Annotated in this window: 33 protein-coding genes, 3 tRNA genes and 3 pseudogenes (1 of these 39 running past the window's edge); 16 read left to right on the top strand and 23 right to left on the bottom strand. The window is 43.2% G+C overall.

The features are described 5' to 3' along the window. Window positions 1–34: 34 nt before the first annotated feature. The 13 genes from CDZ87_RS02635 to CDZ87_RS02580 form a co-directional block, all read right to left on the bottom strand. Complete coding sequence (locus tag CDZ87_RS02635) at window positions 35–2,974, bottom strand: type I restriction endonuclease subunit R (protein WP_245834631.1); 2,940 nt, start codon at window positions 2,972–2,974, stop codon at window positions 35–37. A 117-nt stretch (window positions 2,975–3,091) separates the two neighbouring features. Continuing rightward, window positions 3,092–4,318: a restriction endonuclease subunit S gene (locus CDZ87_RS02630; protein WP_100752042.1), complete on the bottom strand. Its 1,227-nt coding sequence runs from the start codon at window positions 4,316–4,318 to the stop codon at window positions 3,092–3,094. After that, window positions 4,308–5,063 carry a hypothetical protein gene (locus CDZ87_RS17485; protein WP_339373783.1) on the bottom strand — a complete coding sequence of 252 codons (756 nt, stop codon included), beginning with the start codon at window positions 5,061–5,063 and terminating at the stop codon, window positions 4,308–4,310. The genes CDZ87_RS02630 and CDZ87_RS17485 overlap by 11 nt, the downstream gene beginning before the upstream one ends. Then, complete coding sequence (locus tag CDZ87_RS02625; protein WP_339373782.1) at window positions 5,060–6,895, bottom strand: type I restriction-modification system subunit M; 1,836 nt, start codon at window positions 6,893–6,895, stop codon at window positions 5,060–5,062. Before CDZ87_RS02625 ends, CDZ87_RS17485 begins: the two co-directional genes overlap by 4 nt. An 8-nt stretch (window positions 6,896–6,903) precedes the next feature. Continuing rightward, on the bottom strand, window positions 6,904–7,845 hold the full coding sequence (locus tag CDZ87_RS02620) for a nucleotidyl transferase AbiEii/AbiGii toxin family protein (protein ID WP_100752041.1): 942 nt from the start codon (window positions 7,843–7,845) through the stop codon (window positions 6,904–6,906). A gap of 2 nt (window positions 7,846–7,847) precedes the next feature. After that, window positions 7,848–8,252, bottom strand: coding sequence for a DUF6088 family protein (locus CDZ87_RS02615; protein ID WP_000127617.1), 405 nt, complete (start codon window positions 8,250–8,252; stop codon window positions 7,848–7,850). A 261-nt stretch (window positions 8,253–8,513) separates the two neighbouring features. Then, window positions 8,514–8,702, bottom strand: a complete 189-nt coding sequence (locus CDZ87_RS02610) for a hypothetical protein (protein ID WP_000342585.1) — start codon at window positions 8,700–8,702, stop codon at window positions 8,514–8,516. A 9-nt stretch (window positions 8,703–8,711) separates the two neighbouring features. Beyond that, the gene (locus CDZ87_RS02605; protein ID WP_100752040.1) at window positions 8,712–9,095 is read right to left on the bottom strand and encodes a hypothetical protein; all 384 of its coding nucleotides are present in this window, start codon (window positions 9,093–9,095) and stop codon (window positions 8,712–8,714) included. Further along, window positions 9,088–10,443: a tyrosine-type recombinase/integrase gene (locus tag CDZ87_RS02600; protein WP_100752039.1), complete on the bottom strand. Its 1,356-nt coding sequence runs from the start codon at window positions 10,441–10,443 to the stop codon at window positions 9,088–9,090. The genes CDZ87_RS02605 and CDZ87_RS02600 overlap by 8 nt, the downstream gene beginning before the upstream one ends. A 79-nt stretch (window positions 10,444–10,522) precedes the next feature. Next, a tRNA-Ser gene (locus CDZ87_RS02595) sits at window positions 10,523–10,613 on the bottom strand. Window positions 10,614–10,887: 274 nt separating this feature from the next. Beyond that, window positions 10,888–10,964, bottom strand: a tRNA-Pro gene (locus CDZ87_RS02590). Between the two features lie 54 nt (window positions 10,965–11,018). Continuing rightward, window positions 11,019–12,824 carry a DUF3413 domain-containing protein gene (locus CDZ87_RS02585; RefSeq protein WP_100752038.1) on the bottom strand — a complete coding sequence of 602 codons (1,806 nt, stop codon included), beginning with the start codon at window positions 12,822–12,824 and terminating at the stop codon, window positions 11,019–11,021. Window positions 12,825–12,859: 35 nt separating this feature from the next. Further along, entirely contained in the window at window positions 12,860–13,075 is a 216-nt protein-coding gene (locus tag CDZ87_RS02580; RefSeq protein ID WP_038172971.1) for a YejL family protein, read from the bottom strand. 84 nt (window positions 13,076–13,159) lie between these two features. On the opposite strand from CDZ87_RS02580, the gene yejK reads away from it, so the two are divergent. Together yejK and CDZ87_RS02570 are read left to right on the top strand one after the other, a co-directional pair. Further along, window positions 13,160–14,161, top strand: a complete 1,002-nt coding sequence (yejK, locus tag CDZ87_RS02575; protein WP_100752037.1) for a nucleoid-associated protein YejK — start codon at window positions 13,160–13,162, stop codon at window positions 14,159–14,161. Window positions 14,162–14,269: 108 nt separating this feature from the next. Further along, window positions 14,270–15,490: an Hpt domain-containing protein gene (locus tag CDZ87_RS02570; RefSeq protein WP_100752036.1), complete on the top strand. Its 1,221-nt coding sequence runs from the start codon at window positions 14,270–14,272 to the stop codon at window positions 15,488–15,490. Window positions 15,491–15,525: 35 nt separating this feature from the next. Here CDZ87_RS02570 and nhaC read toward each other — a convergent pair whose 3' ends face one another. Further along, window positions 15,526–16,959 (bottom strand): Na+/H+ antiporter NhaC, encoded by a 1,434-nt coding sequence (gene nhaC, locus CDZ87_RS02565; RefSeq protein WP_100752035.1) that lies wholly within the window; start codon window positions 16,957–16,959, stop codon window positions 15,526–15,528. A gap of 440 nt (window positions 16,960–17,399) precedes the next feature. Here nhaC and asd point away from each other — a divergent pair, with 440 nt between their 5' ends. Then, window positions 17,400–18,518 carry an aspartate-semialdehyde dehydrogenase gene (asd, locus tag CDZ87_RS02560; RefSeq protein WP_100752034.1) on the top strand — a complete coding sequence of 373 codons (1,119 nt, stop codon included), beginning with the start codon at window positions 17,400–17,402 and terminating at the stop codon, window positions 18,516–18,518. Between the two features lie 152 nt (window positions 18,519–18,670). Here the strand turns inward: asd and CDZ87_RS02555 are convergent, their stop codons facing one another. Further along, on the bottom strand, window positions 18,671–19,309 hold the full coding sequence (locus CDZ87_RS02555; RefSeq protein WP_100752033.1) for a YchE family NAAT transporter: 639 nt from the start codon (window positions 19,307–19,309) through the stop codon (window positions 18,671–18,673). Between the two features lie 613 nt (window positions 19,310–19,922). On the opposite strand from CDZ87_RS02555, the gene adhE reads away from it, so the two are divergent. Beyond that, window positions 19,923–22,622: a bifunctional acetaldehyde-CoA/alcohol dehydrogenase gene (adhE, locus tag CDZ87_RS02550; protein ID WP_100752032.1), complete on the top strand. Its 2,700-nt coding sequence runs from the start codon at window positions 19,923–19,925 to the stop codon at window positions 22,620–22,622. A 313-nt stretch (window positions 22,623–22,935) separates the two neighbouring features. On the opposite strand, the gene minE is transcribed toward adhE, so the two are convergent. From minE to minC, 3 genes are read right to left on the bottom strand one after another with little or no spacing between them, the layout of a single operon-like run. Continuing rightward, complete coding sequence (gene minE / locus CDZ87_RS02545; RefSeq protein WP_100752031.1) at window positions 22,936–23,199, bottom strand: cell division topological specificity factor MinE; 264 nt, start codon at window positions 23,197–23,199, stop codon at window positions 22,936–22,938. 6 nt (window positions 23,200–23,205) lie between these two features. Then, window positions 23,206–24,018 carry a septum site-determining protein MinD gene (gene minD / locus CDZ87_RS02540; protein WP_100752030.1) on the bottom strand — a complete coding sequence of 271 codons (813 nt, stop codon included), beginning with the start codon at window positions 24,016–24,018 and terminating at the stop codon, window positions 23,206–23,208. A gap of 18 nt (window positions 24,019–24,036) precedes the next feature. Continuing rightward, window positions 24,037–24,699 (bottom strand): septum site-determining protein MinC, encoded by a 663-nt coding sequence (gene minC / locus CDZ87_RS02535; protein WP_100752029.1) that lies wholly within the window; start codon window positions 24,697–24,699, stop codon window positions 24,037–24,039. Between the two features lie 161 nt (window positions 24,700–24,860). Between minC and CDZ87_RS02530 the strand changes: the two genes are divergently transcribed. From CDZ87_RS02530 to CDZ87_RS02515, 4 genes are all read left to right on the top strand, one after another. Next, entirely contained in the window at window positions 24,861–25,148 is a 288-nt protein-coding gene (locus tag CDZ87_RS02530; RefSeq protein ID WP_100752028.1) for a YcgL domain-containing protein, read from the top strand. A gap of 47 nt (window positions 25,149–25,195) precedes the next feature. After that, window positions 25,196–26,167, top strand: coding sequence for a lytic murein transglycosylase (locus CDZ87_RS02525; protein ID WP_100752027.1), 972 nt, complete (start codon window positions 25,196–25,198; stop codon window positions 26,165–26,167). A gap of 56 nt (window positions 26,168–26,223) precedes the next feature. Next, complete coding sequence (locus CDZ87_RS02520) at window positions 26,224–27,165, top strand: LysR family transcriptional regulator (protein WP_100752026.1); 942 nt, start codon at window positions 26,224–26,226, stop codon at window positions 27,163–27,165. Window positions 27,166–27,394: 229 nt separating this feature from the next. Continuing rightward, on the top strand, window positions 27,395–28,594 hold the full coding sequence (locus CDZ87_RS02515; RefSeq protein WP_100752025.1) for a NupC/NupG family nucleoside CNT transporter: 1,200 nt from the start codon (window positions 27,395–27,397) through the stop codon (window positions 28,592–28,594). A gap of 108 nt (window positions 28,595–28,702) precedes the next feature. On the opposite strand, the gene folD is transcribed toward CDZ87_RS02515, so the two are convergent. Beyond that, complete coding sequence (gene folD / locus CDZ87_RS02510; RefSeq protein ID WP_038172954.1) at window positions 28,703–29,563, bottom strand: bifunctional methylenetetrahydrofolate dehydrogenase/methenyltetrahydrofolate cyclohydrolase FolD; 861 nt, start codon at window positions 29,561–29,563, stop codon at window positions 28,703–28,705. 202 nt (window positions 29,564–29,765) lie between these two features. On the opposite strand from folD, the gene CDZ87_RS02505 reads away from it, so the two are divergent. Both CDZ87_RS02505 and CDZ87_RS02500 read left to right on the top strand, forming a co-directional pair. After that, window positions 29,766–29,842: transfer RNA gene (locus CDZ87_RS02505), tRNA-Arg, on the top strand. A gap of 346 nt (window positions 29,843–30,188) precedes the next feature. Next, window positions 30,189–30,437 (top strand): annotated as a pseudogene (locus tag CDZ87_RS02500) (IS66 family transposase); the annotation flags it as partial. A 34-nt stretch (window positions 30,438–30,471) separates the two neighbouring features. On the opposite strand, the gene CDZ87_RS02495 reads toward CDZ87_RS02500, so the two are convergent. From CDZ87_RS02495 to istA, 4 genes and pseudogenes are all read right to left on the bottom strand, one after another. Then, window positions 30,472–31,785: a type II toxin-antitoxin system HipA family toxin gene (locus tag CDZ87_RS02495; RefSeq protein ID WP_100752024.1), complete on the bottom strand. Its 1,314-nt coding sequence runs from the start codon at window positions 31,783–31,785 to the stop codon at window positions 30,472–30,474. After that, window positions 31,785–32,033, bottom strand: a complete 249-nt coding sequence (hipB, locus tag CDZ87_RS02490) for a type II toxin-antitoxin system antitoxin HipB (protein ID WP_085609381.1) — start codon at window positions 32,031–32,033, stop codon at window positions 31,785–31,787. The genes CDZ87_RS02495 and hipB overlap by 1 nt, the downstream gene beginning before the upstream one ends. Window positions 32,034–32,959: 926 nt before the next feature. Further along, a complete protein-coding gene (gene istB, locus CDZ87_RS02480; RefSeq protein WP_100752023.1) occupies window positions 32,960–33,700 on the bottom strand; it encodes an IS21-like element ISVch3 family helper ATPase IstB in 741 nt (246 codons plus the stop codon). A gap of 10 nt (window positions 33,701–33,710) precedes the next feature. Further along, a pseudogene (istA, locus tag CDZ87_RS02475) lies at window positions 33,711–35,147 on the bottom strand (IS21 family transposase); the annotation flags it as partial. A 960-nt stretch (window positions 35,148–36,107) separates the two neighbouring features. On the opposite strand from istA, the gene CDZ87_RS02470 reads away from it, so the two are divergent. From CDZ87_RS02470 to clpX, 6 genes and pseudogenes are all read left to right on the top strand, one after another. Beyond that, window positions 36,108–36,719 carry a DUF2913 family protein gene (locus tag CDZ87_RS02470; RefSeq protein ID WP_100752022.1) on the top strand — a complete coding sequence of 204 codons (612 nt, stop codon included), beginning with the start codon at window positions 36,108–36,110 and terminating at the stop codon, window positions 36,717–36,719. A gap of 295 nt (window positions 36,720–37,014) precedes the next feature. Further along, on the top strand, window positions 37,015–38,475 hold the full coding sequence (locus CDZ87_RS02465) for a protein adenylyltransferase SelO (protein WP_100752021.1): 1,461 nt from the start codon (window positions 37,015–37,017) through the stop codon (window positions 38,473–38,475). Between the two features lie 298 nt (window positions 38,476–38,773). Next, a pseudogene (gene dctP / locus CDZ87_RS02460) lies at window positions 38,774–39,268 on the top strand (TRAP transporter substrate-binding protein DctP); the annotation flags it as partial. Between the two features lie 930 nt (window positions 39,269–40,198). Further along, a complete protein-coding gene (gene tig / locus CDZ87_RS02450; RefSeq protein WP_100752020.1) occupies window positions 40,199–41,503 on the top strand; it encodes a trigger factor in 1,305 nt (434 codons plus the stop codon). Window positions 41,504–41,608: 105 nt separating this feature from the next. Further along, window positions 41,609–42,235: an ATP-dependent Clp endopeptidase proteolytic subunit ClpP gene (clpP, locus tag CDZ87_RS02445; RefSeq protein ID WP_038172938.1), complete on the top strand. Its 627-nt coding sequence runs from the start codon at window positions 41,609–41,611 to the stop codon at window positions 42,233–42,235. 65 nt (window positions 42,236–42,300) lie between these two features. Beyond that, window positions 42,301–42,804, top strand: the 5' portion of a protein-coding gene (gene clpX / locus CDZ87_RS02440) for an ATP-dependent protease ATP-binding subunit ClpX (RefSeq protein ID WP_100752019.1). It continues 780 nt past the right edge of the window; the window shows 504 of its 1,284 coding nt (coding positions 1–504); the start codon lies at window positions 42,301–42,303; its stop codon lies beyond the right edge, outside the window.

The raw sequence follows: 42,804 nt of genomic DNA, 5'->3' as shown, positions 1-42,804 counted from the left end.
CTAAATGTGATCGTCAAATCGATCATTGATTTGATTAAAAAATGTTCGCGATCTCACCCTGGGTTCCATCTAAGCCTAATGCGTCAATCATCTCTTGAAAAGCTTGCTCTTCTTCTTCAGCTTGAGCGCTAGTGATGTAATCCCTGAAGGTTTTACCCGCATCGATAATAATATTCCCCAACTGAATGTCGATCAGTAGCTTATGCGCTTGCTTTTGTTCTGCCTGATTTAACGTTGCAAATGACTTATGTAATTCATCTAATGTTCTCTGCATTTGTTCTGGTGTCACGTTCGGTTGATCAAGCTCTTTCAAAAACTTAGTGAACTGCGCATTCATATAGTTATGATCTATTCGCCCCGTATTTTGCTCAGTCAAGTAGCCAGATATAGCGTATGGAACCGCAGGAGAGTTACTATTGTTTCCATTTGAAGAAGATAGTTCCTTATATCGTTGAAGCAGAGCTTGGAACTGAGATTCATCGAAATCGACATCAACTACTTTACCCGTGTCATCAAACGGATAGCTATCTTCTTGCCAGTTGAAACCTTGTACTTTCGCAGCTTCTAAATATTTATTGAACTCATTGAATAAACTAGCAAATTTGCCACATGCTGCATCGTCTGCTGGCAACTGGTTGAAGTTGCTTATTTGTTCATTGTTAAATAGAGCCTCGATTTCAGAAAATACGTCATTTAGCTTGTGTAAGTTATCTTCTAGCCGATCAACAAATAAACCATACGGACGGTCGCCAGAATAAAGCTTAATAGCTTTATTAATGTTCTGTTCCATGGTGTGTGGCTTGCGATAGTAGCGAATATTGCCAAAAGGCTTATCTAAGCCAAACAAACGGTTGGTACGCGAGAAAGCTTGAATGATGTTCGCATACTCAAGAGTTTTATCGAGATATAAGGTGTTCACCCATTTAGAGTCATACCCTGTCAACATTTGATCCACCACTATTAAAAGATTTAACTGTTGATCAGGATGGTGCTCGATATATTGATATGGTTTCTTGTGAGCAAGGCGAGCAGCAATGTCTTTTTTGAAGTGTGCGTGAGTTGGTAGCGTATAAGTCGTGTTAAATGCTTGATTATAATCCGTTATTATATCAACTAATGCCGCTTCTTTAACTACAGCTCCACCTTTATTGTCTAGGTTGGGGTCAAACAGCGCGGTAATTTTGAGCTGCGGTGCTTGCTGCTTGAATAAACGGTAGTACTCTAATGCGTCAGGAATGCTATGAGTAGCAAATATTGCGTGAAACTTACCTGCACGACTAAAGCGAGGCCAGTTGGCTAGAATATCATCAATAACTTTTTGCTTATGCTCGATGCTATCATATTGAGTTGATGGAAGTAAATCCTCAATCCCTCTGACGGTTTTCCCATTAATTTCACAAGTTGCCATTGGCACTCGTGCACTATCCATATACTTATCGTAAATTTTAGTTTTGGCTGGATCTGCAAAAACTTCATTCACGTCTAGTGCTTTGGCTTTCTCTAATGCAATCGCTTGGCGTAAGTGGCTATCTAGGTACGTCATGATTTTATAGGGGTCAAAGCCTAAAACGTTACCATCACGGATGCCGTCAGCAATACTATAGCGATGGAGTTCATCACCAAAAATCGTACTGGTTGTACTGTCTTTTTTCTGGTTTTCTTCTTGAATCGGAGTCCCAGTAAAACCAAAGAAGACGGCATTAGGAAAGGTGGCTTTGATCGTGGTGAGCATATCGCCGAAAGTGGAACGATGGGCTTCATCAACAATAAACACAATACGTTTCTGATTGATTAAATCGATGTCAGCAGTCTGCAACTGGCCTTCATCATGAATGTTGCTCATCTTTTGAATCGACGTAACAATTAAGCAGTTGCTAGGCTTGGTGCTCTTGAGTTTATCGATCAAGACATAAGTATTCTCAGTGCTTTGAATATCGTCAGTGGCTTCTGCGAAGCTTCGGTATTCTTCCAATGACTGTGTGCCTAATTCAATGCGATCCACCAGGAACACAACTTTATCAGCATCACCTGAATTGGCGATAAGCTGCGCCGATTTAAAACTGGTCATTGTTTTTCCTGACCCTGTGGTATGCCAGATGTAACCGCCTTTGTTCTTGATTGACCAGTCAAGGCTACTGACCTTTTTCGAAATGGCATTCGCGGCATAATATTGATAGCTACGCATCACTTTGAGAATACCATCAGCGTTATCTGCAACGGTATAGAAGCCTATCAACTGGTGAGCCATAGGGATAGACAATAAATCAGCAATGACATCATGCCAGCGGTTAACAGGCTCATTGTTACTGTTTGCCCACTGAAAATAGTAATCATGGTTAAACGTGCCATCGATACCTGGGTTGGCAAAATAGAGTGATTTTTCTGGGTTCATGGCGACGAACACTTGCACTAACGCCATGATACCACTGCTGAAGTGGCCTTCTTGTGTATACTTCTCTACCTGATTACAAGCCTCAATCACAGGTACGCCAGAACGTTTTAACTCCAAATGGATAACAGGCATACCATTAATTAACAGTACCAAGTCACCTCTTCGGTCGTGCTGCACTGCGCTTTTACGGGTAAAGCGAGGTTGTTGAACGATTTGGTATCGGCTTTTTCCTGCGGCTATTTCTTGGCGATCATAAATATGTAAGCTGATTTCTTTGCCGTAATGCAGTTCATCTGCGGGGTTATCACGTTTGATTGAAACCGTTTTACCATTGATAAAGCCATTGAGCTTGAGCGGCGTTTTTAACTGAATGATTTGTTCAACAATCTGTTGCATCTCACTTTTGGTCAAAGGTGCATTGTTGAGACGGTCAATCGTGTTGTTATTTTGAAACAGGATATTAGCCCAGTTGTGCAGCAGGTCATCTTCAGTAAGATTCCTAAGCACATGATCTTCCCATCCTTTTTTGCAAAGTTCGGTAATAACATCTTGTTCAAATTGGGCTTCACTGGTGTAGGTCACAAGGTTTCCTTACGTATAGGGCGGCTTATAAGCAGGGCTCAAACTGGAAAATAAAATCATAAAGAGATCACAGCGCGATGGCTGTGATCATTTAGACATTTACATCTTAAAGTGTTGTTAAACAAACATTTTTCCAAGGCAGGCCTGTTTAATGTTCTTTAACTTATCGATCTTTTGTTGCTGGAGCGCAATTAAGTTATCGAGATTTTGGAAATATTGGCCAATTTTTTCTTGTTCTTCTATGCTAACTGGAACCATAATGCTATTTGATAGTAATTCATCTTTGGTTATTCCTTTAATTGAAGTTCCTTGCACGGAATGTATTATTTTTCCTAGCAACTTTTTGAGCGAATACGTAGCAAACAAACCACCAATTTTTAAGTTGCTTAAAGATAAAAAATCCTGACTTGTTGCATAAGGTTTATCCATTAAGGCCAGTTTACCGACACCAACACGTGTTATAATTGCAATAGAATTAGAAGGGACTAGCTTAGTGGCAGAGTTTTTTAAACCAATATATGTTATTGATTTTTTAGGTTTTGATGTAATTGACTTTTCATTTAAATCTGAAGATTGAATCCAAGGTATTTCACCTCCCCAATACGAAGAGTTGGATGTAGTTGGAGTTCCTCCTCCATATGTTCTGGTACAAATGGCTGATAAGAGCTTTTCTTCCCAACTATCACTAAACCCAGCAAAGCGTACTTCTGGTACTTTTTGTCCAGCTTTCGGGAACATTTTACTTAACATAGCCTGTTTTAACTGCTGTAACTTATTGTGTTTGTCTTGATGCAGTTTTATTTGTTGGTCTAGGTTTTGGAAGAAATCGGTGATTTTCTGTTGTTCATTTAGCTCTGGAATTAGGATAGATCTTTCTTTCCAGTCAGCGATATCAAAAACTAGTTTTTCAATATCTACACCGTATGAGCTAATGAAATACAGTTTTTTGATTTCTGGCCTTTTGGAAATCGTGCTCCAAAATTTAGCAGTTATTTTTTGATTGTCTGTTACTACAAGATATTCGTTTGATACAACGGCATTATCCAAAGATTCTGGAACAATACCGTTCGCACCGTGAACAACTTGACGCTTTGAAATTAGAAAGTCGCCAGCCTTAATAGCAAAATAGTTTTTTACTAAAATATTTTTACCTTTGACAACAGACCTAGGTACAACGCCTTCATTGCGGCGCTTTACTGTAACTAACTGATATAACTCATTGTCTAGCAACTGAACTGGTCGAGATATATCCGTAAGGATGGAGCCAATTCGTTGCTGAGTCCAATCATCATGAAAGTCAACAAAACGCAAGCGAGGTTGTAGTAATTTCACTTCACTCACCATGCGTATCACCTTTTAGAAACTGTTGTAGTTCTTTTAAGCCTTTCACATCAAACTCATTACCTTGAAGTTCGCCCATCATAGTAACCAAACGCTGTTCGACCACTTTAGCTTCACGAACAATATCGCTGTAAGTTTGAGCATATTTTCCAGCTAGTGCTTGTAGCTTGCTCGTGAGTTGCTGCAACATCAGATCAGGTAGTTGGTTTAATGATTCCACTATCGGTTTTACCCATTTAAGCAACAGCAAGTGATCTATCTCGTCTGGAGTTAGGTTAAGAATTTTAGTACGAGTTGCCTCTAGAAGCGCTTCACTTTGCTCTTTGAGGTTATTTTTCAGCGCTTTTTCTTCTGTCTGGAGTTTAGCCACTGTCAAGAGCTTGGTTTCGAAGCTATCTTTAGCAAAAGTCTCGCCTTTTTTCTTATCATCCTTAATCTGTTTTACTTCTTTGTTGAGAAGGGCATTGATAAAGCCTGTTTTATCTTCATTGACACACTCAGCTTCTTTTTCTTCTTCACTTAATGAATCAAACAGTTCTTGAATCTCAGCATCGATACTTTGCAGACGTTCATTTATCGCTTGGATTTTGGCAGCCTCCTCGGTGAGGTAAGTCTTCTCTACCAGCTCAAATGGGAAAATGCGACCAAGCCATCCATCCTGTACTTGAACGTCTTTACCTTTTTGTTTTTTAGTCACCATATGAGGTTCAACGACTTTACAGGTTTCTATACCTTCTGTTTGGATCATTTCAAGGTCAGCATTGAGTAGCTGCCATTGTAGTGGTCATCTAACAATTGGTAAGCGTCGTATTTGTCAATTAATGGAATACCCTTTAAGCGTGTAAATATCTCGGTACTTAAGATATCTTGTTGCTGAGAACGCTTAACCTGTAGCAACTCCGTAATCAAGCTTTGTTTAAGGTAAGCTTCAAAACCTCCAAACGCTTGGTGATACTGCGCTTTGAATTGTTTAACATCGCTATGGCGATCAATTGCTGCTTTGACGTCGGCGACTTTTAAAGCCGAGTACTCACTAGACGTTGGCGAGAATAAACTCTCTTTAAGGTTAGGCATCGCTTGCCAATAGTGAGCCAAGCTTTCCAACTCATTGTTAGGAATCCCCCCAAACATTGAGGCATAGATATCCCAGCTTTCAGTTTCTTCAGAAGAATCAACATAACGAGGGATATTAAGGTTGTAGCCATTTGCACGAATAGTATCGCGGCTGACCAATGCTGCATACTTTTCTTGGGGCTGGCGTTCACTCACGGTATCGACAATGCGCCTGATGTCACAAGCACGTAGTTTGTTATTTTTACCGTCTTTAATGAAGCCTTTTGATGCATCAATAATCAGTACATCATCACTTGTTCGAATCCGCTTTAGCACCAAAATAACAGTTGGAATACCTGTACCAAAAAAGATATTCGAAGGTAAACCTATAATGGCATCAATATGGTTTTTCTCAATTAAGTTCTCGCGGATCTTACCTTCATCACCGCCACGAAATAGGACGCCATGCGGCAAAACGATGGTCATGATACCATCTGGCTTGAGGTGATACAGATCATGCAGTAAGAATGCATAGTCAGCTTTAGTTTTTGGTGCTAAGCCAAACGGTGCATAACGGGGGTCTTTGTTTTTAAATTCAGGATCCCATTTTTGCGAGTAAGGAGGGTTTGACACCACTGCATCCACACGCATCGGTTCATGGGTTTTCTCGTTATCAATCGGCCAATCATCTTCCAAAGTATCGGCATTACGAGTGATTATGTTGTTTGGCAAAATTCCGCGCATGAACAGGTTCATGCGAGTTAAGTTGTAAGTGTTTTGCTTTAGCTCTTGAGCGTAATAGCGAATGTTGTTTTGCGCATCAAGGCGTTTTTCTACTGATTGACCAATGTTAATCAATAATGAACCAGAACCACTTGTTGGGTCATATATCTGAATATCTTTACGATTTTTCAGGTGTTCAGCCATGATCTCAGACATCAGGACGGAAACCTCATGAGGCGTATAAAACTCACCTGCTTTTTTTCCCGCATTTGCTGCAAAATGGCTGATTAGATACTCGTAGATAAAGCCAAGCACATCATAATCTTGCTTACCTTTCATCGGGATGTCATTGATAAGATGGATTAAGCTCATTGCCGCTTTGGTTTGCGCTGCGGCACTTTCCCCCAGTTTACTTAAGCCTGTTTCGAGAGTGGTAAAAATGCCATCAAACAAGTCTTTGTGATCAGGGTTAATCAATCGACTAAAAGCAGACAAAGCATCACGAACATACGCAATGTCAAAGTCTTTACCGTCATTGACCCACGTTGAAAACAGGTTGTCATATGCAATGAAGTAACCTAGTTCATCTTGGACAAACTTAACTGTGTCGGCATCCGCTTCACTTACCTTTGAAATCAATTCGTTATCAAAGTCATTTTGGAGTAAGAACTGAACTTGTTTATCAGACAAGAACTTATAGAAGATGAAGCCCAAAATGTAATCTTTGTAGTCGTTGGCTTCAATTTTAGAACGCATCTGGTTCGCCGATTCCCAAATTTTGGCGGCAAGCTGTTGTTTATTCATTTTTTACTCTAAATGGTTGTTATCATTGACTTCGCAATTCGTTTAAATGAAGCAAAGCACGTATCAAAATCGTGTGGTTGTGGGTTAAATACCATTGGTTTTACAAAGTCATCAAAACGTTGTCGAAAGAGGGGATTACTCTCTAATTCTTGTAACCCGAGATTCAATTCATTGACAGGATCTGCAACAAACTCGGCATGTTGGTTGCCAAAACGTTGGATGTCTTCTTGTAAAACCGTGTGAAAAAGTGGTGCGAGTGTTTCGCTAGTAGTTTTTTCCGCGATATCGATACAGTGAACATCGTAAATGTGACGAACCAAAGTGGCATCATCGTTTCGCTCCGAGTCACGCTTGACCAACATGGTACGGCGGAGCATAGAAAGAACTTTTTCCACCAAAGTTGCCTGAATAGAAACGCAAGCAAACGCGTTGACTTCTCTTGATTGCTGGTAAAGTTCTGAAACCAACGATTGTATGGAGCGTTCTTCTATCGCATGAAGAGAAATCGTTTCCATTAACTCAAGCTTGATAATTGGACGCAAGCAAGGAGCTTGGCTAAATTGTTGAGGATATTTAAGCTCATATTCCACATATCGATATTCGTCACGTACTAATTTATCTTCGATAGCAAAGTGACCTGATTGTGCGATTCTCGCTTCGATTTGCTCAACCAATGCTTTCCGTAAAGCCTTTTTTTTACCACGGCTTAAGGCGACAAACTCCTGTGAAGGAATGAGTTTAATATCTACATCTTCTGACATACGGAGTATTTTGACATCAGATTTGGCAAGTGCCGTACCACCTGAGAAAACCAGTTTGTGTGTTTCAACTGAGAGTGCTTCAAGCTCCGCAAGTAAAGCGACGACCCAATAATCTTTTTCAATGATCGCTGGGTTTCCGAGTGCTAAAGCATCGGAAACCTCTAAGAATTGTTGTTTTAGTTTTTTCATCGTCAATTTTGTGAATTAAGTACTCTGTTACCTACGACTAATTTGCGATTAAATTGCTTTGGGTTCCATGAGTACTGGACGGATGAAGGGATTTGAGTACTCTGACCTGAAAGGCTTTGCCAAGAGAGGCTATCCATTTCAAAATCGACGCCTTTCATCTTCAAAATTTCACGCATCAGAGCATCAGTACCGCCAGGGTGTGTAGGCATAGGTTTACCCGTTAGGCTGTTGAGTTTGGCTTTGGTATACAGACCGTAGCCAATCTTAATCAAATCACCTTGTTTAACTAGTTGTCTTAGCGCTCGTCCAACCTGGTCGTAGCTTGCTACATCATCAAAGTCTTTACGTTCAAAGACGTAACGTCTAGAGCGTTTTATCTTTTGATAAATACATTCAACGGCTGTCATTTGAACCTCCTTCGCTTACATATTGTCTTCAGTATAACTTACCATGTTGCCAATAGGAATAAATACGGCATTTCAACAAGACGAAATGCGGCATAAAAGCAAAGTGGAGTGATTCTAACTAATTGTATTTTAATAATTAATCTTGATCTTGTAAATTATCACCTTACTCGAAATAGTTTATGTCACTTTATTTAGGTTCTGAACGGCTAGATTCTGTATTATTTTAAAATAGGCGGCAGAAGCCGCCATGTATCGATGTTACTACTCTTGTCTATTCAGCTCTTTTGCAATGACTTTAAGTACTTCCGCCGTGATATTTGCTGCTTTCGCTCTGGTAACGATTTTAATATTGTCACCATATTGAACCCAAGCATCCCCATCGTTCACAATTCTAACCATGGCAAAAGTATCTAAAGTCAGAGCATTGTCTATTAGTTGATTATCATCCATAACAACTCTCTACATCAAATTGACGAAAACTGAGAATGGTACTTGGATTCCATTCGTTTGAAGTCGCATTCCATGCTGTTCAAGAAAGTGCATTAGGAACAGAAGCTTATCCTCACGTTCTTGTTCATCATCTTGCAATTCATAACCCAATATTAGTTTTAGCTGGCTAAATGACTCTATAGTGGAATAAATTAAATAGACACTGTCTAGTTCATCAAAAATCGTTCTAGAGGGGTTACGTTTTAAGGACAACTTAAGGCGATAAACTCGGCGGATATGTTCGATGTTTATTCCACAACTGACTAGATGCGTAAAATCATATTCTTGAGTGAAATCTGCATGTTCCAACGCTTCTGTCACGGCTTGAAGCTCAAAATTCGCTAGTTTACGCATCGCTCACCTCCAGACATGGGAATTTGTTAACAGCATCATGTAATTGCTGAATTTGAGCTTGTTTTCCATAGCGACCATACGTAATGTTAGGGTGAGCATGACCAACGATCTCCGCAACGACATGCTCAGGTGTATCAGCAATCTTTAACTCATCGATAAAAGTGTGTCGGAATGAGTAAGACGTTGGTCGAGCATTCGGCTTCATTCCAATTGCTGTTTGTAATTTTCCTAAGTTAGTGCGGTATCGAAATGACCAATCTTTATTCTCGCCATGTGGTTTATAGTTAAACAACTGTTTCTGCTTTTGCTCTCGGCGCTCTTGCACATAATCAAGAAACCCTTCTTTTATCAATTGATTGTGCAAGGGGACAATGCGGAAAGCATTGGTCGTTTTTAGCCTCTGATCTGCTTCGGAATCAGAAATCGAGATGCATGGGACACCATCAATCATTTGGATATTATGGGTTGTTAATTGACAAACCTCTGAAGGGCGGCATCCTTGGTAAATTTGCAGTTTAGTTGTCCACTGAAACTGAGCGTCTTTTTTACGAAATTCAGAGCTGGAGAATAGCTTTTTGATCTCTTTCAACTGCCAGCGGTCACGTTGCTGTGATGCTTTTGTACCACGAGTCTTCGGTGCTTTTATGGCTTTGAAGACATTTTTATCAATGAGTTCGATCTGTTCGCAGTAATCAAAGAACTGTTTGTTAGCTGAAATGTATTCTTTTACCGTTTTGCAGCTTAATCCTTTTTCAATCAAGTGATCTCTGTAGGTGGTGGCAGCTTTGGCAGATAAGCTGACGTTTTGCTTGGTCAGATAATCCAAGAAATTGGTACAACGCTGATTCAACTGCGTCAGAGTCAGTGGTGTCACTTTTTCCAAGCGTTTACTATGGATAAAGTTGCCTAACTCGGTGATGAGTACTTGTCTGTCAGCCAGATTACGGTTTACGCTTACTTCAGGAGCAGGAGCAGGAGCAGGAGCAGGAGCAGGAGCAGGAGCAGGTTGAACCTTTATCCTTGCCTCATTATTAATGCTAACTATTGTACATTTTGATTGTGGGTTATCCACCTTGAGAAGGTTAGAGCTAAACTGCTGGCGAACCTTTGCTACTTGAGCATCAAGGTCCATTTTAAAACTGGCGTAAGGAATCCTCTCAGTGAGTGCTTGCTCGTACAAAGTGTGGATTACGCCAGAAAGTTGAGAATTCCGCTTAGAAGCTAGCCTACGGTGTTTAGTCAGAAGTGAGAGACGAATTTCCCTCGGATACCCAAGAGAAGTTTGTAACATAACGGGAGTTGAAATACGTGTATAAAACACGTTATTGCTCAATTTAATCAAATACATATGTATCACCTATGTGTATTAGGTGACATTTGATTGTCTTAAAACGAGAAAAGCCCTTGATAAATCAAGGGCTTGAATGTGGCGGAGAGATAGGGATTTGAACCCTAGATACGCTATTAACGTATGCCGGTTTTCAAGACCGGTGCTTTCAACCACTCAGCCATCTCTCCGTATGGGGCGGATAATATAGGGGTTGAGAAAACTTGTAAACCCCTATATGTAACGATTGATTCATTATTAAGCGCTTGGCTTTAAAAATGAGTTCGAATGACTAATTTTTACACTTTTCCTAGTGGATTTGGGCGAGAGGCGGCGTTGAGGCTCATTACGATGATCGACGCTACAAATAAAATATCGTGGTGATCGTCGCAATTATGCTTGTGCGCAAATGCTGATCCTCGAAAAGCAAAAAAGAGAGCCGAAGCTCTCTTTTTCAGGTGTGATTGGTCGGATATACTGGATTCGAACCAGTGACCCCCACTCCCCCAGAGTGGTGCGCTACCAAGCTGCGCTAATATCCGATACCTATAATCTAAACATAAAGTGGCCCTGGGTCAATCCCATAACATTATGATTTAGTTGCTTTTAGCGTAAAAACGTTGCAGTTCAGTCAAACCTTGCATTAAGACCGGCAAGGTCGGGTTATCATCTTGTAAGCGCTGATAGTTGGCATCGTATAATTTGTAGTTACCAAATTTATCAATTACCGTGGTGTTCTTGGTCGTAATCAATGCCAGCTCACGTGAATCACCAGCTAAAATCCAACGACGATTACGCTCATCAAACAGGTTACGTCCACTACTAAAATCGTTTGGATTCGATGAGACGCCTAATAAGTCTTGCAGAATCGTTACCGATAAATCGAGATGACTGGTTCTGTGCTGATATTCGGCGGCGATTTTTCCTGGCCATTGAATAACCATCGGGACTTTTAGCTGATATTGGCTGAAATTGGAGTTTGACCCCCAGCTATTAGACCCTGTTTCGTTAAATTCCGTCGCATGGTTGGATGTGATAACCACCACGGTATTGTCTTCAAGCTCTAACGCTTTAATCTGCTCAAGAACGGTCTTGATTTCAAGGTCGGCTGTCGCCACGGACTTAAGATATCCCGCTTTCAGTTTCTCTTCAGCAGACTGATTTTTATTGGTGTCACTGTAAGCCGTAAAACTGTCGACGGTGGTGAGCTCTAGGTAACTAAACCAAGGCTTTTTACCTTGTTGCTGTGCCCATTTGGCCCAAGCATTGATGGCTTGCGAGTCTGCTGATTCGGTATCGTTAAAAGCGATACCGTTGAAGCTCATGCCACGAAATACGGTCTCGCCATAGAGAGGCTCGTCAAAATTATCGCCGCTAAATAAGCCGAATTGATAGTTCTTATCGATCAGTGTATCGATAAGAATGGGTTTCGAGCCTTGAGTCCTAATGCTGCTCGCGTAGCTACTTGGTAGGCCATAAAATAGACCAAATATACCAAATGAGTCATTGCTCGAACTGTAATGATTAGTGAAATTCTGGTGGCTATTAGCGAACTGATGCATGGCGGGCATCGATGCTTCGGTTAATACATCGCTACGCAGGTTATTGACACTAACAATCATGATATTGAGTGGGTTAGCGCGGCGGTTAAATTCAATGTGTTCTAGCGGGTAACGAACCAACTCGATACTGTCTTGATTTTGCTCAAGACGCTGCAGATACTCTTCGCGATCAAGCAGTCCATGGCGTTCCATGAACGACTTTGCTGTCATCGGATAAGAGAGCGGGAAGTTGGCGCGTTGGGCGGTAATTGGATTGTAAAAATAGGCGTCAGCCCAAACGTAAACTAGGTGACTGGCGATAAAGCTGACAAAAAACAGTGCAGAGATAGGGCGTCCAACATGTTTGTGAGACAGTTTACGTTGTTTACGCCATACCCACTCTGATAAGGCCAATTGCAGTAAAAAGATCAGAGGTAGTACAACAAACAAGTGCTGAAGATCGGTGCTTATTCTTGAGCTTTCATCGCTAAACAAAACTTCCCATACCACAGGCGTTAGGTGCAAGTTAATGGTTTGATAGGTCTGAGTGTCGACCAATAGTATCGTTAAGCCAACGGTAGCAAAACAGACCGCCAGCAAACGGAACAGCTTGCGTGACGGTATGACGAATGTCAGCGGGAATAGAACTAGCAAGTAAAGAGCGAAAACCAGAAAGCCAAAATGACCAACCCAAGATACCGCAAGATAAAGCTGGCCGAGCAAAGTTTCTGGCCAGGGTGACTGAGTGATATAACGGGTTCCAATAAGCATTGCCGCAATGATGTTGAAAAAGGCAAACCAATGCCCCCAACCCACTAAACGCGACACGCGTTCGCCGTATGTGTTTCCGTTATCGACCATGTCAGTGTTCTATTATCCGTTATTATTGTGGTGTTTTATTCTTCAACTGAAGAAACAAGTGCTTGTGCGAATTTTTCAGCAATTGCTTTGCGTTGTGAAGCCCCAACATCTTGATTTAAGACATTGGTAGCGATATTGCCTGCAATCATTAACGCAAGATCTGGACCAACTGAATGTTTTTCAAGTACAGCAGCAACTTCCGCTAGGATGCGTTCTACTTTTGCGTCACTGTATTTAGATGTAATCGGCATAAAGACTCTAATGATGATAGTAAAGCGGCTTATGATAACCTACAATGCCACGCAACTGAAACCTACGCAGCGATAAATTTCATCATGAGCCTTCATCTCTCTAACGTTATCCTTCACCAATTACAAAAAAACGATTCAGATGAACTCGTTGTCAACTTTCGTGCTGAATCTCTTGCCAATGATGCTGCAACTGAAAATCTGGTTGCTGAGCTTCATCGAGTATTTCATTCAAAAGCCGGCAAAGGTTTTGGCAGCTTTAAGTCTGACAGCGAATTTCAGTTGTGGTTGCAAGATTTACGTCAAGAAAAGCAAAGCTTTTATGACTTCTCACAATTAAGTGCCAATCGTCTCAAAAACGAGCTAGCCAAATACCCATTTGCTGATGAAGGTATTCTCGTCATTGCGGAATATCAATCTTTAGCCACGGACTATTTATTCGTGGCGATTATCCCATCGAACCAGAGCTTGAAAGTGACCGAAGGCCTAGATATTAGCGCGACCGATCACCTTGATTTGAGCAAGATGGACATTGCCGCACGCATCGATTTAACCAGTTATGCTACCGACAAACAATCCAATCGTTACTTGGCTTACATTAAAGGTCGTGTCGGCCGTAAAGTGGCGGACTTCTTCCTAGATTTTCTCCAAGCGGAAGTTGGTTTAGATACCAAACAACAAAACCAAGTATTGATGCAAGCTGTTGATGATTTCTGTGCCGATTCAAAGCTCGAAAAAGACGAAGTGATCAGTTACAAGAAACAAGTTGCGGATTATTGCAATGAACAGATCAAAGTGGGCGATGAAGTGCAGGTTCGTGAATTGTCCGGTGGATTACCACCATCACAAGATGGCACAAGTTTTCTCGACTATACCCAAGCTCAAGGCTATGAGTTGGAAGAGAGCTTTCCTGCTGATCGCGCCACGGTACGTAAACTAACAAAGTATGTCGGAGCGGGCGGTGGCTTAAATATCAGCTTCGACAGTTTGCTGATGGGTGAACGTGTATTCTACGATCCAGAAACCGATACCTTAACCATTAAGGGCACACCACCTAACTTGCGCGATCAACTGACACGCAATAAATAACCTCATCACCCAAGGACTAACCGCAACATTTTTGTCGTTAGTCCTCCACTTCTGCGCCACAATGTATATGCTTGTATTAAAGGGAATTTATATTTTTTAAGGATGAGCATGGGTGGCAAGACACTCAAACTTGGAGCGGGGCTAGTGATCCTTTGGCTGATCAGTATGTTACTGATTGCCAATAATTACCGTTCTACGTTCACAACCAAAGAACAAATTTATGAACTCGATAGTGCTCTGCAAGGCCTTCGTGAGTCATTGTCACTTGATGCACCGTCACGAATTAAGCGTGCCGATGTTGAGTCTCTCGACCTGCAATTAGTCTATGCGCTTCGGTTGCAAATAGAGGCTCACGGCCAAGACTACTGGTTCGTGCCTGATACACAGCAGCTGTTTTACACCACAGATCGCTATATTGAGCAGACTCAAATCTACTTGGATAACAATATAAATCTATTGATGTTGGTCGAAGCGATGCGCACGATGCGCACAAAGTATCAATTTGAGCCTGAGATTTTACAGCTGTATCTTAAATTGGCCACTAACGTACTGGATGCCATTTTTAGTGAAAATGACTCTAATCCCGCAATTTATCGTGAGCTTGATGATATCTATACTTTTAGTGAAACACTGCCTGCTCAGCAGGCCGAAGATTTGCAATCAGCATTGGCGCAGGTTTCGCAAGTACTGAGTGGTTATGCTCAGAGTCAGTACATATTAAAAAAACTCATGAATCACGATGTTTACGCTCAGGTCAACGCACAACGTATTGCGTTCAATAGTTTGCTCACTAATTATATTCTGATGGCTGGTGGGATAACTTTACTGACCCTTTGTCTGCTTGTTGGTTTGATGGCTTATAGCCTACGTTACTCCCAGCCTGTAAAAAAAACCAGCAAGTCACTTGTAACGACACCACCACGGTTTGAGGCGGTTGAATCTGTGTCTGAAAATGTGGAGAAGATGGCGATGACGGAGTTAAAAGATCAAACGGAGATCGATTTTGATAAAATGCTTGATTCTCTAAGCAATGATATCGAGTCTGTTTGCATGTTATTGGAGGTCTTCATCGAAGATCATACTGGTGACGCTGAAAGAATACAGCAATTACTCAGGGATGCCCCTCAAGATGCACAGCGCAAGGCACATAGTTTAAAAGGGGTAGGGGGCAATTTGGCTGCGATGAAGTTACGTGAAGTCGCTGGAGAAGTAGAACTTGCGATCAAATCGGGCCAACAGCCGAGCGATTCGGTGATGAAAGAGCTTAAGCTGCGACTTGATCGAGCGATTGATGAAAGTGAGCAATTTTTACAAAGTCATCAATCCTAAAATAACAAAGCGCCTCATAGGAGGCGCTTCAGATATTAAACGGTTTGATTGGCTAATTGCGTTTGCTCTTCTTCACTCGCCTCAGCGGTTGGTTCACATTTATCGACGAACCAGCCCATGTATGAAGTGACGATAGTGACGATAATACAAACGAAGCTCAACCACATAAACGGAGCATAAGACAGCGTCGCCACACCTAAAATACTCGCCATGTATATACCATTATCACTCCAAGGCACCATGCCTGAAGTCAACGTGCCGCCAAATTCAGCATTGCGCGATAGGTTTTTACGTTTGTAGCCCAAGCGATCGTAGTTTTTAGCGCAAATTTTTGGCGTTAAAATTAAAGATACATACATTGCAGAACCAAAAACGTTACCCATAAACGCAGTTCCAATCGTGCTGGTGGCCAGTGAACCGGCGCTTTGAACTCTTCTCTCAAACAGTTTAGCAATGGTTTCAAGCACACCGACTTTATCAAGCAGACCACCAAAACCAAGACCAAATACGATCACTGCGACAGAGCCAAGTATTGAGGACATGCCGCCACGGTTTAGAATAGAGTCAATAAAGCCAATGCCAGATTCTATTTCAAACGGTGCCCATGCGGTGTTGAATGCTTGAAGGAAATTGACGTCTTGGATCATCACCGCCCAGATAATACCTAACAGAGAACCAAAGCTAATCACTGGGAATGAAGGCATACGCATGGCCAAAAGACCCAATACGATAATGACTGGAACGAACGAATAAGGCGTGATGTAGAATTGTTGTTCCATGGCTTGGATAACCGATTGCACTTGGGACATATCTACGTTACCTGCATAGTGGAAACCAAATGCGGTAAACATAATACCAGTGATGATGTAGCTAATTAGCGCCACTGGCAGCATGCCTTTAATGTGCTCCATGACCTCAACATTTGACATAGAAGAAGCCAAAATTACTGAATCCGACAGTGGAGACATTTTGTCGCCGAAATAACACCCTGACAGTACGGCACCAGCGGTAATTGGTGCAGGGACGCCAAGGCCTTGACCAATACCCATCATGGCAATACCAGCAGTACCAGCAGCCCCCCAAGAAGTACCAGTTGCCAGTGCAGTCAACGAACAGATAATCATAGTCGCGAGAAGGAAAATAGAGGGATGAATCGCTTTCAGACCGTAGTAAATGATGGTCGGCACAATACCACCCGAAATCCAAGTGCCGACCAAAGCACCAACTGCCAATAGGATCAATACTGCGCCTAAACCGTTTGATATACCATTAAGTGCCGCCGCTTCGAGATCTTTGTATTGATGACCTAAACGAATGCCAAGAACGATAATGATGAACCAGCCAATATACAAAGCCAGTTGAATTGGGAGATCAAGCTTCGCGGTGAACGAGAACGCAAGCAGAAGAAATAACCCAAGTGAGACAACAACCTGCAACAAGCTAGGCAGGCGTGGGGAGTGTTGTGTCATGAGGAGCCTCTTAATTAGTGTTATGAGTGCATACAAGCAAATGAGTTTTATGTAGAAAGGGTGTGAGCCCATTTTTTTAGTAGGATGCACTTTACAGTAGCTAGGATATTATTTCGAGAAAATGTCCAATTGCTGTGATTTGAGTCTTTTTTATGTTTAAAATGCAGACTAAAATGTCGTATTAGGTTAAATTTAATAAAATGAAATGTTTTGTAATGTAAATGACTTGTGGCACGAGTTTTTCGGCGTTGTTTCATCTTGATGCTTTTAGGTAAAACCAGATAACAACGGCGATAAAATCAGCCAAATTTATCTTTGATCAAGTAAATGATTAGATGTGACTGAAATTTGACCGTTTAACGCGATTTCCCTTGAGATTTTGTTTCGAACAATGAATATTGGTGTATTCCCTTTGAATTAGATTACATGGAGAGTTGAGAATGAGAGTAGGTTTAGTCGGTTGGCGCGGCATGGTAGGTTCGGTCCTGATGCAACGCATGGTAGAAGAAAAAGATTTCGATCTTATCGAGCCGGTATTTTACAGCACATCTCAAGTTGGTATCCCAGCTCCAAATTTGGGCAAAGATACTGGATTACTACAAGATGCTTTTGATATTGAGAGCCTCAAACAGCTAGATGCAGTGATCACTTGTCAAGGCGGAAGCTACACAGAGCAAGTATACCCAGCACTACGTCAAGCAGGTTGGAAAGGTTACTGGATTGACGCGGCATCAACACTGCGTATGGCGCAAGATTCAATCATTACGTTAGATCCTGTTAACCTAAGTCAAATCCAACAAGGTATTCATGCTGGCACCAACACGTTTGTTGGCGGTAACTGTACCGTTAGCTTAATGCTAATGGGCCTTGGTGGTTTATTTGAAAAGGGCTTGGTTGAGTGGACAAGCGCGATGACGTATCAAGCCGCCTCTGGTGCGGGTGCGCAAAACATGCGTGAGCTGATTTCTCAAATGGGAGTAATTAACGACTCAGTCAGTTCTGAATTGGCAAACCCTTCAAGTTCTATCTTGGATATCGATAAGAAAGTCGCAGATACCATGCGTTCTGCCCAGTTCCCGACGGACAAGTTTGGTGTTCCTTTGGCGGGCTCATTGATCCCATGGATCGATGTGAAGCGCGATAATGGTCAGAGTAAAGAAGAGTGGAAGGCTGGCGCGGAAGCGAATAAGATCCTTGGTTTCCAAAATGCACCTGTACCAATCGATGGCACGTGCGTCCGAATCGGTGCAATGCGCTGCCACTCTCAAGCCCTTACCATTAAGCTCAAGCAAAACGTACCGATGGATGAGATTGAAGAGATGATCGCTACGCACAATGATTGGGTTAAGGTTATTCCAAATGATCGTGACATCACGGCCGTCGAACTGACACCAGCCAAAGTCACTGGCACGCTATCAGTCCCTGTTGGCCGCTTGCGCAAAATGGCCATGGGTGATGATTTCTTAAATGCCTTTACCGTTGGTGACCAATTGCTGTGGGGTGCGGCTGAGCCACTTCGTCGTACTTTGCGTATTATTCTTGCCGAGAAAAGTGAATAGTGCGAGGTTGTGTTAGTGTCGGAAATGCTCTAATTTCTGATCCGGCACTTTAGTAAAAAGTAAAGGCTGACGTGAATACGTCAGCCTTTTTAGCGATCATCATTACAACAAAGAGGACGCTCCCCACTGCTAAAGCCTCTTTCACCAAATGATTAAGCTAACCCAGGAAAGAGGTTACGTAGACCATTGGCGATAAATTCAATGCCTAAAGCGCCCAAAATCAAACCCATGATACGAGTAATGACGTTAATGCCGGTTTGACCTAAGAATCGAACAATTAATGGTGCTGAGCGAAACAGCAACCAAGAGCACAAGCAGAAAAGGCCAATCGTCAGCGCAATGCCAACAGTATCGAGCATGCTTGGGTAACGTGCGCCGTAGACGATAGTTGAACTGATTGCGCCTGGACCAGCCATTAGAGGCATTGCCAATGGAACCACACCAATTTGTTCGCGGCTAACGTATTCACTTTTTTCCTGTTTGTTCTGTTTATCCTCGCCCAACTTACCGCTCATCATTGAAAACGCAATACTCAGCAATAGCAATCCGCCAGCGACGCGGAATGAGTCTAGTGAGATGCTGAACATGTCGAGCAGCATTTGCCCCGCGAGTAATGACATAATCAAAATAATCGCAACGGCTAGGTTAGCGGTTGTTGCTGTTTTGTGTTTTTCTTCCATGGTCATGTGGCCAGTAAGAGAAACAAAAACAGGCATGATACCCACAGGGTTGACCGCAGCGACTAAGCCAAGGAAAAACTGCAAGAAAATAGCAGCATCGAAAGTTTGCATAAACGATACCTCCACTAAGGTGAGATAAAGAACAGGTGATTTGCGGAATATAGTCTAAATTATGCTCATGAACGAATGAAAAAAACTAACGTCAAAGGGATTTCATTACTGAGAAAATCTTATGCCTGAAAGGAATGTAAATATTAACGTCACACTTTGTTGCGTAAAATGGCACGGTCAGGCCTGCTTGTGTACACAAACGTTAACATTCGCACACTTTCAATAAAAATTGAGTATTACGCTAGAGGAATTTGGTCTTCAGATATACTCTCAGTGGCACAAGGTTTGCGGACTACATGTAAGTTTGTAGTCAAAAAATGAAAACTTTTTACAAAATGTTGTCGTATTTCAAGAAAATTGTTCTAAGTGGTGATAATTTGTTCAAATGCCACAACTGTTGATAGTCTTTAATATTCAATGTGTTAGGTCTTAAAATTCACAGAGACCGACACGAGATGAGTAAATAGTTTTCCAGAACTGATCTGGGTCAATTTTTTTCACAACCTGAAATAATATACTCAGCCCTGAAAGCAATTTACTAAGACGTCTGTTTTGAAGATAACAGTGACCTTAATAAAAAGTTTTTAATATTTATTAATTTAGGAGATTCACTATGCCTGTAACTAATTTGGCTGAACTAGACGCTCTCGTCGCTCGCGTTAAAGCGGCTCAAGAAGAGTTCGCGACTTTCTCACAAGAGAAAGTGGACGCAATCTTCCGCGCAGCATCTCTAGCAGCTAACCATGCTCGTATCCCGCTAGCACAACAAGCGGTTGCTGAGTCTGGCATGGGTATTGTTGAAGACAAAGTTATCAAAAACCACTTTGCTTCAGAGTTCATCTACAACAAATACAAAGACGAAAAAACGTGTGGCATCCTAGAAGAAGATGACAACCTAGGCACAATGACTATCGCTGAGCCTGTCGGTATTATCTGTGGTATCGTTCCAACAACGAACCCAACTTCTACAGCCATCTTTAAATCTCTTATCTCTTTGAAGACTCGTAACGGTATCATCTTCTCGCCACACCCACGTGCAAAGAACTCAACTAACGACGCAGCGAAACTGGTTCTAGATGCAGCAGTAGCCGCAGGTGCACCACAAGACATCATCGGTTGGATTGACCAACCATCTGTAGAGCTTTCTAACGCGCTTATGAAGCACGACGGTATTGCACTTATCCTTGCTACTGGTGGTCCAGGCATGGTGAAAGCAGCATACTCTTCTGGTAAGCCTGCTATCGGTGTTGGTGCAGGTAACGTTCCTGTTGTTATCGATGAAACGGCTGACATTAAACGTGCTGTAGCATCTATCCTTATGTCTAAAACGTTTGATAACGGTGTTGTCTGTGCTTCTGAGCAAGCTGCAATCGTTGTTAGCGAAGTCTATGACGAAGTTAAAGAGCGTTTCGCTTCTCACAAAGCTCACGTTCTATCTAAAGCTGACGCTGATAAAGTACGTAAAGTGCTGCTTATCGACGGCAACCTAAACGCTAAAATCGTAGGTCAACCTGCTCCAGCAATCGCTGAAATGGCGGGTGTTAAAGTTCCTGCTGATACAAAAGTGCTTGTAGGTGAAGGTCTTGGTAAGGTGTCTTACGATGACGAATTCGCTCATGAGAAACTGTCTCCAACGTTAGGTCTATTCCGCGCAGACGACTTCGAAGATGCAGTTGCTCAAGCGGTAACTATGGTTGAAATCGGTGGTATCGGCCACACATCTGGTCTTTACACTAACCAAGATACTAACGCAGACCGCATCCGTTACTTTGGTGACAAGATGAAGACGGCTCGTATCCTAATCAACATCCCGACGACTCACGGTGGTATCGGTGACCTGTACAACTTCAACGTTGCACCTTCTCTAACTCTAGGTTGTGGTTCATGGGGTGGTAACTCTATCTCTGAGAACGTAGGTCCTAAGCACCTTATCAACAAGAAAACTGTAGCGAAGCGAGCTGAAAACATGTTGTGGCACAAACTACCTAAGTCTATCTACTTCCGTCGTGGTAGCCTTCCAATCGCAATGAGCGACCTAGAAGGCAAGAAACGCGCATTCCTAGTAACTGACCGTTTCCTATTCAACAATGGTTACGCAGATGACGTAGTTAACCTGCTTAAAGCACAAGGCATCGAAGTGCAAACTTTCTTCGACGTAGAAGCGGATCCAACGCTATCTGTTGTTGAGAAAGGTGCTGAAGCAATGAAGAGCTTCCAGCCTGACGTAATCCTTGCTCTAGGTGGCGGTTCTCCAATGGATGCGGCTAAGATCATGTGGGTTATGTACGAGCACCCAGACACTCACTTTGAAGAACTAGCAATGCGCTTTATGGATATCCGTAAACGTATTTACAAGTTCCCTAAAATGGGTCAAAAAGCTGAGCTTGTCTGTATCACTACAACTTCAGGTACAGGTTCAGAGGTTACTCCATTCGCTGTTGTTACAGACGACAAGACTGGTGCTAAGTACCCACTAGCTGACTACGAAATTACGCCAAACATGGCTATCGTTGATGCCAACCTTGTTATGAACATGCCTAAGTCTCTAACAGCGTTTGGTGGTTACGATGCAGTAACTCACGCTCTTGAAGCTTATGTATCTGTTCTTGCTAACGAATACTCAGATGGCCAAGCTCTTCAAGCGCTTAAGATGCTTAAAGAATACCTACCATCAAGCTACAAAAATGGCGCAAGCGACCCAATCGCTCGTGAGAAAGTACATAACGCAGCAACCATCGCTGGTATTGCTTTTGCGAACGCATTCCTAGGTGTTTGTCACTCTATGGCTCACAAAATTGGTGCAGAGTTCCACCTACCACACGGTCTTGCTAACGCACTACTTATCTCAAACGTGGTACGTTACAACGCGAACGATAACCCAACTAAGCAGACTGCATTCTCTCAGTACGACCGTCCACAAGCACGTCGTCGTTACGCTGAAGTTGCTGACCACCTAGGCCTAAGCCAAGCTGGTGACCGTACTGCTCAGAAGATTGAACGTCTACTGACTTGGTTAGAAGAGCTTAAAGTTGACCTAGACATTCCACTGTCTATCCAAGCTGCGGGCGTTGCTGAATCTGACTTCATGGCGAAACTAGACGAGCTAGCGGTTGAAGCGTTCGATGACCAGTGTACAGGTGCTAACCCACGTTACCCTCTAATCACTGAGCTAAAAGAAGTGCTAACAACTTCTTACTTCGGCCAACCATACGTTGAAGGCGAAACGTTTGAAGGTACGACTGTAATCAAAAAGAAAGCAGATCAAGTTGCTCAAGACGCACCAAAATCGAAGAAAGCAAAAGCTAACGCATAAGTAAAATGTTAGTGATGAGATAGGCTTTCGCTAGCACGAAACCTACTAAACATCGGGAAAAGAACAAGCCCCAGTCGAGAGACTGGGGCTTTTTTTAGATGCGAGAGTGGACTTCGACCTTCTAGATATTATAACGCTTCGCTTCGAGATCTGCTCTGCTAGAGGAACATCCCTCAGTACCGAGTTAAGTTTTTATTAGAGGCTAACATCTAGAATGCAGAAAAAAGGTTGACGCCTGAACGTCAACCTTGCGGGATTTTATCGCTTATCGCTTATCGCTTATCGCTTATCGCTTATCGCTTATCGCTTATCGCTACTTTTCTTCGTCAGGTAACTTGACGTTTAGCTCAAGCACCGAGATATCATCGTCTTTGTGTTCGAAGGTTAGGTCGACCATTGATGGATCTACTGCGACGTACTTAGCGATCACTTTAAGAATATCTTCTTTCAGTTGAGGTAGGTAGGAAGGCGCAGGATCGCCCTCACTACGACGCTCGGCGACAATAATTTGTAGTCGCTCTTTGGCTAAGTTGGCCGACGTTTTTTTCTGCGGGCGGAAAAACTCTAGTAATGACATGCCGTGTTAGCCTCCAAATAGTCGTTTGAAAATGCCTTTTTTCTGTTCAGTCAGAAAGCGGAAATCCACTTGCTGGCCAAGCAGACGTTCGACGGTGTCGGCGTAGGCCATACCAGCATCAGACTGTTCATCAAAAATGACTGGAATACCTTTGTTTGAGGCATTCAATACCGCTTGGCTTTCTGGAATAACACCAAGCAGGCCGATGTGCAAAATCTCTTCAACGTCTTCAACGCTGAGCATCTCACCTTGCGTTACGCGCAATGGGTTATAGCGGGTCAACAGTAGGTGCTGTTTTACCGGTTCTAACCCTTCCTCGGCACGGAGAGACTTCGAGTCAAGGATACCTAAGATACGGTCCGAGTCACGGACAGACGAGACTTCTGGGTTAGTGGTGACAATCGCTTCATCTGCAAAGTATAGTGCCATTAATGCCCCTTGCTCGATACCAGCAGGGGAATCACAAATAATAAAGTCAAAGCCCATCTCATCGAGTTCGTCGAGAACACGGCGCACGCCTTCTCGAGTCAGTGCGTCTTTATCGCGTGTTTGTGAGGCAGGCAGAATAAACAGGTTTTTTGTGCGTTTGTCTTTGATCATCGCTTGATTGAGAGTTGCTTCACCGTTGATGACGTTAACAAAGTCATAAACGACGCGGCGCTCACAGCCCATGATCAAGTCGAGATTACGTAAGCCGATATCAAAGTCGATCACTGCGGTTTTTTTACCTTTTACCGCTAGACCAGAAGCGATCGCGGCACTAGATGTGGTTTTACCCACTCCGCCTTTACCTGAAGTAACAACAATAACGCGTGCCATTATCCGTTCCTTTTATTTTTAAATTGTTAACAACTCAAACTTGAGCGAGTCGCTGTCCAAACTGAACATTATTTTTTGTTGCCAGAACTGCTCTGGGAATTGCTCGGTCAGCCAGTAGTGTCCGGCAATTGACATCAGTTCTGCATTAAGTTTGTTGCAGATTATCATGGCTGAAGTATTGCCGCTTGCTCCAGCGATTGCGCGGCCACGCAATGTGCCATGGATATGGATCGAGCCATCTGCGATCACCTCAGCGCCTTCGCTGACATGATTGAGCACAACTAAGTCAGCGTCCTTAGCATAAATTTGCTGGCCAGAACGGACCGGAGTGCGAATAACTTTTGTCGGTGCCATTGTCGCCGGGGCTTGGGACGGCGACTTACTGGCTGACATCACGGCAAATTTAGCTTCAGAGGCTAGGTTTTGCGTCCGTTTATCTTTACAGCCAGTCACCCCTACGGGAATCATGCCCGCTTGGGAAATGCCCTGTTTTAGTCTCTGAAAATCTAATTCACCCTCGACTTGGGCAATATTGATCACCACTGGCGCATGGGAGAAAAATGCTGGTGCTTGCTCTACCTTTTGCTGTAGAAAATCGATTGTTCTGTCAATATCATTGTCAGAAAGGTGTAAAACTGACAAAGTAAAGCTACTGCCTTTTAGGTCTGGGGTATGTGGCATCTTTTACTTACAACCTCTTAAGGGCGTTGCTTGAGACTAGGGGTGTCATGTTATATTCCCATTAAAAGCACAGCAAGTTATCTTGCGCTCAATTGACCGTTTTGCTCTCAAAAATAGCGAAACATTAACGTTCCACCCAATAATCGGACTAAAGGCTCACAATGCTTTGTGCAATATACAAAAGTGCTAAAAAAGAAGGCGCTTATCTATACATTCCTAAAAAGGATGATTTTTCACAAGTTCCTGACACATTGATGCAGATGTTTGGCAAACCTACTATGGTTATGGTGGTCAAATTAGACGGACGAACGTTAGCACAGGTTGATATTGAAAAAGTGAAGCAATCGCTACTAGATGATGGTTACTTTTTACAGCTTCCACCACCACCAAAAAATTTATTAGACGAATACAAAGAGCACAAACAAACTCGCCAGCAATCTAAACAATAATAACGCTATAACTAAGGTTGCCGATTCTATTGCTCAAGGAGGGCAATGTGAAAAAACTACTGTCAGTCGTATTAGGTCTCGCTCTCGCCAGTTCGGTGAATGCCAACCCAGCGAGCTTCGAACAATATGTCGAAGGCTTAAAACAAGAAGCCCGTCAAAAAGGTATTTCAGAACAAGTGCTCAACCAGGCATTTTCAGATGTCAAGCATAAACCGCGTGCGGTTAAAGCGGATAAAAACCAGCCAGAGAAAAGGCTCACTCTTGATGAGTACATTCCACGCGCTGTGCCAGACTGGAAAGTCAAACAAGCCAAAGATCTCTACCAGAAGCATTACGCTGATCTGAGTCGGATTGGCGACCAATATGGCGTTCAACCACGTTTTATTGTCGCACTTTGGGGAGTCGAGAGTAACTTTGGTACTTTTACTGGTCACTACCCAGTGATTGATGCTCTGGCGACCCTTGCTTACGATGGGCGAAGAGAGGCCTTTTTCCGCAAAGAAACTATGGCTGCGCTGCAAATCCTTGAGGAAGGGCATATCGATTTCAACGATTTCAAAGGCTCTTGGGCTGGCGCGATGGGGCAATGTCAATTTATGCCGAGTTCGTTTCTTGCCTTTGCCGCTGACGGCAATGAGGATGGTAAGAAAGATATTTGGAACACTGAAGCGGATGTTTTTGCTTCTGCGGCCAATTATCTCAGTCAATCAGGCTGGAGTGATACATACACTTGGGGGCGTCAGGTTAAACTGCCGCAAGGGTTTGATACCAACATTCAAGGTCGTAGTGACGAGAAAGGTAAGTATTTACAGCAGTGGAGTGAGCTTGGCGTCACTCGCTACGATGGTCGTCCGCTGCCCAAACTTGATAAGGATATTAAGGCTTGGTTGATCGCTCCTGATGACGCTAATGGTCGTGTTTATCTGGTGTACAATAACTACAATGTTTTAATGAAGTGGAATCGCTCTTACTACTTCGCTCTTGCCGTCAGTCATTTGGCGGATAGAATTAGTTTATAAATAAACAATATATTCAAAGGAGTTCAATTGAGCTCCTTTTTCATTTTGGAGAGAATGTGCTTTCAGAACGTGCTGCGCAAATGGTGATCTTTGCCGCTTTGCTAAAACATAAGAACTTTACTTTAGCTGCCAAGAGTCTTGAAGTGTCGGTTTCTCATGTCAGCAAACAATTGGCTCAGTTGGAGTCCTCATTAGGTGTAAAGCTTGTACAACGTACTACCCGCAGTTTTACGCCAACAGAAGTGGGACAGAAGTTTCACCAGCATTGTGTTCACTTAGTGTCGGTTGTCGGTGAGGCAAATCTTGAAGTGGAAAGCCAGCGAGACGAAGTCGCAGGTTTGGTTAAGATCGGCTTATCTCAGTCGTTTGGGACGTTGCATATCATTCCTGCTATTGATGAGTTGCGGCAACAGTATCCCAATCTGCAAGTTGAAGTTCATCTTTTTGATTACAAGGTGGACATGCTAGAAGAAGGGCTAGATCTTTGGATCACCAACAATGAACATTTACCCGAAGGATACGTGGCTCAGCGTTTGGCTGACTCGCAATTTGTGGTGGCTGCGTCTCCTGATTACTTAGTCAAGCATCAAACCCCCATTCACCCCAGTGAGCTAATCGATCATAACTGCTTGATCTATCGTAGTTGGGAGAGAGATTACACTCGATGGGCGTTCAGCAACCATCAAGAGCAACTGAATATCAAAGTGTCGGGCAACTACTCGGTAGATTTGGCTGAAGCGGTTCGCGATGCAGCGGTGGCAGGGTGGGGGATTGCATATCTCGCAACTTATCTGATTGGTGACGAGTTTAAGCGTGGGCAACTGATTCAGTTGTTTCCCGATTGGTGTGCTTGCCAAAGTATGCCGTTTTATGCGGTTTATCCAAGTCGTCATTATTTGCCTAAGAAGACAGTCGCTGTTATTGAGTTTATTAAACAAAAAATCGGTAATCCGTGTCACTGGGATAAAAAGCTCGCGCCATATGTACAACGACCTTGATTAGACAGGTGTTCACTAATAAGTTTTTCCTATTCCATAAACATAATTTCCAAATAGAAAAGTTCGATTTAAGCAAACGTTTATATGTATTTTAATCAACGAGTTAAGGTGGTGGTGTTTTTTTGCTCGGCATAAAATACATCCATTTAACAACTGTGACTTGCATCTCGTTTTTAAATCCATAGACTCCGACGCCACTCTTGTTCCCCCTTTTTGTCGGATTCATTTTATGAACTCAATATTTGGTATCGTCGCCATACTATTCACCGCTTGGCTACTGTCTACAAATAGAAAGCAAATCAACTTTAAAACCGTTTCACTGGCGTTTGTTCTGCAAATTACCTTTGCCTTGTTGGTACTTTATGTTCCGGCGGGCAAAGAGGCGTTAAGCAGCGTTACGGGCGCAGTGTCTAACCTGATTAATTATGGACAAGAAGGTATTACTTTCTTATTTGGTGGTTTAGCTACGGGGGGGTTTACTTTTGCGATCAACGTGCTTGGTATCATCATTTTCTTTTCTGCTCTGATTTCAGGCCTTTATCATATTGGGTTGATGCCCAAAGTGATTAACTTCATTGGCGGTGGTTTGCAAAAACTACTTGGTATTGGCCGCGCTGAGTCGCTTTCGGCAACGGCGAACATTTTTGTTGGCATGATAGAAGCCCCGTTAGTGGTAAAGCCTTACCTTAAACAAATGACAAATTCACAATTTTTCGCAGTGATGACTGGTGGACTGGCGTCTGTAGCTGGTGGCACTTTGGTCGGTTACGCGTCATTGGGCGTGGATCTCAACTATTTGATTGCTGCAGCGTTTATGTCAGCGCCAGCAGGTTTGTTAATGGCCAAAATCTTAGTGCCAGAGACCGAAACGATCGATAGTGTCACTGAGCTTGATAACGCAGAAATGCCCAAAGCGACTAATGTTGTTGAAGCTATGGCAGATGGTGCGATGTCGGGTTTACGAATTGCGGTTGCAGTTGGTGCAACGTTGCTGGCATTCATCAGTGTGATTGCCATGCTTAACGGCATGCTTGGCTGGATTGGGAACTTAATTGGGGTTTCGTTGAGCTTTGAACTTATCCTTGGCTACTTGTTTGCGCCAGTCGCGTGGTTACTGGGTATTCCTTGGCATGAAGCGGTTACCGCAGGATCTTTAATTGGCAATAAAATTGTAGTTAATGAGTTTGTCGCTTTTATTCAATTGATGGAAGTGCAGAGTCAATTAAGTGAACACTCGCAAGCGATTGTTACCTTTGCATTATGTGGTTTTGCTAATATTTCAACCATGGCGATGTTGATTGGTGGGCTAGGTAGTCTAGTGCCCGAGAAACGTCCGTTTATTTCTAAATATGGATTCCGCGCCATTGCAGCGGGCGTGATGGCCAATTTAATGAGTGCCTCTATTGCAGGTGTTATTCTTAGTTTGTAACAAGGCGTATAGGGTATAAGCGGTTAGGCTTGTGCGCTTTGAGTTGAATCTAAATAAAACGGGCAGCCCAATGAGCTGCCCGTTGCTTTATCTCGATCTTGTTGGAGATTATTTTTTGGTGTGGAACTGCTCACAGGCGAGCATGGTGTTCTCAATCAAGCTAGCGACTGTCATTGGGCCAACACCACCAGGGACTGGCGTGATGAAACTTGCGTGCTCTTTTGCATTTGCGTAGTCAATATCCCCGACAAGCTTGCCAGACTCTAAACGGTTAATACCAACATCAACCACGACTGCACCATCTTTAATCCAGTTACCAGGGATGAAGTTCGGCTTACCTACCGCAACTACCACGACATCGGCTTGACGAACATGGCCTTCTAAATCTTTGGTAAAACGGTGACATGTGGTTGTCGTACAACCCGCAAGCAATAGCTCTAAGGTCATCGGGCGGCCGACGATGTTGGAAGCACCAACAACAACCGCATGTTTACCACGTAGATCGATGTTATAACGGTCAAGTAGGGTAATAATGCCTTTTGGCGTACATGAGCGAAGCTTAGGAATGCGTTGTGCTAGGCGCCCGACATTGTATGGGTGAAAGCCATCGACATCTTTTTCAGGGTGGATGCGTTCGAGAACGTGAGTGGTATCGATGCCCGCTGGTAGCGGAAGTTGAACTAAGATACCGTCGATCTCAGCGTCGTTGTTTAGCTCATCAATTAATGCGAGAAGGTCTTGTTCACTTGTGCTGGCGGGTAAATCAAATGACTTGGATACAAATCCTACCTCTTCACACGCGCGGCGCTTGCTACCCACATACACTTGTGATGCGGCGTCTTCGCCAACTAGCACTACTGCAAGTCCTGGGGCACGTAACCCCGCTTCTTTGCGAGCCTTTACTCGTGCCGCAACTTCAGAGCGCACAGTTTGAGAAATAAGAGTTCCATCGATATTTTGAGCTGTCATGACTTTCCTTAAGAAATGAATGGCGACTTATTTGCCGCGCATTGTCGCAAATTATTTAATGAACATCTATAAGCAAACGTTTGCTTCGTGGTAAATTTAAGCAATGAATGCTGTGGTGACTTTTTTTTGTTCATTCAGGATAGATTGTTAACAAAAGCTCTTGTGTTAACAGTTTGAACTCGTATAATTCTGTCCCTGTAGCGCGCCCTTAGCTCAGCTGGATAGAGCACGTCCCTTCTAAGGATGTGGTCGTAGGTTCGAATCCTACAGGGCGTGCCATTTATTTCGGGGCGTAGCAGGTTAGTACTTGCTACGCCCTTTTTCGTTTTTGCTATTTTTAGTCAAGTAACTAGTCAAGTAACTAGTCAAGTAAGCGTGAAGCTTAATGTAACTAACTGAATTACCATGCTTACTATTCCCCTTTCAATGTTAGTACGTGCTTTGTTTACATTGGGGAGTTGGGCATCGATGTATTGCCAAATCCTAGTTGATACCGAAGGAGTGCTACTATGGTGTGGATATATCAAGTGCTTTATAAACTCATATCAAAGGCAATACAGGGCTGATGTTGACTGTACTTTGAACATGCTCATGAAAGATCTTAGTTTTATCCATGTAATGGTCAGGTAAAGCGATAGAATACACGCTCGGACAATGGCCGAAACTTATTCGCTACATTGACGACAGCCACTTAACTATCGACAATAACCGTGCTGAACGTGCAATTAAGCCGCTGGTCATTGGCAGAAAAAACTGGCTCTTCTCGACCAACCCAAATGAGGCTGAAGTGAGTACGATACTTTACAGCATCGTCGAGACAGCGAAAGCTGAGCCTAATATAGATGCGCTTCTACCATGGAACTTCAAACATTAGCAAACCGCCCCGTAGGTTCATGGGCGCTTACGTCTTAGCTACCTAGTTTTAGTTTTTCAGTCATATTAAGTGAGTTGTTGAAGATAGAGTCAGCAATTTGAGTCGGGAACTCTTTAGGTAATCTGGATTTTAAGCGCTCAATAGCTTTAGGCATTTCAACTTGCATTTCATCAAGAATCGCTTGCATTTTTTCTTGGTCAAAACCTACATGCTTAGCTGTATCAATAAAGTGACGAGGATAGATTTTACTTATCTCATACTTTTTACCCTTGGTTGCTTTTAACCCCATAGCAAGCTTTAACTTCCGAATGTTTAGGCCTTTTCCTCCTAGTACTGGGTATGCTGATAAAATGTCGTAGAAAGGGGTTAGTCTGTAGCTTCCTCCTTTTTCTATAAAGATAGAAAAGTTTTTAGCATGTCCATCTGTTGCGCCGATTGCCCATTGAAAAACTTGGAATTTCATAAAGTTATATTGATCTTCGATTGCATTGTTAGAACCCATTAATAGATCCATTATTTCTGCAATTCCAGGTCCACCTTGAGATTCATATTTGATAGATGAGGGCATCCCTTTTACCTGGCAAATATCTTCCTGTGGCAAACGCAATAGTTTTGTTTTATCACGGTTCCAACGTCTATCAAAGCGCTCTACTGCTAATGCTTTTACTTCACTTGTTTGGATGATTTCAACTTTAGGTACTTGAAAACCAAGCTCCCGAGCTAACTCAATACATAAGAATTCATTTTCAACACTATCTGTTAAATCCAATGTTGCTTGAGCTTGCTGTATCTCACCGATAGGTAACTTTATAATGTGTGTTGTTGGTGTATTACCTTTTGGTATACACCATTGTTCGTTGAAGCGAAGTAGAGCTGTTTTTTCTTGGGCGCCTGCTACAGAAATCCTAAAATCATCTTCCTCTTCTAGCATTCCTAGTGGGATGTCCGACTTGTAGGCGAGAAGTACATTTTCAAGTTTGTTCTCGTCTAATATTTTATAGCTAAGAGGCTCTTCTTTGTAAGGTTGATCTGGAGGCAATAATGAGATTGCTCCAACACTATCTTTCCCAACTTCTTTGAGAAGATCAAATGGCTGTTTAGATGCTGCCTTGTATCTTGCTACAATTCTGTCTCGAACTTTTGGGGCGTCAGGCAAAAGGTTATCAAAGTAGTTGATGACTGCGTCTGACTTTATAGAATTTAGTTGTAGTTTTAATGATAGTGATAAAGGGCGGGCTTTATCACTATCAATCCAGCTAGGGTCATATTTGAAAGAATGTGCTCCATTTGTTTGTTTTTGTAATCTACCAACAAGCTCTCCGTTCATATATGCGACTAATTCTTGCATCACCAATCCTCATCACTATTAGTATTGCTCTCTGGCTTATGATTTTTTTCATTAACACTTACTGTCAACTCCATCGCTTGGAGCAGCTTGAAAAAGGTTGAAAGTGTTGTTCCACTAGGATTATTTTCAAAGTTAGAAATAGTCGATTGTTTTAAACCTACTTTTTTTGCTAGCTCACTTTGACTCCAGCGATTTTTTTGCCTGATGAGTAGCATTCTGTCTGCGAGTTGTTTTGGGCTATATATCATTTGTACTACCCCCGAGTAGCCTGTTTATCTAGTGAGATCCGCATAACCTATTCGACCTATATTCAAAATTTGCTATAGATTTTTAGTGATATTATCCCTTACAAGCGATAATAACATGACTATCCTTTTCAGGGGATAGATAATGCACTATCCCTTCTGGGGGATAGATAGCGCATTATCCCTTTTAGGGGATAGATAGTGCCTTATCCCTTTCGGGGGATAGATAATGCTTTACCCCTCTATAGGATATATCTATTCAGGCATACATCTTTGAGTCCTAAACAAGATCTCAAATAGTCTAATAAAACTTGGTTAGGGGATCTGAGTCTGTTACTTTTTCTTTTATGTTATTACAAATCAAATGCTTAATGTTTGGTTTCTGTTTTTGCATATCTAATCTGGTAGCTATTTCTGGATCAATGATTGGTTGACTCGACATTAATACCCGCCATTTGATTAAACCGAGCGTTATGTTGTATTTCGCGCTCATTGCACTTTTAAATTACCAATTCTGAAGTTTCCTAAACAAGACTCTAAGTCGAGCTAGCTTGGTTAGTTAGGGCGTATCACATCATTCAATTACTCCATACATGAGAATGTGGTTATTACATAGGGTTGTTTAACCCAATTAAATTTCAAGATATGAAGGTCAGACAGCCATTCCCACGCATGGGAATGCGCTTATAACGTGGGAGTGTTTAATGAATTGGGTGTGACGATATCGAAATAACGGCACTATTCCCACGCATGGGAATGCGCTTATAACGTGGGAGTGTTTAATGAATTGGGTGTGACGATATCGAAATAACGGCACCATTCCCACGCATGGGAATGCGCTTATAACGTGTGCGTATTTCGGTGATTGCGATCGCTCGTTTCGGTTTATTCCGATCACCTGATCCTACCGTTTTTCTCTCTTCCTATTTTTACTCTAAGTGATCGGATTGCGCCAGTTTTCTCATTGACTCACCTCCCAGTTCTATTCGATGACTATTGTGAACGAGACGATCCATGAGAGCGTCAGCGACGGTGGCGTTGCCGATCATGTTGTACCACTCTTTGACAGGTAGTTGACTGATGACGATTGTGCTGCTGTTTTGGTAGCGGTCCTCAAGCACTTCTAACAAGTGACCTGCATGCTCTTGAGTCAGTTTCTCCATCCCCCAGTCGTCGAGGATCAGTAGGGCTTTCTTAGCCAACGATTGAAGTTGCTTTTGATAGCTACCATCCAGACGACCTGCGGTCAGGTCATCAAGCAGGCGAGTTAATCGGTAGTATCTGACCGTGTGTTGTTGGTCGCAGGCGCTGCTTGCCAGTGCGCAGCCAAGATACGTTTTGCCTGCGCCTGTTGGGCCTGTGATCAAGATGTTCTGGTGCTTGTGAAGATAACTGCCCATCAGCAGTTCGCTCATCTGCTTGCGGTTGAGGTTTCGTCCCTCCTTGTAAATAAGTTGGCTTGGCTGAGCATCCAGTCTCAGCTTGGCTTGTCGTTTTAAGCGTTGGATTTTGCTCTGATTGCGATTCAAGATTTCACTTTCCAGAAGTAGGCTTAACCTCTCCTCGAAGTCCAGCTCTGCGTAGGTGGTCAGTTGCTCTTGTTGCTGCTCTAACGCTTTCGCCGCATGACTTAAGCGCAGGGTTTTGAGTTGGTCGTTCAGTGCGTTCATATCCTTTCTCCTAGTGATAACAGTTCGGGCCACGAACATTGCTGTGAGCAAGGTTCGGTGTGCTTGAGGTGTCTTTATTCAATTGCCCCTCGCGATTGTTTTTCAGCAGATTATTGATGAAGGTGTAGTTCGGTTTCGTCAGCATCAGCGCATCTTTACAGGCTTGTTCTAGGCGCGACTCGCCATGGTTTTTACTCAGATTGAGCAGCCCAAGACAGGAACGATAGGCCTGCTCTGGATGAGGTTTGGCGTTCAGCATCTTATTGACGACTTCTCGTGTGGCTGGGCCGATATTGGCTCCCCAGTTGAGCAAGCGTCCAGGCGACCACTTTTGATGTTGATGGTTACTCGGCATGTGCTCTGGTTGAGTGCTGTTTCCACGTTCCCTTTGGCTGCGTGGATGTTGCGCGATCAAGTTACCTTGGTGGTAGATCTGCACCAGACGGTTGGAGGCTTCCAGCTCGACATGGTGGCCAACCAGTTGATGGGGAACCGAGTAGTAGTGACGGCGATATTCGATGTGATAATCAGGCCCAACTTTGGCTCGCTTGGTTTCGGTATAGAGATATCGCTGCTTAGGAAATGGCTTTAACGCGGGTTTATCGAGTTTGTCGAACAGTGCTTTGCGGCTCGCACCATACTGCTTCATCTCACGTTCGTTTAAGTCATTCATAAGCTCACGGATGGCGAGGTTCAGCTCTTTGAAGGTATGGAAGGTTTGATGGCGAAGCCGCATCATGATCCAACGCTCCACTAGGAGCACCGCATTCTCTGCCTTGGCTTTGTCTTTTGGTTTGTAGGGGCGAGCTGGCATTACGGCGGTTTGATAGTGATTGGCCAGTTTCTGATAGCTGTCGTTCAGTCTCGGCTCATAACGATTCGCTTTGGTGACCGCGCTGCGTAGATTATCGGGGACCAAGAGATGGGGGACGCCACCGAAGTGCTCGAAGGCATTGGCATGCGCCTCTAACCAGTAAGACTTCCCTTGGCTGGGGAAGGCTTCCATATAAGTGTAGTTGGACGCGCCTAAGGTCGCCACGAACACTTCGGCTTCGCGCACTTCGCCTGTGTCAGGATTGACTACCTGAAGCCGAGGCCCACAGTAATCGATAAACAGCTTATCACCTGCCACATGGAGCTGACGCATACTGCGCTTTTGGGTTTTGAACCAACGAGTGAAGTGTTCACAGAACTGAGTGTAAGCGTAGGCTTGCTCTTGATATTGCTCATGATATTCCTGCCAGAGCAGCATCTTCGTCATGCCTTTGCGTCTGAGTTCGACAGCGTATTGCGTAAAGTCTGGCATCACCTTATCGCGACTGGCTTTCTTGCCGTGATATAGCGCCTGCGTGAGATCAGCATCGCTGCAACCTTCGGGTAGAGGCCAGCCAAGTTGGCTTTGTTTAAAGCGAGTGAGGAGTTCCGAGATGGTGGAAGGGCCGAGTTTCGTAAACGCCCCATTGTAGTAGCTAAGTGAATTTGGCCATTACATTAAAGGTTTTGCTATACCTAAAGTAATCCGTTAAATGCTAATTTAACAATACATATAACACAGAACTGTCCAGAGACGTGCTATAGCAGAAGTGCGTAACACCATCAGTCATCAACTAAGCGATGTAACATTAGTTATGAATCCTTGCGAAAGCTGACTACCTTCAATCCCCCCTGACATTGTCCATACCTATCTTTATAAGGGTAATATAATGGACTTTTAGTGGGTAAAAGGCTTGACCACTCAAAGAATCTCAAAGAAATGACTCTAAATAAAGAGAAGTAAGCACGGATTAAACTCGGTGTATATATTGGCTCAGTGGTGGGCTCTGCTCGAACTAATACTGCGGACTTTAATGATGACAAAAAGGGCAGAGAGTTAAGCATCCATGATCGTTAACACTCATTGTTAAGCACGTGTTATATCTGAGATAGATGAGAGATACGAAGTAGCATTATTTCTGATCTACGCTTGCACTCGGATGCACTAATTGAGAGTTCCACGTTTGCACTTCAGTGCATCAATAAATTGTCGTGGATGGGATGACGGAAAGCTCTGCACTTTATATATTTGAGTGCATACAGGGAGGGCAAGAATCCCCGTCATCCCGGTGTTCAGACAAGTTGTTCCGATTGAGAAATGGTAATTTGTGGCGGTGAGATTACTCACCCACCCACCGAGTGGATATAGGATTTATACTCTATAAGGGTTCGAATCCTACAGGGCGTGCCATATTCTATAAGGCCTGACAGCTTATCAAGTTGTCAGGCCTTTGTCGTTTCTGAGGTGCCATGGTGGTGCTTTTGTGATCATTTAAAACAGCCTACTGTACTTACGCAAAGCTTTTCGGTAGCATATCTCTCCTTCTAAAACAAATAGACCAAACCTAAGTTTGGCTCTTTACGTTCAGAGAACATGCGCAGTATCCATACCAATATTAAACCAGAGTTTGAACCTTTGCTGGCCGAGTTAGCCCTGCATGCTTTACTTCACCTGCGAACGAATCATGTAGGTAAGGTTTTGGTGCGTAAGCCACGTTCAGACATCAACGATATCCTCTCTGCGTGGTTAAATAAGGCCGCCAACAGCAAGAAATACAAACCCTTGAAAAAGAAAGTGCGCTCACTTGTGAGCCACGCCCGTGCTCAGCGTTTGGATATGGAAGGTATGCTGGGTAACTTACTCACGCCATCGGAAGGGGATGAGCTTCCTCACCTCGACAGCTTTCTACTGTTAGTGAATACCTTAGAGAAAGAACTCAATACCACCGTTTTGGTATCAAGCCCAGAATCTGTTGATCTTAAACATAACAGCAAAGGGTGTTTGTTGTGTGTACTCTCGCAAGATTTAAATGCGCATTTTAACCACCGAAATCGACTGGTTAATGATATTTCGATGCTGTTTCGTGGTACGTACGGCGAGAAAAATGCGTTCTTACGTATCATCTATTCTTCATCGTTGTTTGACCACAAACTTGAGTTCGAAGATGGTGATTTTGTGCGTATATCCTTAAGCTTGAGAAAATAACGGGCAATAAAAAGTGATGTTGGCCCTTTTTTGTACAGAAAGCTCGTAAACTTAGCTAAATCGCTTCATCATTGTTCGTTTGCACAGCCTGTTTTCTATTTTCTTTGCTCGCTATATTGACTATATTTTTCTTTTTATGATGTTGTGTTTCGGCTTATAACCTTGGTTTGAATATGCCTTCTAACGAAGATAAAAATTTACCTAATGTTGCGTTTTAAGCAACAGTGTTGCTAGATATCGTTAAACCAGTGTGCTAGCGTCAAACTATTATTTGGTTAATAGTTTGTATGTCTTAATGTTGTCATCACTTACACATCGTTTCTCTCTACTACCGAGTCAGTTTTACTCTTATGTCACTCCTCAGCCATTAGAATTGACACGTTGGGTTATTTGGAACGCTCAGCTAGCTGATACCTTTGATCTACCTCAATCCGCGCCACAAGGTGAGTTAAAATGCCTTTTTACCGGAGAAGTGTTACCTGACGGTACTTTACCTTTAGCGATGAAATACGCAGGTCACCAGTTTGGTGCTTATAATCCGGATTTGGGTGATGGGCGAGGCGTATTACTTGGTGAGTTGAGTAACCGCGAAGGTGAATGGTTTGATTTACACTTAAAAGGCGCAGGTCTAACGCCTTATTCGAGAATGGGCGATGGCCGTGCTGTGCTGCGATCAACGATTCGAGAGTATCTGTGCAGCGAAGCGATGGCCGCTTTAGGTGTTCCAACCACGAGAGCACTTGGTATGTTGGTCAGCGATACGCCGGTATATCGTGAAAAATGTGAGCAGGGTGCCTTATTACTGCGCACTGCACGCACGCATATCCGTTTCGGCCACTTTGAGCATTTCTTCTATACCAATCAAATTGACCAACTCAAGCTGCTCGCCGATAAAGTCATCGAATGGTATCTGCCTGATTGTAAAGGGCAGCAAAATCCTTATGCGGCGATGTTTCATCATATTGTAACGCGAACGGCTGAAATGATCGCCTGGTGGCAAGCGTACGGCTTTGCGCATGGGGTGATGAATACTGACAATATGTCGATTCTTGGTGAAACCTTTGATTATGGGCCGTTTGGCTTTTTGGATGACTACGAACCTGGCTACATTTGTAATCATTCTGATTATCAAGGGCGTTATGCGTTTGATCAGCAACCGCGTATTGCATTGTGGAACTTATCTGCATTGGCACACAGTTTGTCCCCTTTGATTGAGCGCGCCGACCTAGAGCAACAACTAGCGCAATTCGAACAGCATTTGAGTGACTGTTTTAGCCAGCGCATGCGGGCAAAATTGGGCTTATTGAGTAAACAAGCGCAAGACAGCCAGTTGTTTGCGGAAATGTTTGAACTCCTCGAAACACACTCAATTGATTATACGCGTTTCTTCCGCGAGCTCTCCTGTGTCGATCGTCACGGCATTGCGGCGTTACTGGATCTGTTTATTGACCGCCAAGCGGCCCAGCCATGGTTAAATTCATACTTATTACGCTGTGAATTAGAACGAGATGAGCAAGGCAATCCATTAACAGCCGAGCAGCGTTGCCATAAGATGCGAACGGTGAATCCGAAATACATTTTACGCAATTACCTAGCACAAATTGCGATTGATAAAGCTGAACAAGGGGACTTTAGTGAGGTGGAGCGCTTAGCTCGATTATTGGCCCAGCCTTATGATGAACAACCCGAGATGACAGCGTACGCGAATTTACCGCCGCAATGGGGCAAAAAGATGGAGATAAGCTGCTCCTCATAACAAGTGTTAACAAAATGTGACGAGGGCTGGTCAAGTTGCGTCATGGTCATTTGGTTTGTCTTCTTTATATTTTTTTTAAATATGTGTCAATTGACCCGTCTTGGTTTTTTTGATGGGTACGTTTCCACCCATTTGTGTTGCAAGATGTGATCTCAAACAGAGCGCAAAAATGCGAGGTTTTCATAAATTATTGATTTATAATTATTAATTGTCTTTTTTCTAACTTGGCTTGGTTATTGCCCTTATATAAATATCAACACCCAGTGATGGGGTTGTTCATTTAACAAGGAGAATAATAATGCTTAAGCCATTGACCTTACTATCTGCTTCAATTCTTGCTGTGACCAGTTTTAATGCTGCGGCGAACTGTGACCCGGGTGAAACGGTCATCAAGTTCAGCCATGTAACGAATACAGATAAACACCCGAAAGGAATCGCGGCTTCATTACTTGAAAAGCGTGTCAACGAAGAGATGAATGGGAAAATGTGCATACAGGTTTTCCCAAACTCAACGCTTTATGATGATGATAAAGTGCTTGAAGCGCTGCTTAATGGTGATGTGCAACTTGCTGCCCCTTCTTTATCAAAGTTTGAAAAGTTCACTAAAAAATACCGTATCTTCGATCTGCCTTTCTTGTTTGAAGATGTTGAAGCGGTTGACCGTTTCCAAAATTCACAAGCAGGTGAACAGCTCAAGAATGCAATGCGTCGCCGTGGCCTTCAAGGCTTGGCGTTTTGGCATAATGGCATGAAGCAGATGTCGGCTAACCAGCCACTTATCTCTCCCGAGGACGTCGGGTTTTTTAATTCAGCATGTTCTTGGCTTATATCCCCAATAAGATTCATTGAACGAATCGGTTGATCTAAGTACTGACGACTATTAAGAATGGCCAAACGATCTTGTTCAGAAAGAGGGGTTAAACTTTTAAACAACCAGTTATCGTTGCTTGACGCAATGGTATTGTCATATTCATCAAGCAGGTAAGCGTCCGTCGACTGGAGAGCGGCAACTAGAGCGGGGTTTTTGGCGATTAACTGCGGTAAATGCACATACTTATCGAGTTTACTAGAAATGTACTCCGCAAAACGTTCTAGTTGTTCTTGATGGTTTGCTAACTGCCTGTTTTGACTTGATTGCCAAAACCAAATTGAGCCACCGATAACGACAAAAACGTACAGCACCAGCAGAGTAAATTTGCTGCGACGAAACGTTAGCATTTCAATCCCTGAATGACTTCTTTAACTGGCTATAGCGTAAAGGGTTTTGTTACAAATGTGTTTAGGGGCATTGATAAATTGAGGGATAAAACCGGACTTAGATCGACTTTTGTCTTTAAACTCAAAAAAAACATTAGTTTCTCTTGAAAAAGACTTTAATGTCCCCATTTCTGAGTGCAAAGAAACCGTAATTGGTGTTTTTTTTAGCAGTTAAGTGAGTTTTTAGGGTTATCGCGTGGCGATCTCTGCGATCGGCTCGACAGCTATCGATCTGCTCGGTAGAATGCTGCGTCTAAATTTTTAATCCTGAGGCTAATCGGAGATACCTTTAGCGACGATTGTTCGAGAAGATATCGCTGATTAGTCCGGTAACTAAGATGGCTTAGTTTCCGATACTCGATTTATCAAGAGTACTCATAGAGTACATACAAGGATGGGTTCTCTCTATAATACGAGTGGAGCACATAAGCTCAGTAATCTGAGCCAGTTTTGAGGTTAATGAATAATGCAAGTTACTGTTGAAACGCTAGAGGGCCTACAGCGTCGTCTAAACATTACTGTTCCTGCTGCAAACATCGAAGATGCTGTAACAGCTGAACTACGCAACATCGCAAAAAACCGTCGTTTCGATGGTTTCCGTAAAGGCAAAGTGCCGCTAAAAATGGTTGCGCAGATGTACGGCAAAGCAGTACGTCAAGACGTGATGGGCGAAGTAATGCAACGTCACTTCATCGAAGCGATCGTTAAAGAAAAAATCAACCCAGCAGGCGCACCAGCTTTCGCTCCAGTAGAGAACAATGAAGGTCAAGACCTAGTTTTCACTGCAACTTTTGAAGTTTACCCAGAAGTTGAGCTGAAAGGTCTTGATAAGATCACTGTTGAAAAACCAACAACTGAAGTTCAAGATGCTGACGTTGAAGAGATGATCGACACACTTCGCAAGCAGCAAGCTGCTTGGGTTGAAGTTGAAGAAGCTGCTGGCGAAGGCAAGCGTGCGACCATTGATTTCGTTGGTTCTATTGACGGTGAAGAGTTTGAAGGCGGTAAAGCTGAAAACTTCCCACTAGAAATGGGTGCAGGTCGTATGATCCCAGGTTTTGAAGATGGTATCGCAGGTAAGACTGCTGGTATGGAATTCGAAATCGATGTGACATTCCCTGAAGATTACCACGCTGAAAACCTAAAAGGTAAAGCGGCTAAGTTTGCTATCAAAGTAAACAAAGTTGAAGCGCGTGAGCTACCAGAACTAAACGACGAGTTTGTTTCTAAGTTCGGTGTAGCTGAAGGTGGTATTGATGCACTTAAAGCAGAAGTTCGTAAGAACATGGAACGTGAGCTTAAGCAAGCGATCAAAAACCGTATCAAAGAGCAAGCGCTTGACGGCCTAGTGAAAGAGAACGACATCGATGTTCCTACCGCACTTATCGATCAAGAGATCGGTACGCTACGTCAGCAAGCTGCGCAACGCTTTGGCGGTAACCCTGAAGCAGCAGCGCAGCTTCCACGCGAATTGTTCGAAGAGCAAGCTAAACGTCGCGTAGTTGTTGGTCTGCTTCTAGGTGAAGTGATCAAGTCTGAAGAGCTAAAAGCGGACGACGAAAAAGTGAAAGCTATCATCGAAGAGATGGCGACAGCATACGAAGATCCAGCAGAAGTCGTTGCTTACTACGAGCAAAACGAGCAAATGATGAACAACATGCGTAACGTTGCTCTAGAAGAGCAAGCAATTGACGCTATCATTGCGAAAGCTCAGGTGACTGACGCGGCCGTTAGCTTCAACGAGCTAATGAACCAGCAGCCAGCAGCGTAATAAGCAATATAGTGCTTAGAAGGTTGACTTAACGTTAACTATTCTGCTAACAATGGTCCGTATGAAATACTTCATCCGGGCCATTTATTTTAGGGACATAACAATATGAGCTACCAAGAAAAAAATGCAATGTCACCAATTTTAGACGCGCTAGTACCAATGGTGGTTGAACAGACTTCCCGTGGTGAACGTTCTTACGACATTTACTCTCGTTTGCTTAAAGAACGTGTCATATTCCTAACCGGTCAAGTAGAAGATCAGATGGCAAATCTTGTCGTGGCTCAGCTACTTTTCCTTGAATCTGAAAACCCAGACAAAGACATTTTCCTCTACATTAACTCGCCAGGTGGCAGCGTAACAGCAGGTATGTCTATTTACGACACCATGCAGTTTATTAAGCCAAATGTAAGCACGGTTTGTATGGGACAAGCTTGTTCAATGGGTGCTTTTCTGCTCGCAGGTGGTGCTCAAGGTAAACGTTACGTTTTACCTAACTCACGTGTGATGATTCACCAACCATTGGGTGGTTTCCAAGGTCAGGCATCTGATATCCAGATCCATGCCCAAGAAATTCTGACCATTAAACAAAGACTCAATAAACTTCTTGCTGAGCATACCGGCCAGCCACTAGAAGTGATTGAGCGTGATACTGACCGCGATAACTTTATGGCAGCAGATCAAGCTGTGGAATACGGTTTAGTCGATGCAATTCTGACTCAACGCGGCGAATAACTAGCAAGATTGGGGTATATTGATATACACTCAATTTATATCAGTAAAGGCTAAGAGGTTAGCGAATGACAGATAAAAGCAAAGAGAGCGGTAGTAGTAAGCTTCTTTACTGCTCTTTCTGCGGCAAAAGCCAGCACGAAGTTCGCAAGCTAATCGCTGGTCCGTCAGTCTATATTTGTGACGAATGTGTCGATTTGTGTAACGACATTATTCGTGAAGAAATTAAAGATGTTCTACCAAAGAAACAATCCGAAGCGCTTCCTGTGCCTCGCGATATTCGTGAACATCTTGATGACTACGTGATCGGTCAAGATTACGCTAAGAAAGTGTTAGCAGTAGCCGTTTATAACCACTATAAGCGTTTACGAAATGGAGACACAACGAGCGAAGGTGTTGAGCTTGGTAAAAGTAACATTCTTCTTATTGGTCCAACTGGTAGTGGTAAAACACTGTTGGCAGAGACTTTAGCTCGTTTCCTAGATGTACCATTCACAATGGCTGACGCAACCACGCTAACAGAAGCGGGTTACGTTGGTGAAGATGTCGAAAACATCATCCAGAAATTGCTG

The organism is Vibrio salilacus, assembly GCF_002811245.1.
Taxonomy (GTDB): Bacteria; Pseudomonadota; Gammaproteobacteria; order Enterobacterales; family Vibrionaceae; genus Vibrio; species Vibrio salilacus.
The sequence above is the reverse complement of the archived record's forward strand: the minus strand, read 5'-3'. Positions and strand labels throughout refer to the sequence as shown.

Bases quoted from the DNA above. Each gene is read 5' to 3' on its own strand.
- CDZ87_RS02630 (WP_100752042.1), bottom strand. From the start codon at position 4,318: ATGGTGAGTGAAGTGAAATTACTACAACCTCGCTTGCGTTTTGTTGAC.
- CDZ87_RS17485 (WP_339373783.1), bottom strand. From the start codon at position 5,063: ATGATCCAAACAGAAGGTATAGAAACCTGTAAAGTCGTTGAACCTCAT.
- CDZ87_RS02625 (WP_339373782.1), bottom strand. From the start codon at position 6,895: ATGAATAAACAACAGCTTGCCGCCAAAATTTGGGAATCGGCGAACCAG.
- CDZ87_RS02620 (WP_100752041.1), bottom strand. From the start codon at position 7,845: ATGAAAAAACTAAAACAACAATTCTTAGAGGTTTCCGATGCTTTAGCA.
- CDZ87_RS02615 (WP_000127617.1), bottom strand. From the start codon at position 8,252: ATGACAGCCGTTGAATGTATTTATCAAAAGATAAAACGCTCTAGACGT.
- CDZ87_RS02610 (WP_000342585.1), bottom strand. From the start codon at position 8,702: ATGGATGATAATCAACTAATAGACAATGCTCTGACTTTAGATACTTTT.
- CDZ87_RS02605 (WP_100752040.1), bottom strand. From the start codon at position 9,095: ATGCGTAAACTAGCGAATTTTGAGCTTCAAGCCGTGACAGAAGCGTTG.
- CDZ87_RS02600 (WP_100752039.1), bottom strand. From the start codon at position 10,443: ATGTATTTGATTAAATTGAGCAATAACGTGTTTTATACACGTATTTCA.
- CDZ87_RS02585 (WP_100752038.1), bottom strand. From the start codon at position 12,824: ATGGTCGATAACGGAAACACATACGGCGAACGCGTGTCGCGTTTAGTG.
- CDZ87_RS02580 (WP_038172971.1), bottom strand. From the start codon at position 13,075: ATGCCGATTACATCTAAATACAGTGACGCAAAAGTAGAACGCATCCTA.
- yejK (WP_100752037.1), top strand. From the start codon at position 13,160: ATGAGCCTTCATCTCTCTAACGTTATCCTTCACCAATTACAAAAAAAC.
- CDZ87_RS02570 (WP_100752036.1), top strand. From the start codon at position 14,270: ATGGGTGGCAAGACACTCAAACTTGGAGCGGGGCTAGTGATCCTTTGG.
- nhaC (WP_100752035.1), bottom strand. From the start codon at position 16,959: ATGACACAACACTCCCCACGCCTGCCTAGCTTGTTGCAGGTTGTTGTC.
- asd (WP_100752034.1), top strand. From the start codon at position 17,400: ATGAGAGTAGGTTTAGTCGGTTGGCGCGGCATGGTAGGTTCGGTCCTG.
- CDZ87_RS02555 (WP_100752033.1), bottom strand. From the start codon at position 19,309: ATGCAAACTTTCGATGCTGCTATTTTCTTGCAGTTTTTCCTTGGCTTA.
- adhE (WP_100752032.1), top strand. From the start codon at position 19,923: ATGCCTGTAACTAATTTGGCTGAACTAGACGCTCTCGTCGCTCGCGTT.
- minE (WP_100752031.1), bottom strand. From the start codon at position 23,199: ATGTCATTACTAGAGTTTTTCCGCCCGCAGAAAAAAACGTCGGCCAAC.
- minD (WP_100752030.1), bottom strand. From the start codon at position 24,018: ATGGCACGCGTTATTGTTGTTACTTCAGGTAAAGGCGGAGTGGGTAAA.
- minC (WP_100752029.1), bottom strand. From the start codon at position 24,699: ATGCCACATACCCCAGACCTAAAAGGCAGTAGCTTTACTTTGTCAGTT.
- CDZ87_RS02530 (WP_100752028.1), top strand. From the start codon at position 24,861: ATGCTTTGTGCAATATACAAAAGTGCTAAAAAAGAAGGCGCTTATCTA.
- CDZ87_RS02515 (WP_100752025.1), top strand. From the start codon at position 27,395: ATGAACTCAATATTTGGTATCGTCGCCATACTATTCACCGCTTGGCTA.
- folD (WP_038172954.1), bottom strand. From the start codon at position 29,563: ATGACAGCTCAAAATATCGATGGAACTCTTATTTCTCAAACTGTGCGC.
- CDZ87_RS02495 (WP_100752024.1), bottom strand. From the start codon at position 31,785: ATGCAAGAATTAGTCGCATATATGAACGGAGAGCTTGTTGGTAGATTA.
- hipB (WP_085609381.1), bottom strand. From the start codon at position 32,033: ATGATATATAGCCCAAAACAACTCGCAGACAGAATGCTACTCATCAGG.
- istB (WP_100752023.1), bottom strand. From the start codon at position 33,700: ATGAACGCACTGAACGACCAACTCAAAACCCTGCGCTTAAGTCATGCG.
- CDZ87_RS02470 (WP_100752022.1), top strand. From the start codon at position 36,108: ATGCGCAGTATCCATACCAATATTAAACCAGAGTTTGAACCTTTGCTG.
- CDZ87_RS02465 (WP_100752021.1), top strand. From the start codon at position 37,015: ATGTTGTCATCACTTACACATCGTTTCTCTCTACTACCGAGTCAGTTT.
- tig (WP_100752020.1), top strand. From the start codon at position 40,199: ATGCAAGTTACTGTTGAAACGCTAGAGGGCCTACAGCGTCGTCTAAAC.
- clpP (WP_038172938.1), top strand. From the start codon at position 41,609: ATGAGCTACCAAGAAAAAAATGCAATGTCACCAATTTTAGACGCGCTA.